46 protein-coding genes and 1 pseudogene (2 of these 47 only partly in view) are annotated in these 56,500 nt (G+C 74.9%); 25 read left to right on the top strand and 22 right to left on the bottom strand.

The features are described from left to right. On the top strand, nucleotides 1-863 hold the 3' portion of the coding sequence (locus tag AMPC_RS16915) for a multidrug effflux MFS transporter (RefSeq protein ID WP_248342592.1). Its footprint begins 343 nt before the window's first position; 863 of the gene's 1,206 nt are visible here — the last part of the coding sequence; its start codon lies off the left edge, out of view; its stop codon occupies nucleotides 861-863. On the opposite strand, the gene AMPC_RS16910 is transcribed toward AMPC_RS16915, so the two are convergent. The 4 genes from AMPC_RS16910 to AMPC_RS16895 form a co-directional block, all read right to left on the bottom strand. Further along, on the bottom strand, nucleotides 826-1,818 hold the full coding sequence (locus tag AMPC_RS16910) for an aldo/keto reductase (RefSeq protein ID WP_248342591.1): 993 nt from the start codon (nucleotides 1,816-1,818) through the stop codon (nucleotides 826-828). The genes AMPC_RS16915 and AMPC_RS16910 overlap by 38 nt on opposite strands. A 38-nt stretch (nucleotides 1,819-1,856) precedes the next feature. After that, the gene (locus AMPC_RS16905; protein ID WP_248342590.1) at nucleotides 1,857-3,230 is read right to left on the bottom strand and encodes a S1C family serine protease; all 1,374 of its coding nucleotides are present in this window, start codon (nucleotides 3,228-3,230) and stop codon (nucleotides 1,857-1,859) included. A 49-nt stretch (nucleotides 3,231-3,279) separates the two neighbouring features. After that, a complete protein-coding gene (locus AMPC_RS16900) occupies nucleotides 3,280-3,642 on the bottom strand; it encodes a hypothetical protein (RefSeq protein ID WP_248342589.1) in 363 nt (120 codons plus the stop codon). Nucleotides 3,643-3,718: 76 nt separating this feature from the next. Next, nucleotides 3,719-4,018, bottom strand: coding sequence for a hypothetical protein (locus AMPC_RS16895; RefSeq protein ID WP_248342588.1), 300 nt, complete (start codon nucleotides 4,016-4,018; stop codon nucleotides 3,719-3,721). 333 nt (nucleotides 4,019-4,351) lie between these two features. On the opposite strand from AMPC_RS16895, the gene AMPC_RS16890 reads away from it, so the two are divergent. The 3 genes from AMPC_RS16890 to AMPC_RS16880 all read left to right on the top strand — a co-directional run bounded on the left by AMPC_RS16890 (nucleotide 4,352) and on the right by AMPC_RS16880 (nucleotide 6,847). After that, nucleotides 4,352-4,567, top strand: a complete 216-nt coding sequence (locus AMPC_RS16890) for a hypothetical protein (protein ID WP_248342587.1) — start codon at nucleotides 4,352-4,354, stop codon at nucleotides 4,565-4,567. A 9-nt stretch (nucleotides 4,568-4,576) separates the two neighbouring features. Beyond that, on the top strand, nucleotides 4,577-4,816 hold the full coding sequence (locus tag AMPC_RS16885) for a hypothetical protein (protein WP_248342586.1): 240 nt from the start codon (nucleotides 4,577-4,579) through the stop codon (nucleotides 4,814-4,816). 165 nt (nucleotides 4,817-4,981) lie between these two features. Then, a complete protein-coding gene (locus AMPC_RS16880; RefSeq protein WP_248342585.1) occupies nucleotides 4,982-6,847 on the top strand; it encodes a S41 family peptidase in 1,866 nt (621 codons plus the stop codon). 4 nt (nucleotides 6,848-6,851) lie between these two features. On the opposite strand, the gene AMPC_RS16875 is transcribed toward AMPC_RS16880, so the two are convergent. Then, the gene (locus AMPC_RS16875; RefSeq protein ID WP_248342584.1) at nucleotides 6,852-7,781 is read right to left on the bottom strand and encodes an aldo/keto reductase family protein; all 930 of its coding nucleotides are present in this window, start codon (nucleotides 7,779-7,781) and stop codon (nucleotides 6,852-6,854) included. A gap of 84 nt (nucleotides 7,782-7,865) precedes the next feature. Between AMPC_RS16875 and AMPC_RS16870 the strand changes: the two genes are divergently transcribed. Continuing rightward, nucleotides 7,866-9,662: an amidase gene (locus AMPC_RS16870; RefSeq protein WP_248342583.1), complete on the top strand. Its 1,797-nt coding sequence runs from the start codon at nucleotides 7,866-7,868 to the stop codon at nucleotides 9,660-9,662. 30 nt (nucleotides 9,663-9,692) lie between these two features. Here the strand turns inward: AMPC_RS16870 and AMPC_RS16865 are convergent, their stop codons facing one another. From AMPC_RS16865 to AMPC_RS16855, 3 genes are all read right to left on the bottom strand, one after another. After that, complete coding sequence (locus AMPC_RS16865) at nucleotides 9,693-10,478, bottom strand: ferritin-like domain-containing protein (RefSeq protein ID WP_248342582.1); 786 nt, start codon at nucleotides 10,476-10,478, stop codon at nucleotides 9,693-9,695. Between the two features lie 14 nt (nucleotides 10,479-10,492). Further along, nucleotides 10,493-11,671 carry a hypothetical protein gene (locus AMPC_RS16860; protein WP_248342581.1) on the bottom strand — a complete coding sequence of 393 codons (1,179 nt, stop codon included), beginning with the start codon at nucleotides 11,669-11,671 and terminating at the stop codon, nucleotides 10,493-10,495. Nucleotides 11,672-11,738: 67 nt separating this feature from the next. Further along, complete coding sequence (locus AMPC_RS16855) at nucleotides 11,739-12,692, bottom strand: MBL fold metallo-hydrolase (RefSeq protein ID WP_248342580.1); 954 nt, start codon at nucleotides 12,690-12,692, stop codon at nucleotides 11,739-11,741. 95 nt (nucleotides 12,693-12,787) lie between these two features. Here AMPC_RS16855 and AMPC_RS16850 point away from each other — a divergent pair, with 95 nt between their 5' ends. Continuing rightward, complete coding sequence (locus tag AMPC_RS16850; RefSeq protein ID WP_248342579.1) at nucleotides 12,788-13,246, top strand: hypothetical protein; 459 nt, start codon at nucleotides 12,788-12,790, stop codon at nucleotides 13,244-13,246. 60 nt (nucleotides 13,247-13,306) lie between these two features. Here AMPC_RS16850 and AMPC_RS16845 read toward each other — a convergent pair whose 3' ends face one another. From AMPC_RS16845 to AMPC_RS16835, 3 genes are all read right to left on the bottom strand, one after another. Beyond that, nucleotides 13,307-15,826 (bottom strand): hypothetical protein, encoded by a 2,520-nt coding sequence (locus AMPC_RS16845; RefSeq protein ID WP_248342578.1) that lies wholly within the window; start codon nucleotides 15,824-15,826, stop codon nucleotides 13,307-13,309. Between the two features lie 221 nt (nucleotides 15,827-16,047). Further along, entirely contained in the window at nucleotides 16,048-16,812 is a 765-nt protein-coding gene (locus AMPC_RS16840) for a hypothetical protein (RefSeq protein WP_248342577.1), read from the bottom strand. A gap of 80 nt (nucleotides 16,813-16,892) precedes the next feature. Further along, complete coding sequence (locus AMPC_RS16835) at nucleotides 16,893-17,516, bottom strand: OmpA family protein (protein ID WP_248342576.1); 624 nt, start codon at nucleotides 17,514-17,516, stop codon at nucleotides 16,893-16,895. Nucleotides 17,517-17,661: 145 nt separating this feature from the next. On the opposite strand from AMPC_RS16835, the gene AMPC_RS16830 reads away from it, so the two are divergent. From AMPC_RS16830 to AMPC_RS16810, 5 genes are all read left to right on the top strand, one after another. After that, entirely contained in the window at nucleotides 17,662-19,632 is a 1,971-nt protein-coding gene (locus AMPC_RS16830) for an APC family permease (protein ID WP_248342575.1), read from the top strand. A 101-nt stretch (nucleotides 19,633-19,733) separates the two neighbouring features. Then, nucleotides 19,734-20,030, top strand: a complete 297-nt coding sequence (locus AMPC_RS16825) for a hypothetical protein (RefSeq protein ID WP_248342574.1) — start codon at nucleotides 19,734-19,736, stop codon at nucleotides 20,028-20,030. Nucleotides 20,031-20,102: 72 nt separating this feature from the next. Next, nucleotides 20,103-21,038: a GGDEF domain-containing protein gene (locus tag AMPC_RS16820; RefSeq protein WP_248342573.1), complete on the top strand. Its 936-nt coding sequence runs from the start codon at nucleotides 20,103-20,105 to the stop codon at nucleotides 21,036-21,038. Nucleotides 21,039-21,096: 58 nt separating this feature from the next. Further along, on the top strand, nucleotides 21,097-22,296 hold the full coding sequence (locus AMPC_RS16815) for a GAF domain-containing protein (protein ID WP_248342572.1): 1,200 nt from the start codon (nucleotides 21,097-21,099) through the stop codon (nucleotides 22,294-22,296). A 219-nt stretch (nucleotides 22,297-22,515) separates the two neighbouring features. Beyond that, nucleotides 22,516-22,809, top strand: coding sequence for a hypothetical protein (locus AMPC_RS16810; protein ID WP_248342571.1), 294 nt, complete (start codon nucleotides 22,516-22,518; stop codon nucleotides 22,807-22,809). Nucleotides 22,810-22,898: 89 nt separating this feature from the next. Here AMPC_RS16810 and AMPC_RS16805 read toward each other — a convergent pair whose 3' ends face one another. The 3 genes and pseudogenes from AMPC_RS16805 to AMPC_RS20620 all read right to left on the bottom strand — a co-directional run. Further along, a complete protein-coding gene (locus AMPC_RS16805; RefSeq protein ID WP_248342570.1) occupies nucleotides 22,899-24,374 on the bottom strand; it encodes a TolC family protein in 1,476 nt (491 codons plus the stop codon). A gap of 107 nt (nucleotides 24,375-24,481) precedes the next feature. After that, nucleotides 24,482-27,637 carry a tetratricopeptide repeat protein gene (locus AMPC_RS16800; RefSeq protein WP_248342569.1) on the bottom strand — a complete coding sequence of 1,052 codons (3,156 nt, stop codon included), beginning with the start codon at nucleotides 27,635-27,637 and terminating at the stop codon, nucleotides 24,482-24,484. Between the two features lie 441 nt (nucleotides 27,638-28,078). Further along, nucleotides 28,079-28,138 (bottom strand): annotated as a pseudogene (locus AMPC_RS20620) (hypothetical protein); the annotation flags it as partial. Nucleotides 28,139-28,302: 164 nt separating this feature from the next. On the opposite strand from AMPC_RS20620, the gene AMPC_RS16790 reads away from it, so the two are divergent. The 13 genes from AMPC_RS16790 (at nucleotide 28,303) to AMPC_RS16730 (ending at nucleotide 44,607) form a co-directional block, all read left to right on the top strand. Continuing rightward, a complete protein-coding gene (locus AMPC_RS16790; protein WP_248342567.1) occupies nucleotides 28,303-29,598 on the top strand; it encodes a protoporphyrinogen/coproporphyrinogen oxidase in 1,296 nt (431 codons plus the stop codon). 4 nt (nucleotides 29,599-29,602) lie between these two features. Then, nucleotides 29,603-30,364 carry a glycosyltransferase family 2 protein gene (locus AMPC_RS16785; protein WP_248342566.1) on the top strand — a complete coding sequence of 254 codons (762 nt, stop codon included), beginning with the start codon at nucleotides 29,603-29,605 and terminating at the stop codon, nucleotides 30,362-30,364. After that, nucleotides 30,361-31,302: a polysaccharide deacetylase family protein gene (locus tag AMPC_RS16780; protein ID WP_248342565.1), complete on the top strand. Its 942-nt coding sequence runs from the start codon at nucleotides 30,361-30,363 to the stop codon at nucleotides 31,300-31,302. Before AMPC_RS16785 ends, AMPC_RS16780 begins: the two co-directional genes overlap by 4 nt. A 112-nt stretch (nucleotides 31,303-31,414) precedes the next feature. After that, a complete protein-coding gene (locus tag AMPC_RS16775; RefSeq protein ID WP_248342564.1) occupies nucleotides 31,415-32,863 on the top strand; it encodes a sensor histidine kinase in 1,449 nt (482 codons plus the stop codon). A 12-nt stretch (nucleotides 32,864-32,875) separates the two neighbouring features. Then, complete coding sequence (locus AMPC_RS16770; RefSeq protein ID WP_248342563.1) at nucleotides 32,876-33,730, top strand: lysophospholipid acyltransferase family protein; 855 nt, start codon at nucleotides 32,876-32,878, stop codon at nucleotides 33,728-33,730. Between the two features lie 45 nt (nucleotides 33,731-33,775). Next, nucleotides 33,776-34,699: an SDR family oxidoreductase gene (locus tag AMPC_RS16765; protein ID WP_248346350.1), complete on the top strand. Its 924-nt coding sequence runs from the start codon at nucleotides 33,776-33,778 to the stop codon at nucleotides 34,697-34,699. Between the two features lie 62 nt (nucleotides 34,700-34,761). Then, nucleotides 34,762-35,313: a hypothetical protein gene (locus AMPC_RS16760; protein WP_248342562.1), complete on the top strand. Its 552-nt coding sequence runs from the start codon at nucleotides 34,762-34,764 to the stop codon at nucleotides 35,311-35,313. A 16-nt stretch (nucleotides 35,314-35,329) separates the two neighbouring features. Beyond that, complete coding sequence (hslO, locus tag AMPC_RS16755; RefSeq protein WP_248342561.1) at nucleotides 35,330-36,208, top strand: Hsp33 family molecular chaperone HslO; 879 nt, start codon at nucleotides 35,330-35,332, stop codon at nucleotides 36,206-36,208. A gap of 114 nt (nucleotides 36,209-36,322) precedes the next feature. After that, nucleotides 36,323-37,042, top strand: a complete 720-nt coding sequence (locus tag AMPC_RS16750; RefSeq protein ID WP_248342560.1) for a phosphoribosyltransferase — start codon at nucleotides 36,323-36,325, stop codon at nucleotides 37,040-37,042. A 19-nt stretch (nucleotides 37,043-37,061) separates the two neighbouring features. Further along, the gene (selB, locus tag AMPC_RS16745) at nucleotides 37,062-39,008 is read left to right on the top strand and encodes a selenocysteine-specific translation elongation factor (protein ID WP_248342559.1); all 1,947 of its coding nucleotides are present in this window, start codon (nucleotides 37,062-37,064) and stop codon (nucleotides 39,006-39,008) included. Continuing rightward, nucleotides 39,005-42,586 carry a GAF domain-containing protein gene (locus AMPC_RS16740; protein WP_248342558.1) on the top strand — a complete coding sequence of 1,194 codons (3,582 nt, stop codon included), beginning with the start codon at nucleotides 39,005-39,007 and terminating at the stop codon, nucleotides 42,584-42,586. Before selB ends, AMPC_RS16740 begins: the two co-directional genes overlap by 4 nt. Further along, entirely contained in the window at nucleotides 42,583-43,974 is a 1,392-nt protein-coding gene (locus AMPC_RS16735) for a sigma-54-dependent transcriptional regulator (protein WP_248342557.1), read from the top strand. The genes AMPC_RS16740 and AMPC_RS16735 overlap by 4 nt, the downstream gene beginning before the upstream one ends. A gap of 279 nt (nucleotides 43,975-44,253) precedes the next feature. Next, complete coding sequence (locus AMPC_RS16730; RefSeq protein ID WP_248342556.1) at nucleotides 44,254-44,607, top strand: response regulator; 354 nt, start codon at nucleotides 44,254-44,256, stop codon at nucleotides 44,605-44,607. Between the two features lie 37 nt (nucleotides 44,608-44,644). On the opposite strand, the gene AMPC_RS16725 is transcribed toward AMPC_RS16730, so the two are convergent. The 4 genes from AMPC_RS16725 to nuoL all read right to left on the bottom strand — a co-directional run bounded on the left by AMPC_RS16725 (nucleotide 44,645) and on the right by nuoL (nucleotide 50,358). Further along, nucleotides 44,645-45,106, bottom strand: a complete 462-nt coding sequence (locus AMPC_RS16725) for a CBS domain-containing protein (protein WP_248342555.1) — start codon at nucleotides 45,104-45,106, stop codon at nucleotides 44,645-44,647. 156 nt (nucleotides 45,107-45,262) lie between these two features. Further along, nucleotides 45,263-46,735: an NADH-quinone oxidoreductase subunit N gene (locus tag AMPC_RS16720; protein ID WP_248342554.1), complete on the bottom strand. Its 1,473-nt coding sequence runs from the start codon at nucleotides 46,733-46,735 to the stop codon at nucleotides 45,263-45,265. Beyond that, nucleotides 46,732-48,327: an NADH-quinone oxidoreductase subunit M gene (locus tag AMPC_RS16715; RefSeq protein ID WP_248342553.1), complete on the bottom strand. Its 1,596-nt coding sequence runs from the start codon at nucleotides 48,325-48,327 to the stop codon at nucleotides 46,732-46,734. The genes AMPC_RS16720 and AMPC_RS16715 overlap by 4 nt, the downstream gene beginning before the upstream one ends. Before the next feature lie 3 nt (nucleotides 48,328-48,330). Next, nucleotides 48,331-50,358 (bottom strand): NADH-quinone oxidoreductase subunit L, encoded by a 2,028-nt coding sequence (gene nuoL / locus AMPC_RS16710; protein WP_248342552.1) that lies wholly within the window; start codon nucleotides 50,356-50,358, stop codon nucleotides 48,331-48,333. A 76-nt stretch (nucleotides 50,359-50,434) separates the two neighbouring features. Between nuoL and selA the strand changes: the two genes are divergently transcribed. Further along, nucleotides 50,435-51,859 carry an L-seryl-tRNA(Sec) selenium transferase gene (gene selA / locus AMPC_RS16705; RefSeq protein ID WP_248342551.1) on the top strand — a complete coding sequence of 475 codons (1,425 nt, stop codon included), beginning with the start codon at nucleotides 50,435-50,437 and terminating at the stop codon, nucleotides 51,857-51,859. 13 nt (nucleotides 51,860-51,872) lie between these two features. Here selA and AMPC_RS16700 read toward each other — a convergent pair whose 3' ends face one another. The 4 genes from AMPC_RS16700 to AMPC_RS16685 all read right to left on the bottom strand — a co-directional run. Beyond that, on the bottom strand, nucleotides 51,873-52,565 hold the full coding sequence (locus AMPC_RS16700) for a response regulator transcription factor (protein ID WP_248342550.1): 693 nt from the start codon (nucleotides 52,563-52,565) through the stop codon (nucleotides 51,873-51,875). 19 nt (nucleotides 52,566-52,584) lie between these two features. Further along, complete coding sequence (locus tag AMPC_RS16695; RefSeq protein ID WP_248342549.1) at nucleotides 52,585-53,481, bottom strand: sensor histidine kinase; 897 nt, start codon at nucleotides 53,479-53,481, stop codon at nucleotides 52,585-52,587. A 74-nt stretch (nucleotides 53,482-53,555) separates the two neighbouring features. Next, the gene (locus AMPC_RS16690) at nucleotides 53,556-55,985 is read right to left on the bottom strand and encodes an OmcA/MtrC family decaheme c-type cytochrome (RefSeq protein ID WP_248342548.1); all 2,430 of its coding nucleotides are present in this window, start codon (nucleotides 55,983-55,985) and stop codon (nucleotides 53,556-53,558) included. 261 nt (nucleotides 55,986-56,246) lie between these two features. After that, nucleotides 56,247-56,500, bottom strand: partial view of a multiheme c-type cytochrome gene (locus AMPC_RS16685; RefSeq protein ID WP_248342547.1) — the 3' end only. 2,203 nt of this gene lie beyond the right edge of the window; 254 of the gene's 2,457 nt are visible here — the last part of the coding sequence; its start codon lies beyond the right edge, outside the window — the gene reads right to left on this strand; the stop codon is at nucleotides 56,247-56,249.

Here is a 56,500-nt window from a genome sequence, read left to right as displayed (position 1 = left end):
TCATCGCCCGCGCGGTGGTGCGCGACCGCTTCGACGTGCGCGACTCGGCCCGGCTCTACGCGTCGCTGATGCTGGTGATGGGGGCGGCGCCCATCCTCGCCCCGCTCCTCGGGGGACAGCTCCTGCTCCTCGGCGGCTGGCGCGCCATCTTCGGCGTCCTCGCCGCGGCCGGCCTGGCCCTGGCCGCGATGGTGGCGCTGGGGCTGCCGGAGACGCTCCCGCGCGAGCGCCGGCAGCGGCACGGCCCCGGGGAGATCGTGCGGGCGCTCGGGGAGGCGCTGTCCCACGGCCCCTTCGTGCGGCTCTCGCTCGCGGGCGGCGCCGTCCAGGCCGCCATGTTCGCCTACATCGCCGGCTCGCCGTTCGTGCTCATCGAGCTCTTCGGGATCCCGCCGGCCCGCTTCGGCCTCGTCTTCGGCGCCAACGCCTTCGGGATCATCGCCGCCTCGCAGCTGAGCCGGTTCCTGGCGGCCCGGCGCGGCGTGATGCCGCCCCTGCGGGCCGGGGTCGCCGCGGCGGTCGTGGGCTACGGGGCGCTCTTCGCCGCGGTCCACGCCGGCGGCGGGCTCTGGCTCGTGCTGCCGGGGTTGTTCCTCGGCGTCGCCTCCTACGGCCTCGTCGCCCCGAGCGCCACCGCGGCGGCCATGGAGCACTTCGAGGCCCGCGCCGGGAGCGCCTCGGCGGTGCTCGGCGTGCTCCAGTCCACCGCCGGCGCCCTCGCCGCCACGGCGGTGAGCGGGCTCGCCGACGGCACCGCCCGGCCGCTCGCGGGCGTCACCCTCGCCTGCGCGCTCCTCGCCGCCGCCCTGCTCTGGGCGGAGGGGGTCAGCGCGTCGCGTCGCCGCGCCGGTACTCCCGGGTGAGGTCGTCGAGCCGCGCCAGCACGTCGGCCGGGAGCGTCGCCTCGGCCGCGGCGAGCGACGGCCCGAGCTGCTCCGGCCGGCTGGCGCCGATGATGGGCGCGGTCACCACCGGATTGGCGAGCACCCAGGCGACCGCCAGCGTCACGAGCGGCATCCCGGCCTGCGCCGCGACGCCGGAGAGGGCGCCCACGGTCTCGAACATCCGCTCCTGCCAGTAGCGCTCCTGGTAGAGCTTCGCCGCCGTGCCGAGGGTGAAGCGCGAGCCCGGGGGCGGGCCGCCGTCGCGCCGGTGCTTGCCGGAGAGGAGCCCGCCGGCGATGGGGTTGAAGGGGATGACCGCCAGCCCCTCCTCGCGGCAGAGCGGGAAGAGCTCGCGCTCGAACTCGCGGAAGAGGAGGTTGTAGCGCGGCTGCACCGACGCGAAGCGGACCAGGCCGAGCGCGTCGCTGCGCCCGAGCGCCCGCGCCGCCTGCCAGGCGAGGAAGTTGGAGCAGCCGACGTACCGCGCCTTGCCGGAGCGGACCACGTCCTCGAGCGCGCGGAGCGTCTCGTCGATGGGCGTCGCCGGGTCGGGCTGGTGGAGCTGGTAGAGGTCCACGTGGTCGGTGCGGAGCCGGCGCAGCGAGGCGTCGATGGCGTCGAGCACGTGCTTGCGCGAGTTGCCGCGGTCCCAGGGGCGCGCCGACATGGGGCCGAAGCACTTCGTGGCGAGCACGAACTCGTGCCGGCGCCCCTCGAGCCAGCGCCCCACGATCTCCTCGGTCCGGCCGGCGGTGGCCGGCGTGCCGCCGAGCGGGTAGACGTCGGCGGTGTCGAGGAAGGTGACCCCGCCCGCCGCCGCGGCGTCGAGGATGGCGCGCGAGGTCGCCTCGTCGCACTGCCCGCCGAAGGTCATGGTGCCGAGGCAGAGCCGCGACACCTGGAGCCCCGTGCGGCCGAACTGGACGTGTTCCATCTCTCTCCTCCTCCCGGCGCGCGGCGCCGGCCCGTGGTTCAGGTCCCCTGGTCGAGGTCGAGCTCGAGCCAGACCAGCACGCCGCGCCGCTCCACCCGCAGCACGCCGCGCCCGGCCGGCCGCAGCGCCGCGAGCGCCGCCGCGAGCTCGTCCACCGAGGCCACCGGCGTGCGGTTCACGGCGTGGATGACGTCGCCGGCCTCGAGGCCGGTCTCGAGCTCCGCCGCCGCGAGCGTGCGCGCCGCCACCACCACGCCGGCCGGCTCGCGCAGCGGCGGCAGGAGCGCCCGCACGCGGTCGTCGAGCGTGACCCCGAGCACCCCGAGCGGCGCCACGTTGCGCGTCGTCACCTCCGGCCCGCCGAGCAGGTCGGCCGGGTGGCTCGACTCCGCGCCCACCACCTTGAGCTCGAGCCGCTCCTTGCCGCGCTGGATCGAGAGCGCCACCGGCGAGCCGGCCGGGTGGAGGTAGAGGGCGAGGTTGAGCGCCGGCATGCCGTCCACCGGGCGGCCGTCCACGGCCCGCAAGAGGTCGCCGCCCGCCACGCCGGCCCGGGCCGCGGGCGAGCCCGGCACCACGTCGGAGACGAGCACGCCCCAGTCCTGCGAGAGCCCCAGCCCGGCCGCGAGCCCCGGCGTGATCTCCTGCGAGGAGACCCCGAGCACGGCGTGGTGCAGGTGGCCCATCTTGCGCAGGGCGTCGGTCACCACCCGCACCACCGACGAGGGGATGGCGAAGCCGAGCCCCTCCGAGCCGCCCCCCTTGCTGAGGATGCTGGTGTTGATCCCGACCACCCGCCCCTCGGTGTCCACGAGCGGGCCGCCGCTGTTGCCGGGGTTGATGGGGGCGTCGGTCTGCACGAACACCTGCGGGCGCGACGGGTCGGGCGTGCGCGCCACCGAGGAGATCACGCCGAGCGTGACCGAGTTGGCGAGCCCCACCGGGCTGCCGATGGCGAACACCAGCTGGCCGGGGCGGACGTCGCGGTCGGAGAGCGCGACGTACGGCAGGTCGGTGGCGTCGATCTTGAGGAGCGCGAGATCGACCTCCGGCTCGGCGCCGACCACCCGCGCCACGTACTCGCGCTTCTGCGGGCGGGTCCGCCCCTCGCCGGCGGGCGCGAGCAGCACGCGGATGCGCCGGGCGCCGGCCACCACGTGGGCGTTCGTGACCACGTAGCCGCTCGGATCGACGATCACGCCCGAGCCGATGGCCCGCCGGAGCACCACCATGCCCGGGTCGGAGCCGCCGTACCCCGTGACCTGGAGCTGCACCACCGCCGGCGCGACCTGGTCGGTCACGTGGACGAGCGCGGCGTCGAGCCCGCGCAGGAGCTCGGCCCGGGCCGGAGACGGGGCCGGGGCCGGAGCGGCCGCGAGGAGCAGGGAGGCGAGGACTTGGCTGCCGATCATCTCCGCTCCACCCCCGGGCGCGGGCCCGGTTAAGCCGGGCGGGCGCCCTTCACGCCAGCGCGTCGGCGGCCCAGCCGGCCAGGAAGGGCGCCTCGGCGGCCACGTCGAGCAGGTACACCTTGGAGATCCGGCCGCGCTTCACGAAGACCACGTCGGCGAGGGAGATCGCCGCGGCGGCCCCGGCCCCGAGCACCGCCACCTCCCGCGGCGGGCGCCCCCGGAGGCCCGCGACGAGCAGCGTGGCGCCGACCACGGCGATGAGCCCGCCGATGGTCTTCACGAGCCAGTCGTCCTCCTTGGGCCCGGTGACCGCCTCGAAGCTCCGGTAGTGGACGAGGGGCCAGAGCCCCGTCGCGAGCCAGAACGCCCCCTGCCCCAGCGCCGTCGCCCGACCGACCGTCCCGCTCCGCATGGAGAAGGGTGGAGGCGGGACGGAGCGCGCGGCAACTGCCGCGGCGCGCGCCGGGGCCCCGGCCGGAAAGCGCGCCTCAGCGGGCCGCGGCGCGCGGCTCGAGCAGCGGGAGCACGTCCTCCACGCGCAGGACGGGGACGTCGGAGAAGCCGGCGTCGCAGCGGAGCCGCTCGACGATGGCGGTCGGCGGCGCGGCCGGGGCCGGGCCCACGAGCACCAGCATCGGCCGCTCGGCCGCGAGCGACTGGAGCGCGGAGGCGGCCGTGGGACAGAAGCGCACGTCGGAGAAGCCCCCCACCTCCCGCAGCGCCTTCGCGAGCGCCGCGTCGTCGGGCCCCACCACCAGGACCAGCTCCGAGGCGTCGTCGTCCGGCATGGGATCCTCCTCTCTGGAGGGAGTGACGTCCAAGAAGCGCGCCAGCCGTGCCTCGCCGGCGCCGGCGCGCGGCCGCGCTCGAAACCCCGGGAGTCCGCCCGGTTGGCGGTGGGGGCGGGCGGCGGCCCGCCGGCGTGGCCTGTCGCTTTTCGTCACCCTGCACCCGCGTGCCGACACTCCGTGCATGTCGGGCGGGGTGGGCGGGCTCGCCCGCCCGGAAACGCGGGGGGCGCGCGGGTCTCCCCGTGCGCCCCCCCAGGCCGCTTCCGCGCCGGCTAGTAGCCGCCGTCGCGAGAGCTCGAGCTACCCGAGCTCGAGGAGCCGCTGCCGCTCGTGCCGGACGAGCCGGACGTGCCGCTCCCCATGCTCCCGCTCGAGCCCGACGTCCCGCTCCCGCTGGTGCCGGTGGACCCCGAGGAGCCGGTGCCGCTCGTGTCGCTCGACGAGCCGGTGCTGCCGGTCCCGCTGCTCCCCGTCCCCATGCTGCCGGAGGAGGAGCCGGTGCCGCTCGTGTCGCTCGAGGACCCGGAGCTCCCGGTGCCGCCGTAGCTCGAGCCCGTGCCCGAGCTGCTCGAGCCGGTCCCGGTGCTGTCGCTGGTGTTGCTGCCGCCGGACGAGCCCATGCCCCCGCTCGTCCCGCCGGTGGAGCCGGTGCCGGCGCCGCCGGAGCCGCTGCCGCTGCCTCCGCCGCCGCCGCTCTGCGCCAGGGCCGGCGCGCTCGCCAGCAGTGAGATCGACGCGAAGACGGCCAGCGCACGCTTCAGGTTCTTCATGATCCTACCCTCCTTGGTCGGTTGAACTCGGGTCCAAAGCTGGGGCGCCGCCCCTCCCCGCACAACCCGCGATCCGGCGGGAGCGTCCTCGCGCCCGCCTGGGCGTCTACTGCTCCCCGGGAGGCTTCCGACTACAGTGCGCCCAGCCGAGCATGGCCTCGATGGAGGGCCTGCTCTCACCTCGACGCACATGCCCACGCTCCCGACCTTCCTCCTGCTCGCCGCCCTCTCCGCCAGCGCCGCCGCGCCCTCGGCCGCGCCGGTCCCCCCCGCGCCCGCGCCGGTCGCCGCCGGCCCGGCCGCGTCGCCCTGCGACGGCGCCTGGAGCCTGACCGACGCTCCGGAGTGTGGCGACGCGCCCCTGTGCGGCCAGCGGCAGCGGGTGGAGCTCGCCTGCCAGGTCCGGGACGCGCTGGAGAAGCGGTACGTGTTCCTGCCGGTCAAGGCGCAGCTCCTCAGCCGCGCCGGCGGGCCCCGCTTCGACGCGCGCCGCGCGCTCGACGCCTGCGTGGAGGGCGAGCGCGCCGTCGCGCGCGAGGACGACCCGACCCGCTTCTACGACCGCATGCGCCAGTGCGTGGCCTCGTTCCAGGACGGCCACCTCGAGCTCTCCGCGCCGGCCCGCCTGCCGCAGGTGGCCCTCGGCATCGGCCTGCGCCGGGTGGAGGGGCGCGTCTACATCGCCAACGTCGAGCGGAAGCTCGTCGCCTACCTGCGCACCATCTCCGCGGTCCGCGACCTCGACGAGCTGCTCGCGCCCGGCACCGAGGTGCTCGCGGTGGACGGCCGCCCGGTGGGCGAGGTGCTCGGGGAGCTCGCGCGCTACATCCCGGCGAGCTCCGACGGCGCCCGCCTGGAGCGGGCGGTGGACGCGCTCACCCGCCGCGACTTCGACTACCCCCAGCGCCACGCCGCCACCCTGGTGCTCTCCCTCGGCGGGAAGCGGCGGACCCTGGAGCTGCCCTGGTGGGCCTCGCCCGACGCCGAGTCGCACGTGATGACGCAGGCCTGGATCCGGCGCACCGGCGTCGCCACCACCGAGCTCCTCGACTGGCGCTACGACCAGGGCCGGAACAGCTGGGACCGCGACGCCGGCTCGGCCCAGGGCTGGCTGCGCACCGACGCCATCCTCGGGGCGCGCGACGCCGCCTCGCTCCGCGAGTACACCGACGACGCCGGCCGCCCCGCGGCGCGGCTCGGCGAGGTGGTGCGCCGGCGCGACCGGGCCTTCTGCTACGCGCAGCTCCTCACGTTCCACACCGAGAACCTCTCGTCGGCGGAGGGCCGCCAGCCGTTCACGGCGGTGCTGCAGGGCTTCCTGAAGCAGTGCAAGGACAAGCAGCTCGACCTCGTGCTCGACCTGCGCCAGAACGGCGGCGGCTACATCTCGCACTCGAGCGCGCTCGTGGCGATGCTCGGCGAGGGGCAGAAGGCCTACCCGGGCGGCGCCCTCCTCGTCCGCGCCAACACCCTCAACCAGCTCGTGTACCAGCAGCGCGCGCCGATGCTGGGCGGCCTCCCCGCCCGCACCGACGACGCCTTCGAGCCGCGGCGCGTGGCCGAGGCGATCGGCGCCGCCCGCCGCGCCCACCAGGACTACACGCCGACGCTGCTCGAGCACCCGGTCCACGCCGACGGCGTGGTGGGCGGGTACGACGGCAAGGTGGTGGCCCTCACCGCGCCCACCTGCATGAGCGCCTGCGACCGCGTGGCGGCCCTGCTCCGCGCCTCCGGGCGGGCGGTGCTGGTGGGCGAGCCGACCGAGGGCGCCGGCGGGAGCCAGCAGGAGGCGCAGAACCTGGCCGCGCGCTGGACCGATCCGGAGGGGCTGGTCGCGGTCTCCATCCCCAACGCCGCCATGGGCGTGCAGGCGGGGCTGCCCGTGGACGGGGTGCGCCGGACCGACCTCGCCGCGGCCGAGTTCTTCTCCGGCCTCTCCTTCGAGAACCGGCCGGTCGAGCCGGACGTGCCGTACTCCCCGACGCTGCGGGACCTCGCCGGGCACAACCGGGGCTGGCTGGAGCGGGTGGAGGCGGTCCTGTTCGGCGGCCGCTGAGCCCTCAGCCCAGCGCCGCGTCGATCCGCGCGAGCACGGCGTCGTCGAGCGCCACGCCGGAGGCGCGGGCGTTCTCCGTCACCTGCTCCGGGCGCGAGGCGCCGATGATGGCCGCGCTCACCTCGGGCCGCCGGAGCACCCAGGCCAGCGCGAGCTGCGGCAGCGTGAGCCCGCGCTCCGCGGCGATGGCGCCGAGCCGCTGCACGCCCGCGAGCACCCGGTCGTCGAACCGCCCCGCCAGGAACCCGCCCATCTGCGGGCTCGCCATGCGCGAGTCGGGCGGGGGCGGCTCGCCGGGCCGGTACTTGCCGGAGAGGACCCCCTGCGCGAGCGGCGACCAGACGATCTGGCCGATGCCCTCGCCGGCGCAGAGCGGGAAGACCTCCGCCTCCGGCGCCCGCCAGAGGAGCGAGTACTGCGGCTGGCTCGAGACGAAGCGGGCGCCGGGCAGCGCCAGCGCCGCGCGGATCTGCTCCGGGCTCCACTCCGAGAAGCCGACGTAGCGGGTCTTGCCCTGCTCCACCGCCCGCGTGAGCGCCGCCAGGGTCTCCTCGAGCGGCGTGCGCGGGTCGTACCGGTGGCACTGGTAGAGATCGACGTGGTCCACCCGCAGCCGCCGGAGCGAGGCCTCGAGCTGCTTCTCGATCTGGTGCGCCGAGAGCCCCGAGTCCTGCGGCGACATGGGGAAGTAGACCTTGGTCGCGAGGACGTACCGGTCGCGCGGCACGTCGCGGAGCACCTCGCCCAGGAAGGACTCGGCGGCCCCGAGCGCGTAGACGTTGGCGGTGTCGATGAAGTTGATCCCGGCGTCGAAGGCCGCCCGCACGCAGGCCTCGGCCCGCTCGCGCGGCACGCCGCCCCCGTAGGTGAGCCAGGAGCCGAGGGCGATCTCCGAGACGGTGAGGTCGCTCCGGCCGAGCTTGCGGTACTTCACGGGCCACCTCCGGAAAGGGCCGGGGAAGCGATCATCTTAACGCCGTCGTGGACCGCCGCGCCGGGCGATGTTTCAATCGCCCGCATGGCCGACCTCAGCCGCCGCCGCTTCCTCTCCTCCGCCGCGCTCCTCGCCGCCGCCGGCAGCCTGCCGACCCCCGCCGGCGCGGGCGCACCCGACGCGGCGACCCCGCCCGGGCCGCCGCCTCCGCCGCCCCCCGGCGCGTTCGGCACCGGGGCCGCCGCGCCCTCCGACGTGACGGTGGCGACCATCGCCGAGGCGGAGAAGCTGGCGCGGGTGGCCTACCGCCCCGAGCAGCGGCTGCTCCTGGTGGAGAGCCTGGGCGACCAGCTCTCCTGGCCGCTCAAGCTGCGCAAGGTGCCGCCGCCGCTCACCCTCGCGCCCGCCTCCGCCTTCAGCCCGCTCCTGCCGGGGGTGAAGGCGCCGCAGGGGCGCTCGAGGCTGGTGCGGCCGCCCGCCGGGACCGCGCCCGTGCCCGACCGCGACGAGGACCTCGCCTTCGCGCCGGTGTCGGACCTGTCGCGCTGGGTGAAGGCCCGCCAGCTCAGCAGCGTGCGGCTCACCCGCGTCTACCTCGACCGGCTGCGCCGCTTCCAGCCGCGGCTCCTCTGCACCATCACCCGCACCGAGGAGCTGGCGCTCGCCCAGGCGGCGCAGGCCGACCACGAGCTCGCCGCCGGCCGCTGGCGCGGCCCGCTCCACGGCATCCCGTACGGCGCGAAGGACCTCCTCGACACCGCCGGCATCCCCACCACCTTCGGCGCCGAGCCGTTCCGGGACCGCGTGCCCGACCACGACGCCGCGGTCGTCGCCCGCCTCCGCGAGGCCGGCGCGGTGCTGGTGGCGAAGCTCTCCCTCGGCGCGCTCGCCATGAACGACGTCTGGTTCGGCGGGCAGACCCGGAACCCGTGGCTGCCCGTCGAGGGCTCCTCGGGCTCCTCGGCCGGCCCCGGCGCGGCGGTCGCGGCCGGGCTCGTCGGCTTCGCCGTCGGCTCGGAGACGCTCGGCTCGATCGTGTCCCCGTCGATCCGGTGCGGCGTGACCGGGCTGCGCCCCACCTTCGGCCGCGTGCCCAGGACCGGGGCCATGCCGCTCAGCTGGTCGCTCGACAAGCTCGGCCCCATGACCCGCACCGTGGAGGACGCGGCGCTGGTCCTGGCCGCGCTCAACGGGCGGGCGGCGGGCGATCCCGGCTCGGTGACGGTCCCGCTCCAGATGGACCTCGCGCGCGGCGCGAGCGGGCTCCGCGTCGGCTACGACCCGGCCTGGCTGGAGGAGAAGGACGCGGTGCCCGAGGACCGCGCCGGCCTCGAGCTCCTGCGCGCCGCCGGCGCCGAGCTCGTCGAGGTGAAGCTGCCCGACCTCCCCTACGACGCCCTCCTCCCCATCCTGCTCGCCGAGTCGGCCGCCGCCTTCGAGGAGCTCACGCTCACCCACCGCGACGACGCGCTCGCGATGCAGGTGGCCGACGCCTGGCCCAACACCTGGCGGGCGGCGCGCTTCATCTCCGCGGTGGACCTGGTGCAGGCCGACCGGCTCCGGCGCCGCGTCATGGAGGCGATGTCCGCCCTCTTCGCCAAGGTGGACGCGCTCGCCGGCCCGGCGCTGGCGGGGCCGATGCTCGTCGTCACCAACTACACCGGCCACCCCTCGCTCACGCTCCGGACCGGCTTCCGCCGGATCACCGAGGTGCGGAGCGACTTCGCGGTGAAGGAGCCGGCGAAGCTGCCCGCCCCGGCGCGGGTGCCGCACGGGATCTCGCTCTGGACGCGCCCCTTCGACGAGGGGACGCTCTGCCGGCTCGGGCTCGCGCTGGAGCGGCAGGCCGGGGTCTGGCGCGAGCGGCCCCCGGTCTCCTGAGCCCCGCCCGAAGCCTGCCGGCGAGGAGGCCTACGCCGGCGGGGGCACGCCGAACTCGGGGGCCGGGAGCTTCGCCCCGAGCTGCCCCTCCAGCCGCTCCGCGATCCAGCGCCGGATCGAGACGAGGTGCTGGTCCTCCTCGGCGAGCGCGCGGGAGAAGCGGCTCGCGAGGTCCTCCTGCCCCATGGCCTCGGCCATGGCGATGAGGAGCTTCCAGCCGTCGTTGTCGGCCAGCTCCGCCGTGAGGAGCGCGTCGAGGCACTGCGTGAGCGTGGTCCGGGGGTCGGTCACCACGGACACGAGCCCCGTCGCCTGCACGCCCGCGAGGTCGGCGCTGGGGGTCAGCGCGGTGGGGTCGCCCCCGAGCTTCTCGATGGCCTCCCTCACCGTCCGGAAGTGGGCCTGCTCCTCGTCGCGGAACCGGCGCACCCGGTCGGGCGACAGGCTGCCCTTGCCGAGGTGGGCGGCCGGCATCTTCGCGAGCACCGCCTCGTAGAGCCGCACCCCGGTCCGCTCGAAGGCGAGCCGCTCGCCGAGCTTGTCGAGGAACACGGTCGCCTTCTCGCCCTGCAAGGCCTCGAGCGCGGCCTTGGCCATGCCCTTCACGCTCCCGGGTGGCGGCATGGTGCCGACCGGGGGCGCCGCCTCGGACAGCTCCACCCGCGCCATCGCGAGCCCGGAGGTGTCCACCATGGCGCCGGGCACGGCGGCGGTGTTCTCGAGCATCTCCTTGGTCCGGAGCGGGGCCGACCGCGTCCCGGTGCGGTTCCGTCCGAGGTCGGTCGGATCGGACGGGTGCTTCGGGGTCCTCGCCATGTCGTCTCCTCCCGTCAGTGCAGCGCCGCCGGCTCGGCGACGAGCTCCGTCCCGGGCCGCCACGCCCAGCCGCGCGCCACCGCCTCCGACGGCGAGCCCTGGGCGTTGAGCCGCGAGCGGAGCGCGCGCGAGCGCTCCGGCTCGCGGGCGCTCGGGACGAAGCCGGTCCCGTCGCGGCGCAGGTCCTCCTCGCGCGCGAGGGTCTCGCGCACGAAGTCGCGGTGGCCCTCGAACTTGATGGGATCGGGGAGCGCGCGCGGGATGACGAGGAACGGGTCGCGCGCCTCCAGCCGCTCGAAGGCCTCGCGCGCGGCGGCGAGGTGCCCGAGCTCGTAGTCGAGGAAGCGCTCGAAGATCGCCTTGAGCCGGGTGTCGGTCTCGTCCTGCGCGCAGCTCCAGTAGTTCCAGACCTCCGTGGCCTCGTGCAGGAGCCAGCGCTCGAGCCAGGTCTCGGCCGGATCGGCGAGCGACTCGTACTGGGTCACGTGCTGCTCCTCGACCGAGGCGATCTCGGCGTAGAGCTGGCGGGCGATGGGGTCGGCGTAGAGCGGTCCGACGTGCATGTAGAAGTCGTGGGTCTGGTACTCGCCCGCCACGAGCGTCAGGGCGTTGAGCTTCGAGAGGGGGTGGGCGCTCCGCCGGTCGTACGGGCGCGCCAGGTCCTCGTCGGGGTGGCGGTGGTGATCGCGGGTCGGGCGGCCGGGGCGCACGTCGGTGTAGCCCTGGAGGAGGTTGTTGGCGTCCTTCCCCTCGAGCCGGTCGAGGAGCGCCGCGTAGCGGTACAGGTGGTCGAAGTCCTCGAGCAGGCCGAACCGGTAGACCTGGGCGAGGTACGGGTCGGGCTCGTGCTTCGCGAGGTGGGCGGTGACCTCGATCGCCACCTGCTCGTAGCCGATGGTGGTCTCGAGCGGCGACTGGTCGGCCGGGTTGAGCCAGTTGACGAGCGTCTGCTGGTGCTGCTCGGCGCGGCGCACCAGGGCGAGGGTCCGGCGCAAGCCAGGGTCGCTCGCGCGCGCCAGCAGGTGCGAGAAGCGGAGGGCCTCGGACTCGACCCCGTTCATCAGGATCACGCGGACTCTCGAGAAGGCGTCCGCGTCGAGCTTGGAGTACGGCAGGCCGGCGAGGTCCTTCCAGTCGAACTGCTGCTGCGCCTCCACCGCCACGCCGCGCTCGCTCGTCAGGTCCAGGCTCACGTTCGCACCTCCCGGGGTCAGGGAAAGCTGCGCAGCGGGAGGTGCGGCGGGGAGCCCCCGCGGCGAGTCAGTGCAGGTGGCGCCCGGGTCCCTCCGCCCGCGGCCCCTGCGCGCCCTGCCGCTCCTCGGGCCGGATCGCGGGCCCGGCGGCGCGGGGCCTGCCGAGCGCGGCGGCCGGGACGCGGAAGCGCCAGGTCTCCCCGCGCGCGAGGTACTCCACCACGCAGGGGAGCTCGGCCGCCCGGGCCGCCCGCATGAAGTCGGAGAGCGGCGACTTGAAGACCGGGTAGTCCCCGTAGTGGATCGGGATCACCACCTCCGGCCGGATGATGCGGATCGCCTCCACCCCCTGCGCGGCGTCCAGGGTGACGAGGACCCCGAGCACCCGCGCGCCGCCGAGGTGGAAGAGCCCCAGGTCCACCTGCGGGTAGCGCTCCGGGATCCGGCGCAGGTCCTCGTGCACCAGCGTGTCGCCCGAGACGTAGGCGCGGAAGACGGGGCGCTGCCCGGCCCGGCTCCACTCGAGCATGCTCCCCATCACCGGCGGGAGGAGCGCGGAGGCGACCGCCGGCCCGTGCCGCGCGGGCATGGCGCTCACCCGGAGCCGGGCGTCGCCCTTGCGGAGCTCGGCGGCGTCCCAGGTGTCGAGGGCCACCGTGCGCGTGAAGCCCTGGCGCCGGAGGCCCCGCGCGGCGTGCGGGGTGGTGAGGATCGGCAGCCCCTTCGGCAGCCGCCTCGCGGCCACCTCGTCCCAGTGATCGCCGTGCAGGTGCGACAGGAGGCAGGCGTCGAGCGGAGGCAGGTCGTCGATCTCGACCGCCGGGTTGGTGAGCCGCCGGGAGCGCATCCCGTAGCCGAGGTGCGCGTGGTCGCCGGCGTGGAGGAAGTTCGGATCGGTCAGGAGGGTGAACCCGGCGTACCGGATCACCGTGGTGGCGGTCCCGACGAAGAGGATCGATCCCTCGTCGTAGTCCGGCGAGCGCTCGCCGGCCTGCAAATCGATGTCGTGGGTTCTGGGCATGGCGCGTACCTTGCGGCCAAGCTATCCAGCCTTCGGGTGTCCCGCGACACACGGCCAGCCGCCTCCCGGCCGGCTCCGCGGCGAGAGGACGGGAGATGGCGAGCAGCTACCACGTGTTCGAGGCCGCGGCGCAGATCGAGGAGGTCTGCGCGCTCATGTACCGCGAGGCGGCCCGGCGCTTCGCCGACCAGCCCGGCGCCCAGGCGATCTTCCGCCAGCTCGAGGAGGAGGAGGAGCAGCACGCCCTGCGCGTGCACCTGCTCGCCGCCCGCTACCGCGACGACGCCTCGCGCTTCGACGGGGCGTCGCTCCCCGCCCTGCGCGAGCTCGAGGGGCTCGCCGAGCGCGCCAACCGCGAGTACGCCGAGCTGCGCGCCGGCCGCTGGCCGGAGGGGCTCGCCGCCGTGAAGGACCGGTTCAGCGCCCTCGAGCACGTCTTCGCCGGGATGCACGCCCAGTTCCTGGCGCCGGGCGTCGCCCCCGAGATCCACCTCTTCTTCTCGCAGCTCGCCGAGCAGGACGAGGCCCACGCCCGGCTGCTGCGCGATCCCTGAGCGCAGGAGGCGGGCGAGGTGACCGGCGGCGCGCGCCGGATCACCCCGCCCGCCGCGCGCCTACTGCACCTTCGCGCCCTCGGAGTACTTCACCGCGACGTCGGGCAGCGCGCCCAGGCCGGCGTCCACGAAGCCGGGCACCGCGGAGAGATCGAGCCCGAGCGCCGCCGACAGGTCGAGGTTCCCCGGGTCGGAGATCACGGCGAGGTACTCGCGCACCTGCAGCGGCTTGAAGACGTACTTGCGGGTGGCGTCGGCGGCGTCGGTCACCTGCGTGCCGTCGGGGATCACCACCACCTTGCCGGCGAGCTCGGGCGTGAGCAGGAAGCCGTCCTTGCGCAGGTCCTGGTAGACGTCGGGGAGCCCGTTCACCCACGACCCGTCGAACTGGAGCGCGTAGGTCTTGGTGACGCCGGCGTGGTTGGCGAGCGCGACCCCGGTGAACCGGAGCGGGTCGTCGAGGAGCTGGTAGGCGCCCCCGGCGGCGAGGAGGAACTGCTGCCCCTGCGGGCCGTTCCCGCCGTCGTTCGGGTTCGGGTACTCCCAGTTGTACTGCACGCCGGTGGGCTGGCCGCCCTGCAGCGCCGCGAGCCCCCACTGGCCGGTCTTCACCACGTCGCCGGCCTTGGCGCCGGCGGTGGCGTCGGCCTGGCCGACGGTGAGGTACACGAGCTTCATGAAGCTCGGCGAGGCCGCGTCGGTGACGAACTGGAAGGTGGAGCCGCTCGTCCCGCCCATCTGCTGCTGGAAGGTGGTGCCGGCCGGCACGAAGGTGGCCGCGTTCACCGGGTTGGCCACGCTCTGCAGCTCGATCCGGACGTCGTAGGTGGCGGCGGCGGTGCGCTTCACCACGTAGTTCGCGCCCGGGTTGTTGATGTAGTACTCGCGGCCGAGCTCGAGGACGTACGGGTGGTCGCCGGTGGCGGCCGGGGCGAAGGTCGGCGTGTAGGTGCTCGGGTCGAAGGAGACGAGCGTCTTCTGCACCCAGCTCGTGCCGTCGAACGAGATGTAGATCGACCCGCTCACGTTGACCCAGAGCTGCGCGCCCGCCGTCGGGGTGAAGGCCACGCCGGTCGAGACGGCCGGAGCGCCCATGCCGCCGGTGGCGTAGTAGAAGCCGGCGCCGGACGGGCCGGCCGGGTCGTACACCAGGTTGCGCGGCTGCATGGCGGCCTGGTCGAAGTAGCTGACGTTCACCATGCGGCGGGTGTCGCCGGGGCTCACCACCAGGCTCTGGAAGTCGGTGAACGGCCCGGAGCCGGCGCCGCAGGCGGGCGGCTGGACGGAATAGTCGGGGTTGACGCAGCTCTGCCACTGCGTCCCGTCGAAGCGCAGGTTCTGGCTCAGGTTCACCCAGGTCTCGACCACGAGGTCCTTCACGTCCTGCACGTCGGCCGCGACGAGCGTCCGCTTCACCAGCGTGCCGGTGAAGACGGGCGACACGGTGAACTGCTGTACCGGCTGGCCCGAGGCGCGATCCTGCCGGGTCACCACCGTGCCCGCGGGGACGGCGGCGCCGTTGGCCCAGAGCTGGTGGCGGCCCTGCCAGGCGCCGTAGTAGCCGTACTGCGGGTTGCCGCTGGCGTCGGTGAACTGCACCGGGAAGCCGAAGGCGTGGGTGCGCGCCACGTCGGCGCCGCTCGCGGCGTCATAGAGGCCGTAGCGGTTCACGAGGTCCACCACGTTGGTGCGGTCCTTGAAGACCACGGTCGCGCCCTGCTTCAGGGCCACGTGGTCGGCGTCGTACACGTAGGCGACCGCGACCGGGGTGGGCGTGCAGTCCGGGCTGTTGCAGCTCGAGTAGTCGGGGTACACCACCTGCCCGTAGCCGGCCGCGTCCGACTTGTGCAGCACGCCGCGGGTCTCCTTGCCGGTGGCCTCCACCTCGTGGAGCATCACCACCGAGCCGCCGGTCGCGTCGCGCGCGGCCGAGGCGGCGAAGTAGCGGGTGCCGGTGTCGTCGAACTTGGCGTCGAGCGTCCAGACGCCGTAGTCGGCGTAGGAGCCGTCGGCGCGCTGCGTGGGGGCCTCGTAGATCCGCAGCCCCACCTTGATGAGGTGCAGCAGCCCGTCGCCCATCTGCTGCTTCATCCAGATCCGGACCACGTTCACCGGCTTGCCGCCCTCGGTGGTGAGCGACGAGTCCACCACCCAGGGGTTCACCTGCTTCTGCTGCGAGTCGCCGTGGTCCTCGACCCAGCTCACCATCGCGCCGTAGGGGCCGCTGCCGACGTTCTCGGCGTCGGCGTAGTGGGTCTGGCCGAGGGCGTTGAAGATGGTGTTGAGGATGTCGAACTGCGACAGCGCCGGCTCGTCCACGGACTTCACCGTCCGGGCCGCGCCGTAGTCGGTGGAGGCGTCGAGCGGCTGCGCCGCCAGGGCCAGGCGCGAGGCCGAGGCCGAGCCGGTCGCGGTGCGGGTGGGCAGGGCGGAGATCTCCCGCGGGAGGGCGATGCCGGCCGTGCCGCCGGTGCCGCCGCCCGGCGTGCCGCCGGGGGTCTTGGCGCCGCTGCTGCCGCCGCAGCCCGCGGCGAGGAGGGCCGCCGCGAGGCAGCCCGCGGTGGATCGTCTGGTCGTCATGTCTTCGTCCGGGGTTCGAGTGGGAGGTCCGGGTCCGCAGGGAGCACGCCCCGCGCCAGCGGCGCGCGGGCCGGGTTCCGCGCGGTTGCGCCGGCTCCGCCCGGTGCCGGCCGACCCCCCCGTCGCCCCGCCCGGTGCGCGAAGGGCCCGGAATTGCTCGAAAGCGGGCGTTTGGTGGCGCCGACCTCCCCGGTCCGCCCGACCGCCCCTCGACCCGGGGACTACCGGACCGCGCCCGACTCCTCGACCAGCACCGAGCGCGGGAAGCCGCCGTAGTTCTCCTGGCAGCTCGCGGCGGTGCCGCGCACCCAGAGGCTCACCGCGTGGGAGCCCGCGCCCACGCGCTCGAAGAGCGTGGTGACCGCGACCGCCTGCGCGGTCGCCGCGCCGCCCGACGGGACGTAGGCGATGGCGCGCCCGCCGCCGCCCTCGGCCTGGCCGTCGGGGCGGTCGTCGATCCGGAGCTGGAAGTCGCAGAACGTGCCGGGCTGGCCGGAGGCCTCGACGTGGGAGCTCCAGACGAGGAGCAGGCTCGAGCGGTCGTGCTGCTTCGAGAACCGGCCCAGCCCGCGCAGCTTCCGGTAGTTCGGGCTCACGTTCTCGGCCCAGGCGTCGTCGAGGTAGTCGAGCCGCGTCCGGTGGGGCGCCGAGAGCGCCGGGCCGGCGTCCACCGCCTGCTCGAGCGCCGCGACCCGCTCCTCCGCCTTCGCCGCCCGCTCCTCGCGCGCCTGCGCGGCGGCGCCGAGCGCCCCGAGCGCCTGCTCCTGCCGCAGCGAGGCGGCCTCCACCGCGCCGTGCCGCTCCTCGAGCGCGCGCAGCTGGTGGGAGAGCTCGGTGAGCGCGCCCTGCACGTCCTTCGCCTGGAACCCGGCGTCGGGCGCGAGCGGCACCTCGACCGCGGTGGCGCGCGGCCCCGGCCGGAACGCGACCGCCGCCGCGATGGCGGCGGCGGCGAGGGCGAGGGACGCGGCGGCGGCGGGCTTCACGCGGTGGACCTCCGAGCCGCGGATGAGAGCACGAAGGCGGGGCCCGCGTCGAGCGCCCGCTCCCCCGCCCGGCCCGGCCGCTACGCCGTCGGCTGCGGCACGTCGATGTGGAGCTCGACGCGGCGGTTCTTGGCCCGGCCGGCGGCGCTGCCGTTGTCGGCGATGGGCTGCGTCTGGCCGCGGCCGAGGGCGGTGATCTGCGCCGGCTGCACGCCGCGCCCGACCAGGACCTCCTTCACCGCCTGCGCCCGGCGCTCCGAGAGCTGCTCGTTGGTGGACGCCTTGCCGGTGTTGTCGGTGTGGCCGACCACCTGGACGCGGTCGTCGGAGTACTTCGCGAGGATGTCGCCCACCTTCTCGAGCTGGGCGATGGCGGCCGGCTTGAGGATGGCGCTGCCGGTGTCGAAGAGGATCTCGCTCTTCATGTTCACGAGCACGCCGTTCTCGGTGCGCTTGGTCTCGGCCACCTCCTCGAGCTCCTTCGCCTGCTTGTCGAGGTAGAGGCCGACCGAGCCGCCGGTCAGCGCGCCCACGCCCGCCCCGATGGCGGCGCCCTTCCAGCCGCCGAGGAGCGCCCCGATGCCCGCGCCGGCGGCGGCGCCTCCGCCCGCGCCGATCGCGGTGCGCTTGCCCGCGGTCGCGCAGGCGGTGAGCGAGAAGGTGACCAGGAGGGCGGCGGCGGCGATTCGGGCAGGCTTCGTCATTCGAGTCACGCTCCGGCGGGGGTGGAGGGTTCGGCTGGACGCCTAGATGCCACCGGCGGGCGCCTGATGCAACGGCGAGCGAGCGAGCGCCCGCAAGGGACGCGGAGCGCTCCGGCGCGCGCCGCCGCGCGCCTAGCTTTCGGGGATGAGGCTCGCGAACCTGCTGCTGGGCCGCGCCATCCCCGACCGGGCCGCGGGGCAGGAGAGGATCGGGCCGCTCGCCGGCGTGCCGGTGCTCGGGCTCGACGCCCTCGCGAGCGCGGCCTACGGCCCCGAGGCGGCGCTGGTCCTCCTCACCGCCGCCGGCTCGGCCGCGGTCGGCCACGTGGTGCCGGTCACCGCCGTGATCGTGGCGCTCCTGGTGGTGGTCGGGGTCTCCTACCGGCAGACCATCTCCGCCTACCCGAACGGCGGCGGCTCCTACACGGTCGCGAAGGAGAACCTGGGCGAGGGCGTGGGGCTCCTCGCCGCCGCCTCGCTGGCCGTGGACTACCTCCTCAACGTCGCGGTCGCGATCTCGGCCGGAGTCGGCGCGCTCGTGTCGGCGGTGCCGGCCCTGCACCGGCACCTGCTCCCGCTCTGCCTGGCGCTGCTGGCCCTCCTCACCGTGGTGAACCTGCGCGGCGTCCGCGAGGCGGGGCTCGCCATCCTCGTGCCCACCTGGCTCTTCGTGGCCTGCCTGCTCGGCGCGGTCGGGCTCGGGATCGCGCACCTCGTCGCGGCGGGCGGGCACCCGGCGCCCCTCGTCCCGCCGCGCCGGCTGCCGGCCGCCGTCGAGCCGCTCGGGCTCTGGCTCCTCCTGCGCGCCTTCGCGAGCGGCTGCACCGCCATGACCGGCGTGGAGACGGTCTCGAACGGCGTGCCCATCTTCCGCGAGCCCCGCACCCGCGAGGCGGGCCGCACGCTCGCGACGATCGTCGCGGTGCTGGTGGCGCTCCTCGCCGGCGTCGCGGTGCTGGCCCGCGCCTACGGGATCGGCGCCACCGACGCGCGCGAGCCGGGCTACCAGAGCGTCCTCTCCCAGCTCGTCGGCGCCGTGGCCGGGCGCGGCGTCTTCTACGGCGTGACCATGGGGGCGGTGGTGGCGGTGCTCTGCCTCTCGGCCAACGCGAGCTTCGCCGGGTTCCCGCGCCTCTGCCGCGTGCTCGCCCAGGACCGCTACCTCCCGGAGGCGTTCGCCCACTCGAACCGCCGGCTGGTCTATGGCACCGGCATCCTGCTCCTCGCCGTCCTCTCCGGGCTCCTGCTCGCCGGCTTCGGCGGCATCACCGACCGGCTCATCCCCCTCTTCGCGGTGGGGGCCTTCGGCGCCTTCACGCTCTCCCAGGCGGGCATGGTGCGCCACTGGAAGCGCCAGGGCGGGCGCCCGGCCTCGCTGGCGGTCAACGCCGTGGGCGCGGCCGCGACCGGGGCCACCCTCGTCGTGGTGGCCGCCTCGAAGCTCCTGGAGGGCGCCTGGATCTCGATCCTCTGCGTCGGCGCCCTCTGGGCGCTCTTCCGCGCCGTGCGCCGCGCCTACGACCGGGCCGAGGCCGCCACCTGCGACGAGGCGCCGCTCGAGCTCGGCGCCCGCCGGCCGCCCCTCGTCCTGGTGCCGGTGAAGAAGCTCGACAAGGTGACCCGCAAGGCGCTCCGCTTCGCGCTCGAGATCTCGCCGGAGGTCCGCGCGGTCCAGGTGCTCGCGCAGGGCTACGAGCGCGAGGACCTGACCGGCCGCTGGGAGGCGCTCGTGGCGGGGCCGGCGCGGGCGGCCGGGTTCGCGCCCCCGCGGCTCGAGATCGTCCGCTCCCAGTACCGGCGCATGGTGGCGCCGATCGTGGATCACGCGCGGGCGCTCGCCGCGACCGACCGCGAGCGGTTCGTCGCGGTGCTCGTCCCGGAGCTCATCGAGAAGCGCTGGTACCATTACCTCCTGCACAGCCACACCGCGACGGCGCTCAAGGTGGCCCTGCTCTTCGAGGGGGGGCCGCAGGTGCTCGTGATCGACGCCCCCTGGTACCTGCGCGAGCGGCGGCGGGGTGCCCGGCAACCCTTGCCGGGTGACCCCGGGGCGAGCCGGACCGGAGGCAAAGGTCGGGAGACGGCTCCGGATCGCCCACATCCCCGCTACGCCTGAATCCGGCCGGATTGCCTTGGGTTGGCGAGCCCGAAGGGCCGCGGCGCCCGGCCACGGGAGGGGCCGCGTCCCTGGCCCGGGGGATGAAGAAGCTGCCTGGCATGCGGTCTCCGTCGCTCCTCCGCGCGCTCCCGGCCCTGACGCTCCTCGCGTCCGCGCCGGCGTTCGCGGCGGGGCGGGCGGACGCCCGGGTCGGGGTGAGCTGCCGGGTGGTCCGCTCGGCGCGGATCACGGTGGCGGCCGCGCCGGGCTCGGCCGCCGCGCCGCGCATCGCCCCCGCCGCCTTCGTCGCGCGCGTGAACGGCCAGCCGGCCGGGGCCGCGACCTGGAGCGAGCGCGTCGGCGCCGACGGGGTTCGCTACCCCGTGCTCACGGTCATGGCCGACGCCACGCCGTAAGTCCTGGACTCACTTTCTCGCTCATCTGCCTACATTGGGTAGAATCGGTCCCTCGCACGCGGGACCCCGTCCATGCCCAAGCGAATCATCGAGCCGACCGACCAGACCTTCACCGCTTCGCCGCTCGGCGCGGCCCACCCCGAGAAGCGCCCCTACCTCATCGTCCTGTCGGGTCCCCACTTCGGCGAGATCCACGCGCTCGAGCCCGGGCGCGAGCTGACCATCGGCCGCCGCGACGGCGCCGACATCCGCATCCGCGACGAGGGCGTCTCGCGGCTCCACGCGAGCATCCACGTCGAGGGCGGGTCGGCGCAGCTGCGCGACCTCGGCAGCCAGAACGGCACCTACGTCGAGGGCGCGCGGGTGGGCCAGCTGCGGCTCGCCGACGGGGCCCGGATCCACCTCGGCGTCTCGACCGTGCTGAAGCTCGCCTTCGCCGACGAGGTGGAGGCCGAGTACCAGCGGAAGCTCGCGCGCGGGGCGATGCACGAGCCGCTCACCGGGCTCTACAACCGGCGCCACTTCGCCGACCGGCTCGCCGCCGAGCTCGCCTCGGCGCAGCGTCACCAGCGCGCGCTCGCGCTGCTCATCGCCGACATCGATCACTTCAAGCGCGTGAACGACCGGTTCGGCCACCTGGCCGGCGACGAGGTCCTGAAGATGGTCGCCTACGTGCTGCAGGGCGCCGTCCGCAAGGAGGACGTGCTCGCCCGCTACGGGGGCGAGGAGTTCGTGATCCTGGCGCGCGAGACCGGTCCCACCGGCGCCCGCGCGCTCGCCGAGCGGGTGCGCAAGGCGGTGGAGCGCTCGCGCTGCGGCTGGCAGGAGCACGAGCTCGGGGTGACGGTCAGCGTGGGCGCGGCGGTGATCTCGGCGCTCACCCGCTACGTGCCCGGCGAGACCGATCGGGCCCTGCTCGCCGCCGCCGACCGGGCGCTCTACCAGGCCAAGCAGAACGGCCGGAACGGCTGCGTCACCGTCGCCGAGCCGGACGCCGAGGCGCCCTGACGCGCCGCGTCGGGCGGGGCTTGACCGGCCGACAGGGCGGTGAGATACCCGTTCGGCCATGCGCGTCACCCTCGGCACCCCCCTCAGGCCCACCGCTGATCCATCGCTCTCCGGGCTGTCGCAGGCGGAGCGCGCCGCTCGCGCCCTCGCCGAGTCCCGCCGGACCACCGAGGAGCCCCTGCTGCTCCGGCTCCTCACCGACTCGGTGGACTACCGCGGGACGCTGCGCACCGTCGTGGCGGCGCTCGTCCCGTCGGTGGCCGACTGGTGCTTCATCGACCTCATCGATCACGAGGGGGTGCCGCGCCGCGTCGAGGTGGGCCACGCCGACCCGACCAAGGGGGACCTCGCCTCCCGGATGCGCGCGCTGCCGATGGGCGTGGACTGGTCCACGCCGTCGGTGCAGAGCATGCGGGACCGCAGCCCCCGGCTCATCCGCCAGATCGACGCGAGCGTCCTCGCCTGGGCCACCCACGACGAGTCGCACCTCGAGATCCTGCGGGCCATCGGGCCCAACTCGATGATCATCCTGCCGCTGCAGTCGCGCGACCGGATCATCGGCGCCATCACCCTCATCCGCTCCACCACCCTGCCCGGCTTCGACGAGTCGAACCTGGTGGCGCTGCGCGAGGTGGCCGGCCCGGCCGCCCTCGCCATCGACAACGCCCGGCGGATGGCCGACGAGCGCGCCGCCCGCATCGCCGCCCAGCAGGAGGTGGACGTCGAGCGCCACGAGCGCATCCTCGCCCAGGAGGGCGTGGCCCGCCTGCGGCGGCTCCAGTCCGTCGCCGCCTCGCTCTCCGCGCCGCTCCCGCCCGTGGTGGCGGCCCGCGTCGCCTTCGAGAACGGGTTCTCGATGCTCGAGCCCTCGCGCGGCACGCTCGTGGGCCTGCGCGCCGACGGCGCGCTCGAGATGCTCTACGCCTACGGCTGGCCGGCCGACCTGCTGGAGCGCTGGCGCGTGTTCCCCGCCGACGCCCCGGCCCTGGTGGCCGAGGCGCACCGGACGCAGACGCCGATCTTCATCGACACCGTCGACGCGCTGCAGAACGCCTACCCGAACGTGCAGGAGCTGCCGAAGCTGCTCGGCGACCAGGCCCGCGCGGTGGTGCCGCTCCTCTGCGACGGCCGCTCGCTCGGGGCGGTCGGGCTCGCGTTCAGGAAGTCCCGCCGGCTCGACGACGGCGAGCGCGAGTTCATGATCGCCGTGGGCCACCTGCTCGCCCAGGCGATCGCGCGGGCCGCGCTGCGCGGGTAGGCTCCGCCCGGGCCGCCGCGGCTCGCAGAGCGTGCGGGCGGGCATGGCCGGTTTCCCCGCCCCCGCCGCGCACCGTCCCATCCCGCTTCACCCGCAGAGGTGCCCTCGCGCGCGGCTGCGGCCGCCCTCGCGGCGTTTCGCCGCGACGAGCCTTGTGGCACGGCCGATGCTCACCATGTTTCTCCGAAACCGGGGAGAACCCGACAAGGAGAAGACGTGATGATCAAGAAGCTCAGCATGCTGATCGCGGCGGCGTTCCTCGTCACCTCGCTGCCCGCGCTGGCCCAGGAGACCGGCGGGAGCACCACCGGCGGCGCGACGAGCGGCAGCACCACGGGCGGCGGCTCCACCGCCGCCGGCGGCGACACCAGCACCACCACCACCACCAAGACCAAGAAGACCCACAAGAAGACCAAGCACAAGAAGCACAAGAAGAGCTCGGACGAGATGGGCACCTCCGGCGCCGGCGGCACCGGCGGCGCGGCCCCCGCCACCGACGGCGGCACGCAGTAGCGCCTCGCGCCGGCCGCCCAGCCCGGCCGGTCGCCGGATCCCCGGGTCCTCGATCGCGCGAGGGCCCGGGGATTCGCTTTCGCGGCGCCCTACTTCACCGGGTTGAAGAGCCCGGCCGCCTTCTGCAGCCGGAGCGCGGCGAGGTCGGCGTTGAGCCCCTCGTTCACCCGGCCCAGCTCCGCCGAGACCAGCGCCGAGACCGCGTCGGAGACCTCGACGTAGGTGGCGGCGCCGGCGCGGAAGTTCACCTCCACGAGCCGGTGGTTCTCGCGCGCGAGCGCGAGCTGCTCGTCGGCCTTGGCGCGGTTCGCGACCGCGCTGTCGAGGTCGAGCCGGGCACGCTGCACCTCGTCCACCGCCTTGGCCTCGGTGCTCGCCCGGGTGGCCTCGGCCTCGGCCAGGCGCGCGCGGGCCTCGCGCAGGTTGGCCTCGCGCAGCCCGCCGTCGAAGAGGTTCCAGGAGAGCGAGAGCCCGAGATCCCAGCTCGTGTCCAGGCCGGTGAAGCCGGAGGCGTTCGACCAGCGGTAGTGGCCGAACGCGCCGAGCGCGGGCAGGTAGCCCGTGTAGAGCGCGTCGCGCTGCTGCGCGTCGAGCGTCACCGTCTGCCGCGCCGCCCGCACGTCGGGCCGCTCCGAGAGGGCCCGCGCCTCGAGGTCGCCGGCGGCGGTGGCGGGCTCGGGCGGCAGCTCCACCTCGAACGCCGTGTCCTTCCGGTCGAGGAGCGTCGCGAGGGAGATCCGGGCCTGCGCGTAGGAGGACTGCGCGCGCTTCAGGTCCTGCTCCGACCGGGCGCGGTCGATCTCGGCCCGGAGCAGCGTGATCTTGGGGACCGTCCCGGCCTCGTAGCGGGCGCGGGCGTCGCGCTCGTGGTCGCGGTTGGTGGCGAGGATCCGCTCCTGCACCGCCACCGCCTGCTTCAGGCTCGCCGCCCCGTAGTAGAGCTGCGCCGCGCCGAAGAGGATGTCGCGGCGCGCGGCCTCCACCGTCGAGGCGGAGAGCTCCTCGCCGGTGCGGGCGGTCTTCACGGCGTACCAGACCGCCGGGGCGAAGAGGGCCTGCGTGAGCTGGAGCTGCGCGTTCAGCTGGTCCTGCTTCTGCACCACCGCGGTCTCGTAGCCCGACGGGTACAGGAGCAGCGTCGTCGGGCCGCCCGGCGGGTTGGTGGGGCTGGCCGGGCTCGCGGGATCGTAGGCGGGGGGCTGCGTGGTCGTCGTCCCGGGCGGCACGGCGCCGCCGGCGGCGTCGCGGACGTAATAGCCGGTCGGCAGCTGGATCGCGGCCTCGACGTTGTTGTGCGTGTAGGTCGCGGCGGCCGAGAGCTGCGGCAGGTACCCGCTCCAGGCCTTGGCCGAGAGCTGGTTCGACTGCTCCAGCCGGGCCTGCGCCGCCTTGAGGTCGAGGTTGCGCGCCTGCGCCTGGCGGAGCGCCTCGTCGAGCGGGAGCACGGGGCCGGCCGCCGGGGCGGAGGTCGTGAGCGGCTGCGGCTGCGCCGCCGGGGCCGAGGGGGGCGGGAGTGGCTGCGGCTGCGCCGCGGCGAGCGCGAGCGCCAGGGTGAGACCCGTCATCGTTCCTCCTGGGAGGGCCGCCGGACAGGCGGCGGCTCGTTCCCGAGGCCCGTAGGTGTAACGGACTCCGGGCCGGAAGGGGCCCTCAAAACGCCGGGGGCGGGCCGCTACCGGGCGCGGCCCCCCATGTCCTCGACCTCGGCCTCGATGTCCTTGCGGTCCTCGGCGTCCGGCTTGAGCTCGAGGTACCGCTTGAAGGACCGGACCGCCCCGGCCCGGTCCCCCCGCTCCTTGCTGGCGAAGCCCAGGTAGTAGTGGGGCATCGGGTTCCGGGGCTCCTCCCGGGCCGCCTTCTCGTACCAGCCGAGCGCGGCGGCGGCGCCGGAAGCCTCGTGGGTGGCCCGCGCGATCTTGTAGTAGGCGGCCTTCTGGCCCGGGTCGGCGGCGAGCGCCGCCCGGTAGAGCCGGATCGCCTCCGCGGGCTGGCCCATCTTCGCGCGGCAGTCGCCGAGCGCGACCTTGAGCCGCTGCTCGCGCGGCGCGACCGCGATGGCGCGGTCGAGGGCCGCGACCGCCTCGGCGGTCCGCCCCTGCGACAGGTAGGCGCCCGAGAGCCGCTCGTAGGCCTCGAGCAGCCCGGGGGCGCGGGCGATGGCCGCCTTGTACGACTCGGCCGCCTCGGCCGCGGCGCCCGCCTTCTCCTGGGCCGCGCCGAGCGCCAGCGCGTACGCGGGCTCGTCGGGCGCGAGCTCCACCGCCTTGCGCCCGTGCTCCACCGCCTGGGCGGTCTCGTTCTTCGCGAGCAGGGCGCGGGAGAGCCAGTACTGGACCTCGGCCACGCCGGCGTCGAGGTTGGAGGCGGCGAGCAGGTCGTTCAGCGCCGGATCGGCCTGCCCCTGCTCGAGCTCCACCGCGCCGAGCCGCGCGCGGGCGAGCGCGCTCCGCGGATCCTGCGCCACCGCCGCCGAGAAGGCGGCCTGCGCGCCCGGGAGGTCCCGCTTCTGCCAGAGGAGCTGGCCGAGCGAGACCTGCGCCCCGGCCCGGTGCGGATCGGCGGCGAGCGCCTTCTGGAGCTCGGCCGTCGCGCCCGCCTCGTCGCCGCGCGCCAGGAGCACGCGCCCGAGCCCGTCGTGGGCCGCCGGGTGCTGCGGGTCGAGCTGCAGCGCCCGGCGGAACGACTGCTCCGCCTTGGCGAGGTCCTTGCGGGCGAGCCACAGCTCCCCGAGGCCGGCCTGCGGCTCGGGGTCGCCCGGGGCCTTCTCCACCGCGAGCTGGATGTCGGGGGCGGCCTTCTCGGGGTCGCCGCCGCGCAGCCGCGAGAGGCCCAGGGCGAGCCGCGCCTCCCAGAAGCCGGGGTCGCGCCGGGCGGCGTCCTCGTAGAGCTTCTCCGCCTCGGCCCGCTTCCCGAGCGACTCCTGGACGGCGCCCTTCGCGAGCAGGAGGCGCGGCTCCCCCGGCGCGGCGGCGAGCGCCGTGTCGAGGGCGGTGTTGGCGTCGAGCTGACGGCCGCCCTGCGCGAGGGCCCGGGCCCAGGCCTCCAGGAACACCGGATCGCGGCTGCCGCTGGCCGGCGAGAGCGCCGCGAGCGCCTGGTCGTAGGCGCCCCGCCGCGAGAGCTGGCGGGCCCAGGCGAGCCGCGCCGGGAGGTAGCCCGCGTCCTCGCGGACCGCCTGCTCGAGCTCGCGCTCCACGTCGGCGACCGGGGCCGCGCGGCGGCTCGCGATCTGGGCGAGGAGCGCGTGGGCCCGCGCCCGCTCGCGGGGGCCGAGCCGCCCCGCCGCGTCGGGGGCGATGGCCGCCCGCGCCGCCTCCTCGGCCGGGCCGAGCTCCCCCTGGGCCTCGAGCACCGCCCCGAGCTCGAGCGCCGCCGCGCTGCGGGTCGGCTCGCGCTTGCGGGCGTCCTCGAGCAGCGCGCGCGCCGTGGGCGCGTCGCCGCGGGCCTGCGCGAGCAGCGCCTGCGCCTCGCGGCCGCGCGCCGTGCCCGGGCGCGCTCGCTCGGCGCGGTCGAGCCAGGCGCGGGCCTTGGCGAGGTCCCTGCGGGCCCGCGCGGCGTCGGCGAGCAGGTAGAACATCTCCGGGTCGGCGCCCTTCTCGTCCCTCGCGGCCAGCTTCTCGAGCGCGGCGAGCGGGGCCTGGAGCCCGGCCTCGTTGCCGGGGAGGAGCGCGCGCGCGAGCCGGGCCTCGAGGAGCGCCGGCTCGGCGGCGTCGCCGTCCAGGGCCTCGAGGAGCTGCTGCGAGCGCTGCGCGGCCTGGTCCCCGCCGCCGTGCAGCCGCTGCAGCGCGAAGGCGGCCTGGGCGTAGAGGCCGGCCGCCTCGGCGTCGCGGCCGTCGATCCGGAGCGCCTGGTCGGCGAGGTCGAGGGCGGCGCGCCGCCCCGCGTAGTCGCCCTGCGCGAGCTTCTCGCGGGCCTGGCGGACGTAGCGGGCCCCCGGGCGATCCGGGCCGGTGCGGTGGAAGAGCGTGGCGTGGAAGAAGAAGCCGTGGTGGGTGAAGCCGGCGCCCACGCCGGCCGCGAGCACGAGGAGCGCCGCCGCGCCCGCGCCGGCGGCCGCGATCACGCGCCGGCGGCTCGCGAAGAAGGGCGCGCGGTGCGCCTCCGCCGAGGTGGGCGCGCCGCTCCCGAGCGCCATGGGGAGCGTGCCCGGCCCGGCGGCGGCGGCGGCGGCGCCCGGGGCCGGGGCGGCGCGGGTGGCGTGCGACGCGCCCTTGCCCTCGTCGAGCAGGTTCTCGAGCTCGGCCGCCTCGAAGCTGCCGAGCCCGCCGAGCCCGTCCGGCTCCGCCGCGGGCGGCGCGCCCGAAGCGGCGGGCGCCTCGGCAGGCGCGGCTGGGGCCGGCGGCGCGTCGAAGAGCGGCGCCTCCGGCGCGGGCGCCGGCGGGGGCGCGGCGGGCCGGCCGACGGTGGGCGGCGCCGGCACGCTCGTGAACGGGTCGTCCTCCGCCCCGAACGCCGCCTCGAGCGCGGCGAGGTCCGGCTCGGCGGGGCCGGCGGGAGGTGGCTCGGACGCCGGAAACGCTTCGGCTGCCGGGAACGGCTCGGGCTCCGGGAACGCTCCGGAGGCCGGGAAGGGCTCGGCGGCCGGGAAGGGCTCGGGCTCGGCCGCCGGGAACGGCTCCGCGGCATCGAACGGCTCGACCGCCGGGAAAGGCTCCGCGGCGTCGAATGGCTCGGCCGCCTGCGACGACGGCTCCCCCCAACCGGCGGCGCTCCCTCCCCGCTCGGGCGAGGAGGGCTGGGGCGGGGCGGCCAGCTGGCTCCGGATCTCGCCCCCGCCCTCTCCCTCCCCCGCTCCGCGGGAGAGGGGAAGAGGGGCTCCGGGTGGCAAGCGATCGCCAAAGGGCGAGGGCGCGTCCCACGGCACGGACGCGTCGAAGGGCGAGGTGGAGCTCGGTGACGCGGGCGCGTCGAACGGCGAGGCGCCGAACGGCGAGGCGGAGCTCGGTGACGCAGGCGCGTCGGACGGCGAGGCGGAGCTCGGTGACGCGGGCGCGTCGAACGGCGAGGCGGCGAACGGATCGGGACCGGCGAACGGGTCCGGCTCGCCGTCGAAGCCCGAGGGGAGCGGAGGAGGCGGGGCGATGGCTGCCGCCGGCGCGGGTGGCGCGGTCACGGCAGCTGGCGCGATCGCGGCGGGCGGCGCGGCGAAGGCGGGCGGAGGCGGCGAGATCGCGGCCGGCGGCGGGGCGGCCTCGGGCGCGGCCGGCTCCGCCCGTCTCACCTGGAAGACGTTCTTGCACCGGGGGCACCGGACCTTGAGCCCCTTCCCCGGGACGCGGGTGACGTCGATGTCGTACTCGGCGGAGCAGTCTGGGCAGGCGACCCGCATCGGTGCGTCCTTGCAAAAGGGCTGAAAAACAGGGCTCCGAGGGTACCATCGGCCCCCGGGCGTGACAAAGGTCGCGCCATCGCACGGCCCGCCCGCTTCCCCGGGCAAGGGAGCGAGCCGCATGCTACCTTCACCCGCCTCTCCCCACCGGAGCCTTCGAAGCCGTGCCGGACAGCGACGTCCTCATCCTCGGCGCCGGCCTCGCCGGCCTCTCCGCCGCGCTCCACGCGCGCCGCGCCTACCGGCTGGTGGAGCGCGCGGCGCGCCCGGGCGGCCTCTGCCGCACCGACGCCCGCGAGGGCTTCCTCTTCGACGCCACCGGCCACTGGCTCCACCTGCGCGATCCCGCCATGCGGGCGCTGGCCGAGGAGGCCCTGCCGGGCGGCTGGGTCACCGTGGAGCGGCGGGCCGGGATCTTCTCCCACCAGGTCTTCACCCGCTACCCGTACCAGGTGAACACCGCCGGGCTGCCGGCCGAGGTGATCGCCGAGAACGTGCTCGGCTTCATCGAGGCCCAGTACGGCGAGCAGGGGCGCGCGCTGCGGGAGCGCGAGCCGGCCACCTTCGGCGACTTCATCCGCCGCCACCTCGGCGAGGGCTTCGCGCGGAACTTCATGTTCCCGTACAACGAGAAGCTCTGGACGGTGCACCCCGACCGGCTGGGCGTGGAGTGGATGGGCCGCTTCGTGCCGCGCCCGACGGTGGCGCAGGTGGTCCGGGGCGCGCTCGGGCTCGAGGGGGACGAGGCCGGCTACAACGCGAGCTTCGTCTACCCGCGGGAGGGCGGCATCGAGGCCTTCGTGCGCGGGCTCGTGGCCCGCCTGCCGCGCGCCGCCGAGTGCGGCGTCCACCCGGTGTCGATCGACGCGGCCCGGCGCCGCTGCCGGCTCTCCACCGGCGAGGAGGTGGACTACGCGAGCGCGGTCGCCACCATCCCGCTGCCGGAGCTGGTCCGGCTCTGCGAGGACGCGCCCCCGGCCGTGCGCGAGGCGGCGGAGCGGCTGCGGGCCAACACCGTCACCTACGTCAACGTGGCCGCGCGCGACGTCGGCGCGCCCCCCTTCCACTGGGTCTACCTCCCCGAGAAGCGCTACGCCCCGTACCGGATCGGCTCGGCCTCGGCCGCGGTGCCGTCGCTCGCGCCCCCGGGGTGGCGCAGCTTCTACGTCGAGTTCGCCGCCGGCGCCCCCCTCCCCGCCGAGGTGGTCGAGCCGCAGGCGGTGGAGGCGCTGCTCGCGACCGGGTTCCTCCGCTCGCGCGAGGATGTGCGCTTCCTCGAGACCCGCTCCATCCCGCACGCCTACGTCCTCTACGACGCCGACTACGGCGCCGCGAAGGACGCGGTGGTCGCCTGGCTCGCCTCGCAGGGCATCCTCACCGCCGGGCGGTACGGGCGCTGGGAGTACTCCTCCATGGAAGACGCCTTGCTCACCGGGCGCGAATGCGGCAGAAACGCCTGACCGCATGCCCTCCGCGACGCCCAGGCTCTCGGTGGTGATCCCCGTCTACGACGAGGAGACGATCGTCCGCGAGGCCTGCCTCGAGCTCATGGCGCGGCTCGACGAGCGCGGGATCGACTACGAGCTCATCCTCACCGAGAACGGGTCCCGCGACCGCACCGTCGAGATCCTGGAGTCGCTCGCCCGCGAGCGGCCGCGGCTGCGCTTCCTCCACTCCGACGAGCCGAACTACGGGCTCGCGCTGCGGCGCGGGATCCTCGAGGCCCGCGGCGAGGTGGTGGTCTGCGACGAGATCGACCTCTGCGACGTCCGCTTCTACGACCGCGCCCTCCCGGTGCTCGACGCCGGCGAGGCCGACATGGTGGTGGGCTCGAAGCGCGCCCCGGGCTCGCGCGACCGCCGGCCCGCCTACCGGCGCCTCGCCACCTACGTCCACAACCAGCTCCTCGCGATCCTGCTCGGCTTCGAGGGCACCGACACCCACGGGGTGAAGGCCTTCCTGCGCGAGCGGGTGGCGCCGGTGGCCCGGCGCTGCGTGGTGGACAAGGACGTCTTCGCGAGCGAGCTCGTGCTGCGCGCCTCGCTCGAGGGCAAGCGGGTGGTCGAGATCCCGGTCACGCTCGAGGAGAAGCGGCCGCCCTCCATCGCCCTCTTCAAGCGGGTCCCCAACGTGCTGCGGCAGGTGGCGAAGCTGTTCTGGGTGCTGCGGGTGAAGGCCCCGGCGCGCGCCACCGACCCCGAGGCGGAGCGCCCGGAGAAGGCGTGAGCGGGCTCGCCGCGCTGTCGATCGACCTCGACGCGCTCCGGCACTACCACCGCATCCACGGCCTGCCCGACCCGCCCGCCGGCGCGGGCCCGGATCCGGTCTACGCGAAGGCGACCGCGCGCTTCGGCGAGCTCTGCGCGCGGCTCGGCGTCCGGGGGACGGTCTTCGCCGTCGGCGAGGAGCTCGCCGACCCGGCGGCCGCGGCGGCGGTGCGGGCGCTCGCCCGCGGCGGGCACGAGATCGCGAACCACACCTTCTCGCACGACTACGCGCTCACGCGCCTCCCCGCGGACGCGCTGGCGGCGGAGGTGGCGCGGGGGGCCGCGGCGATCGCCGCGGCGGTGGGGACGCCGCCCTGCGGCTTCCGCGCGCCCGGGTACACGCTCACCGCGCCCCTCCTCGCGGCGCTCGCGGCGCAGGGCTACCGCTACGACTCGTCCGCCTTCCCGGCGGCGCCCTACTGGCTCGCCAAGGCGGCGGTGATGGGGCTGCTCGCGCTGCGCGGCCGACCCTCGCGCGCCATCCTCGACCGGCCCCGCGTGCTGGCCGCGCCCCGCGCGCCCTACCGGCCCGACCCGGCGGAGCCGTACCGCCCCGGCCCGGCGACCGCGGGCGCGGCCCCGGGGCTCCTGGAGCTGCCCATCACCACCGGGCTCCTGGGGTTCCCGCTCATCGGCACCTTCGTGGCCACCCTCCCGCCCGGGCTCCTCCGCGCCGCCCGGGCGGGGACCTCGCGCCTGCCGCTCTTCAACCTGGAGCTCCACGGCGTGGATCTCCTCGACGCCTCCGACACGCGCCCGGAGCTCTCGGCCCGCCAGCGCGACCTCCGCGCGCCGGCGTCGCGGAAGCTCGCGGCCATCGAGGCGTTCGCGCGCTCGCTCGGCCGCTCCTGGCGGCCCCTGGCGGAGGTCCCGGCGGCGCTCGGCGTCCAGGGCTGAGGCTCGCCCGGGCCGGCGCCCGCCCCGTCGTCCCACACTCCCCGTGAGGCCGGCGCGTAGAATGGTCACCGGGGGGATCCGGATGCGACCGGAGGACGCAGGCGCCGCGGAGGTGGCGCTCCCGGCAGAGGAGATCCTGCAGGCGCTGCCCTCCGCCATCGCGGTGCTCGAGCCCGACCTGCCCGAGCTCCGGTACCGCTACGTCAACTCGGCCTACCAGCAGCTCCGGCCCGATCGCGCCATGGTCGGGCGCACCGTCTCCGAGGTCTGGCCCGAGTACGCGGCCGAGTGGCTAAGGCTCGCCGCCCAGGTCCTCGAGGGCGGGCAGCGCTACCAGGCGGCCGACGTGCCCTTCTTCCGGGGGCGGCCCGGCGCCCCGCCCCGGGAGGTCTGGTACAGCTTCACCTTCGACCGGCTGGCCGCCCGCCCGCCGCGCCCGGCGGAGCTCCTCGTCCAGGTGGTGGAGACGACCGCGCACGTCGAGCAGCGGCGCTCCGCCATGCGGCTCGCGCAGGCGGCGAGCCGCAGCGCCTCCCTCCTCGACGCCCTCTTCTCGGCCGCGCCCCTCGGCCTCGCCTTCGTCGATCGCGACCTGCGCTTCGAGCGGGTCAACGCCGCGCTCGCCGCGCTCGACGGCGTCGCGGTGAAGGAGCACCTCGGCCGGCCGGTGCAGGAGCTCCTGCCCGGCTGCCGCGGCGAGGCGCGCGCCCGCGACTTTCGCCGCATCCTCGAGACCGGCGAGCCGATGCTCGACGTGGAGCTCGAGGGCGACACCCCGGGCCGCCCGGGCGACGTCCGCGCCTGGCGCGAGAGCTGGTTCCCGGTGCACCAGGGCGACGAGGTGGTGGGGCTCGGCGTGGTGGTGGCCGACGTGACCGCCGAGCGCCGGATCGCCGAGCTCCAGAAGAACCTCATGGGGCTGGTGAGCCACGACCTGCGCACGCCCCTCTCCGCCATCCGCACCGGCGTCCACCTCCTCTTCCAGCAGGGGGGGCCGGAGGAGCGCCGGTCGCGGATCCTGAGCCGGATGTCCTCGAGCGCCGACCGGATGCAGTCGATCATCCACGACCTGCTCGACTTCAGCCGGATCCAGGCCTCGGGCGGCCTCGCCATCTCGCGGCGGCCGGCCCGGATCGAGGAGGTCTGCGCCCGCGCCGTGCAGGAGGTGCGGGAGCTCAAGCCCTCCTGCGACGTCCGGCTCACCAGCCACGGCGACGGGGCCGGCGAGTGGGACCCGGAGCGGCTCGTGCAGGTGGTCTCGAACCTGGTGACGAACGCGGTGCAGCACAGCCGGCCGGGCGCGCCGGTGCTGGTCGCCGCCGAGGGGCTCGCGGACGAGGTCCGGGTCGAGGTGCGCAACCAGGGCGAGCCGATCCCCGAGGAGCTGCGGCGCCGCCTCTTCCGGCCCTTCTCGCGCGGGCCGCGCGCCGGGAGCTTCGGCCTCGGCCTCTACATCGTCCGCGAGATCGTGCGCAGCCACGGCGGCGCCGTGGAGGTCCGCTCCACGCCCGAGGAGGGGACGTCGTTCACCGTGCGGCTGCCGAGGCGCGCCGCGCCGTGATAAGTCCCTCGCATGGCCGACCTCGGCAAGCTCCTCCAGGAGCGGCTCAAGGCGCTCACCTACGAGCTCGGCGGGCCGGGCACGCAGGCCCGCATCGAGAAGCTCACGCCCCCCCGGAACGAGTTCGGGGTGGACCCGTACGGCTTCGACGTGGAGTACACCACCGCGGCCATCGCCCCGCTCCTCTGGCTCTACCGCAAGTACTTCCGCGTCGAGGTCCACGGCATCGAGCGGGTCCCGCCCGAGGGCCGGCTGCTCTTCGTCGCCAACCACTCCGGCCAGCTCCCCTTCGACGCCGCCATGATCCTGGTGGCGCTCTTCGTGGAGCTCGATCCGCCGCGCGCGGCCCGCACCCTGGTGGAGAAGTGGGTCTCGACGCTGCCCTTCGTCTCCACGCTCTACGCCCGCTGCGGGCAGATCGTGGGCACGCCCGAGAACTGCCGCCGGCTCCTCGCCGCCGACGAGGCGCTGATCGTCTTCCCGGAGGGCGTGCGCGGGCTCAACAAGCCCTGGTCGAAGCGCTACCAGCTCCAGGGGTTCGGGCAGGGCTTCCTCCGGCTGGCGCTCGAGTGCGACACCCCCATCGTGCCGGTCGGCGTCGTCGGCGCCGAGGAGCAGTCGATGGCCCTCACCGAGCTGCCGCGCCTGGCGCGCCTGCTCTCGATGCCGGCCCTGCCGCTCACCCCCACCGGCCTGCCCTTCCCGCTGCCCTCCCGGTACCACCTCTGGTTCGGCGACCCGCTGCGCTTCGAGGGCTCGCCGGACGACGACGACGCCGAGCTCGAGCGGAAGGTGGACGCGGTGAAGGGGGCCATCGACGGGCTCCTGAAGCAGGGGCTCGCCGAGCGCAAGCACGTCTTCTGGTAAGGACCGCCCGTGCCCCACCCGCTCCCGCCCGTCAGCTTCCCCGGCATGCCGCGCTCGGTCGCCATCACCGGCATCTCCGGCAACCTCGGGCGCGCCCTCGCGAAGCTCCTCCACACCGAGACCCGGCTGGTCGGCGTCGACCGGCGCCCCTTCCCCGAGAAGCCCAAGGACGTCACGCACCACCAGGTGGACATCCGCAAGAAGAAGGTGGACGAGGTCTTCCGCCACGAGCGGATCGAGGCGCTCATCCACCTCGGCATCATGCACGACCCGCGGATGCCCTTCTCCGAGGCCCACCGCTTCAACATCCTCGGGACGCAGAAGGTGCTCGACCTGTGCGTCAAGCACGGGGTGAAGAAGGTGGTGGTGCTCTCGAGCGCCAACGTCTACGGCCCGCTCCCCGACAACTCCAACTTCCTCACCGAGGAGACCCCGCTCCTCGCCGCCGAGCGCTACAGCGACTTCCGCGACCTCGTCGAGCTCGACATGTACGCGCAGTCGTTCCTGTGGAAGCACCCGGAGCTCGAGACCGTGATCCTGCGGCCGGTGCACATCGTCGGCCCGACCGTCCGCAACGCCCCCTCGAACTACCTGCGGCTCGCCCAGCCCATCACCGTGATGGGCTTCGATCCCATGGTGCAGCTCATCCACGAGGGCGACGCCTGCCGGGCGCTTGCGCTCGCGCTCAAGCCGGGTGTCCGGGGCATCTACAACGTGACCGGCCCGGGCGAGGTGCCGCTCTCCGCGGCGCTGCGCGAGCTCGGGCGCAAGCCCATCCCGGTGCCGCACTTCCTCGTGCGGCCCCTGGTGCGGCGCGCCTTCGAGGCCCGGCTCACGAGCTTCCCGCCCGAGGAGATCGACCACATCCAGTACCTCTGCAACGTGGACGGCTCCCGGGCGGTGCGGGAGATGGGCTGGGCGCCGCACTACGGGCTGCGCGAGACCATCCGCAGCGTTCTCCCAGGGTGAAGTCCGGCCGCCCCTCCGGAAGGGGGCGACACGGACGGACCGTGTGGCGTATGCTCACCCACATGCGCGCCCTCGCACCCGCCCTCGCCGCCTGTTCGCTGCTCGCCGCGTCCGCCTTCGCCCAGGAGTGGCGGCCCACGGGCGAGGTGCAGTTCATCGCGAGCGGCAGCGCCTCCGGCAGCGCGTCCTTCGACGACGCCCGGGTGGTGGGACCGCTCGTCAACATGACCCGGCGCGCCGACGGCACCTGGGCCGGCGATCTCAAGCGGCACGACTACGACCTCCGGCTCGAGCAGGATCACCTCCACGGCACCAACTTCGACGTCTGGGTGACGACCAAGGACGGCCACACCGAGATCCGGGGGCTCGTGGAGGGGAAGCGCATCAGCGTGGAGATCGACGAGAAGTCGCTGAGCGGCCGCTACGGCGCCTGCTCGCTCGACATGCCCCGGAAGGAGCCGGGCCTGTTCCAGGGCGAGGTCGGCTGCGTCTACCGCAAGGGCGTCCTCCCGACCACCGGCCGTGCCGGCGTGCGCCTGAGCGGCAGCGCCGCCGCCGTCCCGCCGCCGCCGGCGCAGCTCGCGCTCGCGCTGGCGGCCGTGCTCCCGGGCTAGTACAACACCGCCCCCTATGTCCGATCGCCTCGTTCGCGGCCTGTTCCAGGACCGCGGCCTGCGCGCGGTCTTCGTCCGCGTGACGGAGACCGCCCGCATCGCCCGGATGCTGCACGGCCTCTACCCCACCTCCGCCCGGCTCTTCGCCGAGGCGCTGGCCGCCGGCCTGCTCACCGCGGCGCTGCAGAAGGACGGCAGCCGGGTGAACCTGCAGCTCGCCTGCGACGGCCCGCTCCGCGGCCTGCTGGTGGACGCCGGCCAGGACGGCAGCGTGCGCGGCTACGTCCGCTCGCCCCAGGTGGACTTCCCCGCCAGCGCGCCCGAGGCGGGCGACCGGGCCGCCCTCGGGGGCGAGGGGTACCTGTCGGTGCTCCGGGACCAGGGGAACGGGCAGTACCACCGGAGCCAGATCGAGCTCGAGGCGCTCACGCTCGCCGGCGATCTGCGCCGCTTCTACGAGAAGAGCGAGCAGGTGGAGTCGGCGCTCGACGTGCGGGTGATCCCGGCCGAGGGGCAGCCCATCGGCGACGCGGCCGGGGTGCTCGTGCAGAAGCTGCCGGGCGGCGACCAGGCCGCCCTGGAGCAGGTGCGCGCGCGCATCGCCGAGGGCGCCTTCCTGGGCGCGGTGAAGGCCGGCGCGACGGCGCAGGAGGCGATCGCCGCCGTCGCCGGGCCCGGGTTCGAGCTGCTCGGCGACCTCGAGGTGGCCTACCGCTGCTCCTGCGGCCCCGACCGCGCCCGCGTGGCGGTGTCGGCGCTCGGCCGCGACGGCATCCTCGACGTGCTCGCGAACGAGAAGCAGGCGGTCATCACCTGCGAGTTCTGCCGGCAGACGTACGTGGTCGCCGAGCCCGAGCTGCGCGACATCCTGGGGCGGCTCTCCCAGGACGCCTGAGCGCCCGCGAGGAACCCTCTCGGCGAGGATTCCCTCACGGGCTCTGACCCCCTCTTCGTGGTAGCATCGGCGCCCGCCCTGGGCGCCGGTGCCGCCCGCGCGAGGAGCCGACCCATGGTGAAGAAGAAGAGCAGGACCAAGCCGGCGCGCGCCGCCGCCGCCCCGCGGCCGGCCCGGCCCGCCGCGGCCCCCGCCCGCAAGGCCCCCGCCCGCAAGAAGACCGCCCTGCGCACCGCCGCGCGCCCTGCCGGCCGGCGGCCCTCCGAGGGCGGCGCCCGCCCCGAGCAGCCGCTCGGCGTCGGGGTCGGCGACGCCTTCGCGGTGGCGCGGCTCGGCGCCGGCGCCCGCCGCGGGGCGCGGTCGCGCCAGAACGTCCGCGAGCTCAGCTGGGAGACCTTCGGCGAGATCGCCCGCGCCCTCGCCGGCCGCATCGGCGAGACCTTCCGGCCCCAGGTGGTCGTCGGCATCGCCAAGGGCGGCGTGGTCGTGGGCGGCGCGCTCGCCGCGGCGCTCGACGTGGACTTCCACCCGCTCCGGCTGGCGGCGCGCGGCGCGGCGGCCGACGGCGAGGCGCTCCCCGAGCTCGCCGGGAAGCGCGTGCTCCTCGTGGACGACGTCTGCCAGACCGGCCGCACCCTCGACCGCGCCCGCGCCCTGCTCCGCCGCGCCGGCGCGGCGGCGGTGCGCACGGCCGCCGTGGTCTCCCGCCCCCGCGGCGGGCGCCCCGACTTCTCGGCGCTGCAGACCGACGCCGTGGCGGTGTTCCCCTGGGACTACCAGCTCCACACCCCGGACCTGGGCGGCGGCGAGGACCCCGGCGAGGCGGGGGTGTGACGGGGCCGCGGCCGCGATCATGAAGCGCATCGTCCTCGGCACCGCCGGTCACATCGACCACGGCAAGACCGCGCTCGTCCGGGCGCTCACCGGCATCGACACCGACCGGCTCGCCGAGGAGAAGCGGCGCGGCATCACCATCGAGCTCGGCTTCGCGCACCTCGGCCTGCCCGACGGCACCGTGGCCGGCGTGGTGGACGTCCCCGGCCACGAGCGGTTCGTGCGCGCCATGGCCGCCGGGGCGGGCGGCATCGACGTGGTGGTGCTGGTGGTGGCGGCGGACGAGGGGGTGATGCCGCAGACCCGCGAGCACCTCGACATCTGCCGGCTGCTCGGCGTGCCCCGCGGGCTCGTGGCGGTGACGAAGAGCGACCTGCTCGCCGGCCTCGGCGAGGACTGGCTGCCGCTGCTCGAGGGCGAGATCGCCGCGGCCGTGAAGGGGACCTTCCTCGAGGGCGCGCCCATCCTGCCGGTGTCGGCCCGCACCGGCGAGGGGCTCGACGCGCTCAAGGCCGAGGTGGCCCGGCTCGCGCGGGAGGTGCCGGAGCGCTCCCCGGACGGCCCGCTCTACCTGCCGGTCGATCGCGCCTTCTCGCTCAAGGGCTTCGGCACGGTGGTGACGGGCACGCTCGTCTCCGGCGCGGTCTCCGAGGGCGACGCGGTGGCGCTCTGCCCGCCCGCGACCGAGCCGCTCCGGGTGCGCACGGTGCAGGTCCACGGCGCGCCCGTGCCGCGCGCCCTCGCCGGCCAGCGCACCGCCGTGAACCTGCCGGGCGTCGAGGCCGGCGCGGTGGCGCGCGGGCAGGCCCTGGTGCAGGCGGGCGTGGTGGTCCCGGCGCGGATGCTCGACGTGGAGCTCTCGCTGCTCGCGGCGGCGCCGAAGCCGCTGCGCCACCGGGCGAGGCTCCTCCTCCACCTCGGCACCGCGCAGGCGAGCGCCACGGTGGCGCTGCTCGACCGGGCCGAGCTCGCGCCGGGGCAGACCTGCTTCGCCCAGCTCCGGCTCGCCGAGCCGGTGGCCGCCCTCCCCGGCCTGCGCTTCATCCTGCGCGGGTTCGCGGTGCTGCAGGGGCGCGGCAAGACCCTCGCCGGCGGCCGCGTCCTCGCGGTGCAGCCGCCGCGGCGGCGCCGGGGGCGGCCGGAGGGGCTCGTCGGGCTCGAGGCCCTCGCCCGCGGCGACGCCGACCAGCGGCTCGAGGCGGTGCTCGCCATGGCCGGCCCGGCCGGGCTCGCCGAGGCGGCCCTGCCCGGCCGCACCGCGCTGCCGCAGAAGGCGCTCGCGGCGGCGCTCCCGCGGCTCGGCGCGCGCGGCGCGGCGCTCCTCTTCGACAAGGAGCACCGGGCCTGGGTGGCGGGCAGCGTGGCCGAGCAGCTCTCGCAGCGGCTCGTCGCCGCGGTGAAGGCCTTCCACCGGGCGCAGCCGCTCGCCGCCGGCATGGGGCGCGAGGCGCTCCGGGGCAAGCTCCCGCCCATCACCGACCCGCGCCTGTTCCAGCGGCTCCTCACCCAGCTCGTCGAGCGCCAGCAGCTCGCGGTGGAGGGGGACCACGTGCGGTCGCCCGAGCACCGCGCCGCCAGCGCCTCGAGCGCCGGCGGCGAGCTCAAGGCGCGGGTGGCCGCCGCGCTCGCCAAGGGGGCCCTCACCCCGCCCTGGCTCGCCGAGCTGCCCGGCCTCGTGGGCGCCTCCGCGCCGGACGTCGGCGCCGTGCTGAAGCTGCTCCTCGCCGAGGGGGCGGTGGTGCGGGTCTCGGCCGAGCTCTGGTTCGACGCGGCGGCGGTGGCGGCGCTCCGGGCCAGGCTCGTGGCCCATCTCCGCGAGCGCAAGGAGATCGCCACCCCCGAGTTCAAGGACCTGGTGGGCGCCACGCGCAAGTACGTCATCCCGCTCGCGGAGTACTTCGACCGCGAGAAGGTCACGCTCCGGGTGGGAGAGAAGCGGGTCCTGCGCGGCGAGGGGCACGCGTGAGCCGGATCCTCGACGCGGCCCCGCTCGGCACGGTGGTGATCCGCGAGGGCGTGGTCCGCTTCGCCTCGGCCGCGGCGCTGGCGCTCCTCGGCTACCGCGAGGAGCAGCTCCTCGGCGAGAGCTGGCTCCGCTTCGTGCCGGAGGAGCGGCGCGCCGCCTCGCTCGAGCGGCACGCCCGCCGGCTGCGCGGCGCCGGCGCCCCCACCGAGTTCGAGACCGAGGTGCTGCGGGCCGACGGCGCCCGGCTGCCGGTCGAGGCGCTGGTGGCGCTCGACGGCGACGACGTGGTGGTGCAGCTGCGCGACCTCACCGCCCCGCGGATCGAGCGCGAGCGGCTCATCGACCTCGCCCGGCTCGGCGCCGAGATCCAGCGCGAGCGGAGCGCGCCGGCGGTGTTCGACCTGCTCCGGTGGGGGCTCGATCGGATCGGCGTCCAGCCGGCGCTCATCCGGCCCGACGGCGACGGGCTGGTGGTCGAGTGGAGCATCGGCGATCCGGTGGCCCGCGCCAGGGCCGAGGGCGCCCTCGGCGAGGGGCTGCCCGGGCTGCGCGCCTGCTGGACCGCCGCCACCCGGGCCGCCTGGGCGGAGGGCGCCGCCTACGTCGAGGACCTGCCGGCGGAGGTCGAGGCCTTCTTCGGGCCGGAGCGCGGCCCGGCGGCGCGGGAGGCCACCGTCCGGCTCGGGTTCGGCAACGGCATCAGCGTCCGCATCGACCAGGGCGGGCAGCCGCGCTACCTGCTCAACGTGATGAGCCCGTGGATGCGGCCGCGCGATCTGGCCGCCTTCCGGCTCTTCGGGGCGCAGGTCTCGGCGGCCCTCGACGCCGGGGTGGCCATCTCCGACCTCTCCGAGCGCAACGCCGAGCTGGCGGCGCTCAACGAGCTGGCGCGGCTCGCCGGGCAGGCCCGCGACCTCGACGCCTTCCTGAAGGCGGCCACGCCGGTGGTGCTGCGGGCCTTCGGCTGCAAGGGGCTCGCGCTCTGGCTGCTCGAGCCCGGCGGCGCCGAGGCGGTGCTGCGCTACACCGAGGGCGTCCCCGAGGGCTCCCAGCAGCGGCCGCGGCTCGCGGGCAACCCCATCGGCGAGACGGTCGAGAGCGGGGCCCCGGTGGTGCACCAGCCCGAGGTCGGCGGGCCGGAGCTCCAGGCGCGCATGCGCGCGCTCGGGCTCGCCACCCGGGTGCTCGTGCCGCTCAAGGTGCGCTCGACCGTGCTGGGCGTCCTCGCCGTGGGCTGGGGGGAGCGGCGCCCCGAGTCCGAGTGCCGCGCCGGCCTGCTCCAGGCCATGGCGGCCCACTTCGCCGCGGCCGTCGAGAACCAGCGGCTCCTCGCCGATCTGCGCGGGCGCGTCTCCGAGCTCACCCTGCTCAACGACCTCGCGCTCGCGACCGCCACGCTCGACCCGGTGCTGCTCTTCGAGAACGCGCTCCGGCGGATGATGTCCACCCTCGGCGCCGAGGTGGGCGCGGCCTACCTGCTCGAGGGGCGCGAGCTGGTGCAGACCGCGGTCCTCGGCGTCGGCGAGGAGACCGCCCAGCGCGTCCGCCGCATCGCGGTGGGCGAGGGGCCGCTCGGCAAGTCGGTGGAGCGGCTCGCCCCCGTGCCGCTCCCGGTGCTCGAGGGCGACGCGCCCGAGGTGCGCTGGTACCGCGACCGCGAGGGGATCCGGGTCGCGGTGGAGGTGCCGCTGCTGGTGAAGGACCGCGCGCTCGGGGCCTTCCTCCTGGCGCGGCGGCGGGAGGATCGGCCCTTCGGGGCGGAGGAGATCCAGCTCCTCTCGGCGGTCGGCGCGCAGCTCGCGGTGGCGGTGGACAACGCCCGCCTCTTCGCCGGCACCCGCAAGCGCGCCGCCGACCTCGAGGCGGTGAGCGCCCTCGCGCTGGAGGTCTTCGGCTCGCCGCTCGGCGACCCTCGCCCGCTCCTCGACGCCACCTGCCGGCGGCTCACGCAGGCGCTCGGCGCGCGCTCGGCGGCGGTGTTCCTGGTGGACGAGGAGCGGCGGGTGCTGAGGGGGATGGCGGCGCACGGCGACCCGCTCCCGCCGGCCGGGGCCGACGTCCGCCTGCACGCGGGCGGCCTCGCCGCCGAGGCGCTCCGGTCGCAGGAGCCGGTCTACTGCGCCGACACCGGGCTCGACCCCCGCAGCCCCCTGAGCGCGCCCGGCCACCCCCGGCTCGCCATGCTGATCCTGCCGCTCACCTCGCGCCGCTCGACCCGCGGCGTGGTGGTGGTGGCGGACGCGCCGGGCCGGGTCTTCTCCGAGGCCGACGTGGCCCTCGCCTACGCCCTGGCGGGCGAGGCGGCCATGGGGCTCGAGAACGCCGAGCTCTACGGGCAGGAGCGCCAGCGCGCCGAGGAGCTCGGCATGGTGCTCGAGGTGGGCCGGTCGCTCGTCTCGACGCTCGACCTCGGCGCGGTGCTCGACGCCGGCGTGCGCAACCTGGTGCGCATCGTCGAGGCCACCGACGCCTACCTGCTCCTGCCCGACGCCGCCGGCGAGCGGCTCGAGATCCGCGCCGTCGCCGGGGGGCACCCGGAGCTGCTCGGTCACGCGCAGTCGCTCGAGCAGCCGGGCGTCGCGCCCTGGGTCTACCTCCACCAGGAGCCGCTCATCGTGGACGACGCCGAGGGCGACGCCCGCGTGGACCACTCGGTGCAGGCGGTCTCGCGCGCCAAGGCCTACCTCGGCGTCCCGCTGGTGGCGCGGGGGCGCTCCATCGGCAGCGTGGTGATCGTGGAGGAGCGCCAGGCGCGCCGCTTCACCCACGCCGAGACCGAGCGCGCCACCGCCATCGCCAACCAGCTCGCGGTGGCGCTCGAGAACGCCCGGCTCTACCAGGACCTGCGCCGCAGCTACGCCGACCTGGCGCGGGCGCAGGCGCAGCTCGTGCACCGCGAGCGGCTGGCGGCGCTCGGCGAGCTCTCGGCGGTGGTGGCGCACGAGGTGCGCAACCCGCTCGGCGTGATCTTCAACTCGCTCGGCTCGCTGAAGCGGCTGCTCAAGCCGACCGGCGACGCCAAGCTCCTGCTCGAGATCGTGGGCGAGGAGTCGGACCGGCTCAACCGCATCGTGGGCGACCTGCTCGACTTCGCGCGGCCGGCGGCGCCGGCGCTGCGGCCCGAGCCGGTGGACCGGCTGGTGGAGGAGGCGCTCACCTCGGCGCTGGCGCAGCGCGCGCCGGGGCTCCGGCTCGAGCTCGAGTCCCAGCCCGGGCTGCCGCCGGTCGCGGTGGACGCGCGGCTGCTCCGGCAGGCCCTCGTGAACCTGGCGGTGAACGCCGCGCAGGCGATGCCGCAGGGGGGCGTGGTGCGGGCGCGCGTGGCGGCGAGCGCGGGCGGGGTGGAGATCGCGGTGAGCGACGCCGGCCCGGGCATCCCGGCCGAGGTGCGCCACCGCATCTTCGAGCCGTTCTTCACCACCAAGGCGACCGGCACCGGCATCGGCCTCGCGGTGGTGAAGCGCATCGTGGACGAGCACCGCGGCGAGATCGCGGTGGAGAGCGAGCCGGGGCGCGGCACCACGTTCCGGATCCGGCTGCCGGCGGCGCCGCCGGGCGGGGCGGAGGGGACGGGATGAGCAACCGCAGCAAGGTCCTGGTCGTGGACGACCAGAAGAACATGCGGACCACCACCGCGCTCATGCTGCGCGCGGCCGGCTACGACGTGGCGGAGGCCGAGGACGGCACCGCCGCCATCCAGCGCGTCGGGGCCGAGACCTTCGACGTGATCCTCACCGACCTGCGCATGGGGCCGCCGGACGGGATGGAGGTGCTGCGGGCCGCGGCCGAGGCGGCGCCCACCACCCAGGTCATCGTCATGACCGCCTACGGCACCATCGACTCGGCGGTCGAGGCGATCCGGCGCGGCGCCTACGACTACCTCTCGAAGCCCTTCCAGGAGGCGGAGTTCCTGGTGCGCATCGCCAAGGCGGCGGAGAAGCGCCGCCTGCTCGGGCAGATGACGCTGCTCACCGGCGAGTTCCGCGAGCGCTACGGCCTCGAGCACATCGTGGGCCGCTCGGCGGCGCTCCGCGACCTGCTCGAGCGGGTGGTACGGGTGGCCCACTCCGACGCGACCGTGCTCATCACCGGCGAGTCGGGCACCGGCAAGGAGCTCATCGCCCGCGCCCTGCACGCCGGGAGCCGCCGCAGCGACAAGCCCTTCGTCCCGGTCAACTGCGCCGCCATCACCGAGACCCTGCTCGAGTCGGAGCTCTTCGGCCACGCCAAGGGCTCCTTCACCGGCGCCACCCGGGCGCGGCGCGGCCTCTTCGAGGAGGCCTCCGGCGGCACCCTGTTCATCGACGAGATCGGCGAGACCGCCCCCGGCTTCCAGGCCAGGCTGCTGCGCGCGCTGCAGGAGGGGGAGATCCGCCGCGTCGGCGAGTCCACCGCCATCCAGGTGGACGTGCGGGTGATCGCGGCGACCAACCAGGACCTGCGGCGCGCCATCGCCGAGAAGCGGTTCCGCGAGGACCTCTTCTACCGGCTCAACGTGGTGCCGCTCCGGCTGCCGCCCCTGCGCGAGCGGAAGGAGGACGTCCCGCTCCTCGCCGGCCACTTCCTCGAGCGCTACAACCGGCGCGCCGGCGACCGGAAGGCGCTCACCCCCGAGGCCCTCGAGCGGCTCATGGCGCACGACTGGCCCGGGAACGTCCGCGAGCTCGAGAACATGATCGAGCAGGCGGCGGCGCTCTCCACCGCGCCCGAGATCCGGGCCGCGGACATCCACCTCGAGGGGCCCCACGGCGCCCGGCAGGGCGGCGGCGCCGAGCCGTCGCTCACGCTGGCCGAGGTGGTGGACGCGGCCGAGCGCCGCGCCATCGAGGTCGCCGTGGCCCGGGCCGACGGCGATCTCGGGCGGGTGGCGCGGGAGCTGGGCGTCTCTCCCACCACCCTCTGGCGCAAGATGAAGCGGCTCGGGATCCCGTCCCGAGGGGGAGAGTCCCCCGGCGGCCACCCTTGAGGTTCCTTTCACCTCTGCAATTTCTTTTGCAGAAGTGAAAGACGCATCGGGCGCTCGAGCCACCCGGGCGAGCGAACCTCGGCAGGTGAGCCGGCCGCGCCGAAGCGTCCCAAGCAGGCGATTTCACTCAGAGGGGGCTCGACCCGGGCGGCGCGCGGGGGCGCTGGCACCGCGCTTGCTCTACTCCCAGCCAGAAGTGCAACGCTGCAGGTCGGAGTAGGACCCCCCCCACCACTCCCGCCGCGCGTTGCACTTCATTTTTTTTGCCCGAGAGCCAGCATGTCTCCGCTGCTCCTCATCGATGGCGATCAGAACTTCCGGCAGGCGCTGGCGATCGCCCTGAGGCTCGACGGGCACGCCGTCTCCGCCGTCCCCAGCGTCGAGGCCGCGGAGCGGGAGCTGGCCTCGGGCGAGTTCGGCTGCTGCGTCATCGACGTGCGCCTCGCCGGCGCGGCCGGACTCCTCGGCCGGATGGCGCGGAGCTCGCGCGCCTGCGTGGTCGCCACCGCCTTCGACCCCGACCTGCTCGCCGAGACCCTGGCGCGCCACCCGGAGGTGGCGGCGCTGGAGAAGCCGTTCCGCGTCGAGGACCTGCGAGCGGTCCTCGGCCCCCGCGCCAGCATCGTCGCCTAGCGCCCGGCGGAGGGCGGCGGCGCGAGCCCCGTCCCCTTCAATGCGGCAGGCTCACGAGGTCGCGCGGCTGCGCGATCGCGGCGAGCGTCACGGCGACCTCGGTCTCCTCCTCGCGCGCCCGGCGGGCGGCCGTGGCGCGGGCGAGGTCGGAGAGGGTGAGGATGCCCACCAGCGCGCCGCCGGCGTCGAGCACCGGGAGCCGGCGCACCTGGCTGTGCCGCATCGTCTCCTCGGCCGAATCGATCGTCTGGTCGGGCGCCGCGGTGAAGACCTTGCGGCACATGGCGGTCTCGATCGGCACCGCGTCGAGCGCCTTGCCGGCGAAGTAGGCCGCCATGCAGAGGTCGCGGTCGGTGACGATGCCCGCCAGCCGCCCGTCGCGGCCGAGCACCGGGACCGCGCCCACGTCGCGGTCCCACATCACCTGCGCCGCCGCGCTGAGCGGCTCGTCCTCGCGACAGGCGAACACCTGCCTCGTCATCGCCTCCTGCACCAGCATCGCGCCACCCTCCGCTTCGGCCCGGTGAGCTCCGGGCTGGCGGCTCGATCCCACTCCCGCGTGGAGGGAAGCGCAATGGGCTGGCGGCCGGGACGATGGGGAGACCGTCCCGCGTGGAGGGACGCGCGACCCGGCTGGCGCCCGGAGGATGGGGGGCTACATCCCGATCGCGGCGGCGGCGCGCGCGAGCTGGCTCACCGTCTCGGGGCTCACCCCGAGCACGATGACCGCGAGCACCGCGACGGCCACCGCCACCTGGATGGCCGGCGACAGCAGGCCGAGCTCCCGATCCTCGGCCGGGCGCATGTACATGTAGACCACCACCCGCAGGTAGTAGTACGCGCCGAGCGCCGAGGTGAGCACGCCCACCACCGCGAGCCCGTAGGCGTGGGCCGAGATGGCGGCCTGGAAGACGAGCAGCTTGCCGATGAAGCCGGCGGTCGGCGGCACGCCCGCGAGCGAGACCATGAAGACCGCCATCGCGAAGGCGAGCCCCGGCCGCTTGCGGCCGAGCCCGGCGAAGCGGTCGAGGTCCCAGGCGTCGGAGGGCTCGTCGTCGAGGCTCTTGCCCCGGCGCTCCAGCACGGCGACCACCGCGAAGGCGCCGACCACGGTGAAGGTGTAGGAGGCGAGGTAGAAGAGGATCGAGGAGAGCGCCCCCTCGCGCGCCCCGGCCGCCGCGGCGGAGACCACGCCGACGAGCAGGTAGCCCGCGTGCGCGATGGAGCTGTAGGCGAGCATGCGCTTCACGCTCTTCTGCGTGAGGGCGAGCCAGTTGCCGAAGACCATCGAGATGAGGGCCAGGGCGGCGAGCACGCCGGCGAAGCCGGCCACGGCCGACTGCGGCGCGCCCGAGAAGGCGGCGAGCGCGAGGCGCGTGAGCACCGCGAAGGCGGCGGTCTTCACGCCGGCGGCCATGAAGGCGGTCACCGGGGTGGGGGCGCCCTCGTAGACGTCGGGGGTCCAGACGTGGAACGGCACGGCGGCCACCTTGAAGGCGAGCCCGACGGCGACGAGGCCGAGGCCCACCACCAGGAGCGCCGCCCCCTGCCCCTGCGCGACGCTCGAGAAGAGCGTGCTGCCGGTGGCGCCGTAGACCAGCGCGGCGCCGTAGAGCAGGAGCGCCGACGAGAAGGCGCCGAGGATGAAGTACTTGAAGGCCGCCTCGGCCGGCTTGCGGCCGCGCCGGATGTAGGCCGCGAGCGCGTAGGTCGAGATGCTCATCACCTCGATGGCGATGAAGGCGAAGAGGAGGTCGGTGGCCGCGCCGAGCAGCGCCATGCCCGAGGCGCCGAAGAGGGCGAGGGCGTAGAACTCGCCGCGCTCGGCCTGCCGCGCCCGCAGCCAGCCCGCGCCCACCAGCGCCGAGAGGGCGAGGCCGCCGCAGACCGTGACGGTCACGAAGGTGGAGAAGGAGTCCACCGTGGCCTGGCCGGAGAAGATCGCGCCCGGCGAGCCGCCGGTCACGGCGGCCACGCCGGCGAGCACGGAGAAGAGCACCGTGAGCGAGGCCTGGTAGCCGCGGCGGGTCGAGGTGAGGAACACCTCGGTCATGAGGAGCACCAGCGCGCCGCCGGACAGGATGCCGACCGGGGCCAGCGCCGCGAAGTCCTGGGTGGGGAAGTTCATCGCGCGTTCCCTTCGGCGCCGGGGGCGGCCACCGCCGCGGCGAGCCCGGGGCTCTCGGTGCCCACCGAGGGCGGGCGGCCCGGCTGTTCGGTCTGGAGCTTCTGGTCGGCGGCCTGGAACCGCGCCAGGAGCCGGTCCACCGCCGGCTTCGCCGGGTCGAGGAACGGCTGGGGCGCGAGCCCCATCACCACGATGAGGAGGATGAGCGGCGCGATCACCACCGCCTCGCGGCCGGTGAGGTCGGCGAGGACGCGGTTCGCCGGCTTGTCGATCCGGCCGAAGAAGACCTTCTCCACCATCCAGAGCATGTAGACCGCGCCCAGGATGACGCCGGTGGCGCCGACGCCGGCGTACCAGGGCGCGTGGCGGAGCTTGCCGAGCCAGGTGCCGGAGAGGATGAGGAACTCGCCGACGAAGCCGTTGGTGCCCGGGAGGCCGATCGAGGAGAGCGTCACCACCACGAAGGCGGTGGCGATCCAGGGCACCTGCTTCGCGATGCCGCCGTACTCGGCGATGAGCCGGGTGTGGCGCCGCTCGTAGAGCATGCCGACGAGGAGGAAGAGCGCGCCGGTGGAGACGCCGTGGTTCAGCATCTGGTAGACGCCGCCGGTGAGCCCCTCGGCGGTGAGCGCCATGAGCCCGAGCATCACGAAGCCGAGGTGCGACACCGAGGAGTAGGCGACGAGCCGCTTCATGTCCTGCTGCACGATGCACATGAGCGCGCCGTAGACGATCCCCACCACCGCCAGCGCGGCGATGACCGGCCGGAAGTGGAGGGCCGCCTCGGGGAAGAGCGGCAGGGCGTACCGGAAGAACCCGAAGGTGCCCATCTTGAGGAGCACGCCGGCCAGGATGACCGAGCCGGCGGTGGGCGCCTCGGTGTGCGCGTCGGGCAGCCAGGTGTGGAGCGGGAACATCGGCACCTTGACCGCGAAGGCCAGCGCGAAGGCGAGGAAGAGCCAGCGCTGCGCCGAGGGCGTCACCCCCTGCAGCCCCTCGCGCGCGGCGAGGTAGTCGAAGCTGCCGGCGTGGGCCCGGACGTAGAGGATGGCCACGAGCATGAGCACGCTCGCGACGAAGGTGTAGATGAAGAACTTCACCGTGGCGTAGAGCCGGTTCTCCGAGCCCCAGATCCCGATGAGCAGGTACATCGGGATGAGCATCGCCTCCCAGAACACGTAGAAGAGGACGAGGTCGAGCGCGGCGAAGGTGCCGAGCATGGCCGTCTCGAGCACCAAGAGCGCGATCATGAACTCCTTCACCCGGTCCTGCACGGCGGTGAAGGTGGAGAGGATCACGAGCGGGGTGAGCGCGGTGGTGAGGAGGATGAGCAGGAGCGCCACGCCGTCGATCCCGACGTGGTAGCCGATGCCGAGCGAGGGCACCCAGGGCGCCGTGATCTCGAACTGGAACTCGGGGGCTGCGGCCGAGGCGTCGAACCCGAGCCAGAGGCCGAGCGAGAGCGCGAAGGCGACGAGCGAGACCAGGAGGGCCACCACCCGGTGCTGCTTCGCCTCGGCGGCCGGGAAGAAGGTGAGCCCGAGCGCGCCGAAGAGGGGGAGGAAGACGACGATCGAGAGCAGGTTGTTCATGGCCTAGCGCGCCCCCGTGCCGAGGACCACCCAGAGGAGCACCGCCGCCGCCACCGCGATCACCGCGGCGTAGCGCTGCAGGTCGCCGTTCTGGCCGAGGCGGAAGAAGCGGCCGAGCCGCGCCACGAGCCACGGGATCCCGTTCACGAAGATCCCCTCGATGACGATCCGGTCCACCACCTTCCAGAGCACCCAGGCCCCGTTCCTCACGAACTTGACGACGAAGAGGTCGTAGAGCTCGTCCACCCGGAACTTGTCCACGCCGAAGCGGTAGAGGGCGGGGAAGGCGCGGGCGAGCCGGCCCGGGACCTCCTTCAGGCCGCCGACGTACATGGCCCAGGCGAGCGCGCCCATGCCGAGGGCGACGCCCCAGGCGACCGCGAAGGGCCAGAGCATCACGTGCTCCACCGCCTCGCCGCCCTCGCCGTGGAGGGTGCCCAGCGCCTGCGCGAAGACCGGGTGCATGAAGTCGCCGAAGACCTCGCCCCAGTGCCCGAAGAGCTCGAACCGGGGCAGCCCGAGCAGGAGCGCCACCACCGAGAGGATGGCGAGGATCCAGAGCGGCACCGTCATCGCCGGCGAGGACTCGTGGGCGTGCGCGGCGGTCTGGGTGCGCGGCTTCCCCGAGAAGGTGAGGAAGTAGCAGCGCATCATGTAGAAGGCGGTCCCGGCCGCGGCCAGGGTCCCGAGCACGTAGGCGATCCTGCCCACCGCCGGGAAGGCGGCGTTCTCGCTCTGGAGCGCCCCCGCCAGGATGGCGTCCTTCGAGAAGAAGCCGGAGAGCGGCACGATCCCGGTGATCGCCAGGGTGGCGATGAGGAACGTCATCCGCGTGTGCGGCATCTTGTCCTTGAGGCCGCCCATGTTCCGGATGTCGGTGTCCTCGTGCATGCCGTGCATCACCGACCCGGCGCCGAGGAACAGGCAGGCCTTGAAGAAGGCGTGCGTCACGAGGTGCATCACGCCGGCGAAGAAGACCCCGGCGCCCACGCCGATGAACATGAAGCCGAGCTGCGAGACGGTGGAGTAGGCGAGCACCTTCTTGATGTCGTTCTGGAAGAAGGCGATGGCCGCCGCGAAGACCGCGGTGAGCGCGCCCACCAGGCAGACGGTGGCCATGGTGGCCGGCGCGAGCGCGAAGAGGAAGCTCGTGCGGGCGACGAGGTAGACGCCGGCCGTCACCATGGTGGCGGCGTGGATGAGGGCCGAGACCGGCGTCGGGCCGGCCATGGCGTCGGGCAGCCAGACGTAGAGCGGCAGCTGCGCGCTCTTGCCGCAGCAGCCGACGAAGAGGCCGAGGGTGGCGAGCGTGAGCGCGGACCCGAGCGTCCAGCCGGAGAAGGCGCCGGCGGCGAGGACCGTGTGCACCCCCTGCCCCTTCACGGCCGCGGCGAGCTGGCCGTAGCTGGCGGTGCCGAAGATGGAGAGGAGGGTGAAGAGCCCGATGAGGAACCCGAAGTCGCCGATGCGGTTGGTGACGAACGCCTTGCGGCCGCAGTACGCCTTCTGCTCGTCGGTGTACCAGAAGCCGATGAGCAGGTAGCTGCAGAGGCCCACGCCCTCCCAGCCGACGAAGGTGAGCACCAGGCTGTCGCCGAGGACGAGGGTGAGCATCGCCGCGACGAAGAGGTTCAGGTAGGTGAAGAAGCGGGCGTACCCGGCGTCGTCCTCGTGCGACATGTAGGAGGTCGAGTAGACGTGGATGAGGAGCCCCACGCCCGTGACGACCAGGAGGAGGGTGCCCGAGAGCCGGTCCACCCAGAGCCCCCACGCGACCGAGACCATGGCGCGCCCGTCCGGGCCGAGCACCCGGAACCAGGTGTCCCCGCCGGCCTGTACGTTCTTGCCGGAGAGCACCTGGGCGTACACCACCAGGGCGGAGAGGAAGGCGGCCACCATCGCGCCGATGGCGATGAGGGCCACGTTGGCCTTGCCGAGCTTCCGCCCGACCAGTCCGTTCACGAGGGCGCCGGCGAGTGGCAGCAGGATGAGGAGCCACAGCCCGGACTGCACCACGGTCGGGTTGTCCATGGGCGGGAAGGATTACCCGTAGTGAGGACGATCTGCAACGATTGACTTTCGCGAGACATATCAGGGGCCAACTGGTATGGCACGGATCAAGATGGACGACCGGCCCGCCCCCGCCGCCGAGGAGCTGAGGAAGATCCCGAAGAGCGACCGGCTGCTCGCGGCGGCCGAGCGCGAGGGGCTCCTCGCGCAGCTCGGACACGAGCCGGTCATGCAGGAAATACGGGCCCTTCTGGACGCGGTAAGGAACTCGGTGCGCGACGGCGGCGCCTGCCCCGCGCCGGCGGCGATCGAGGCCCGGCTGGTCGGCCGGCTGGAGGTGGCCGCCCGCGGGTCGCTGCGCGGCGTGATCAATGCCACCGGCATCCTCATCCATACCAATTTGGGGCGCTCGCCGCTGTCCGAGGAGACGATTGGCGCAATGAGCGCCATCGGGCGCGGATACACCAATCTCGAGTACTCACTTGGGGAGGGTCGGCGCGGCGATCGGTACGGGCACGCCGCCGACGCGCTGCGTCGGCTCACCGGGGCCGAGGACGCCCTGGTCGTGAACAACAACGCCGCGGCGGTCATGCTCGCCCTGGGCGCCCTCTCGGGGGATCGCCCCGCCGACGCCGGCGGCCCGCCCGAGGTGATCATCTCGCGCGGCCAGCTCGTCGAGATCGGCGGCGGCTTCCGCATCCCCGACGTGCTGCGCCGCTCCGGGTGCGCGCTCGTCGAGGTGGGCACCACCAACCGCACCTACGCCCGCGACTACGAGGCGGCCATCGGGCCGCGGACGGCGATCCTGCTCTCGGTGCACCGCTCCAACTTCGCCATGTCCGGCTTCGTCCACGACGCGGCGCTCGAGGAGCTCTGCGCGCTCGGCCGCGCGCGGGGGCTCGCGGTGGTGGACGACCTCGGCTCGGGCACGCTCCTCCCCACCGCGCCCTTCGGGCTGGGCAGCGAGCCGACCGTGCCGGAGCGGGTGGCCGCCGGCGCCGACCTCGTCACCTTCTCCGGCGACAAGCTGCTCGGCGGGCCGCAGGCGGGCATCCTCGTCGGCCGGCGCGAGGCGATCGCGCGCTGCCGCAGCCACCCGCTCACCCGGGCGCTGCGCGTGGACAAGGTGACGCTGGCCGGCCTCTCCGCCACGCTCGCCCACTACGAGCGGGGCGAGGCGCTCGCGAAGATCCCGATCTGGCGCGCCATCGCCCTCTCGCCGGAGGCGCTCGCCGAGCGGGCCGGGCGCTGGCGGGAGGCGCTCGCCGGGCTCGTGCCGGGCGCGAGCGTCCGGGAGGTCGCGTCGGCGGTGGGCGGCGGCTCGCTCCCGGGCGTCACCCTCCCCTCGCGCGCGCTGGCGCTGCCGCTGCCCGACCCGGACGCCGTCGCCGCGCGCCTGCGCGACGGGGCGGCGCCGGTGGTGGCGCGCATCGAGGAAGGGGCGCTGCTGTTCGACCCCCGCACGGTGCAGCCGGGCGAGGACGAGTCGCTGCTCGGGGCGATCCGGGCGGCGGTCGCGTAGCGCGGGAGCGCCCTCAGGGCGTGAACCGGTACCCCAGCCCGCGCACCGTCTCGAGGTGGCGGGGGTGCTCGGCGTCGTCGCCGATGTGCTGGCGCAGCCGGACCACGAAGTTGTCCACGGTGCGGCCGGTGCCGGAGTAGCCGTGCCCCCAGACCGCCTGGATGAGCTGCTCGCGGCTGTGCACGCGCCCCGGGTGCGAGACGAAGAAGGCGAGGAGATCGTACTCGCGGCTCGTGAGCTCCACCTCGCGACCCTCCACCGTGGCGCGCCGGGCGTCGAGGTCGAGGACGATGACGCCGGCCTTCTTCACGTTGCGCCGGGGGCCGGTCTCGCCGCGCGACCGGCGCCGGCGCAGGGCGGCGCCGATGCGCGCGAGCAGCTCCTTGAGGGCGAAGGGCTTCACGACGTAGTCGTCGGCGCCGAGCGAGAGGCCCGTCACCTTGTCGGTCTCCTGCCCCTTGGCGGAGACGACCAGGATCGGCACGTCGGGGTCCTCGGCGCGGAGCGCCCGGATGAAGTCGAGCCCGGAGAGGCGCGGCAGCCCCACGTCGAGCAGGATGAGGTCGGGCCGCTCGGTGCGGGCCAGGGCGAGCCCGGTCTCGCCGTCCATGGCGGAGCGGACCGCGTACCCCTCCATGCCCAGGTTGAGCTGCAGCCCGCGCAGGATGGACGGGTCGTCCTCGACCACCAGGATCTTCTCGCTCACGCCGTCGCCCTCCCCTGGATCATGCCGGGATCGCCACCGGGAGCGCCACCGTGAAGGTGGTCCCGGCCCCCAGCTGCGACGAGACGCTCACCTTGCCGCGGTGCGCCGTGAGGATGTGCTTCACCATGGGCAGCCCGAGCCCGGAGCCCTCGATGGTCCGGTCGAGCGGGTCCTTCGCCCGGTAGAACTTCTCGAAGATCCGCTTCTGGTCGCGCAGGGCGATGCCGGGTCCGTTGTCGCTCACCGTCACGAGGACCGTCGGGCCCTCCACGCGCGCCGCCACGGTGATCTGCTTGTCCGGCCCGGTGTACTTGTAGGCGTTGTGGAGCAGGTTCAGGAGCGCCTCCACGATCGCCTCGCGGTCGCAGCGCACCAGCGGCAGGCCGTCGGGCACGTCCCGGGTGAGCGTGGCGTTCCCGGAGAGCAGCATCGGCTCGAAGGCGCGCAGCGCCGCGTCCACCACGGCGCCGACCGGCTCGGGCCGGAAGTGGTAGGCGCGCTTGCCCGACTCCATGCGCGCCCAGTCGAGCAGCCGGTTGATGAGCGCGGAGAGCCGGGCGGTCTCGTCGGAGAGGATGGCGAGCGCCTCGGCCTGGCGCGCCGGGTCGGGCAGCCGCCCCATCTGCAGCGTCTCCACGAACATGCGGATGCTGGTGAGCGGCGTGCGCAGGTCGTGCGAGACCTTGTTCACGAACTCGGTCTGGAGCTTCGCCACGTTGGCCTCGCGGTAGAGCACGGCGAGGGTGGCGGCGGTGCCGATGATGGTGGTGGTGACGAGCGCCAGGATGAGCCCGCCGAAGACGTAGTCGCGGGCGGCCGAGCCGAACACCAGGATGAGGATCCCGACGGTCAGCATCAGCGTCGCCGGGCCGAGGACGAAGCCGATGATCAGCGGGTAGACGCGGCGGAGCTTCATTCCCGACGACTATAACGCGAAGGGGGCGGACCCGGCGGGCCCGCCCCCTCACGTTCTTCCGGCTCGAGCGCCGGCTACTTCCCGTGGAGCACGGCGGTGTCGGCGATCGCGCCGGGGCCGTGGCAGACCGAGCAGGTCTCGACGCTCTTGGCCGGAACCGCGAGGTTCGGGTCGAGGTCGTAGCTCAGCACGTTGTAGTTGGCGCCCGCCACCGCCGGGCTGGCCGGGGTGCTGTCGTAAGCGCCGTTCAGGACCATGTGCGCGAAGGCGGTGCCGTTGGCGTGGCACGACGAGCAGACCGCCGCGGTCTTGCTGACCCGGTAGTAGACCGTCTGGTCGGTGCCGTTCGCGTTGCCCACCGTGACGTCCTCGGCGAGCCCGACGGGCGGGTGCGGGATGGGGGCCGCGTCGGTGTGGCAGATGCCGCACTTGCCGATCGAGTTGCCCTCGGGCAGGGACACGTCGCGGAAGTCGTTGGTGGACCCGCCGAACCCGTAGACCACGATGCCCGGCGTGTACGGCAGGTGCGCGCCGGAGTGGATGGCGTGCACCATCACCGCGAGCTGGATCGACTGCTCCGCCTTGTTGTCCAGCGTGGACTTCCCGCCGACCATCGTCGCGCCGGAGCGGCGGCTCACGTCGGTACCGGCCACGTTGTGGCAGATCACGCACGAGTTGATGTCGTCGGTCCGGTTGTTGCCGTGGAGCGAGAGGAGGCCGTGACACTTGTCGCACTTGGCCACATCGACCACGTCGCGGCGGGGAACCGCCGTGGCGTCGGTGACCGGGAAGAACTGGGTCGCGTTGGTCACCGCGAAGCGGGGGTTGTTGAAGTTGGCGGTGCTCGCCGCGGCGCTGCCGGGGTGCCCCTCGATGAGGGCCGCGCCGCTGCCCACCGCGTTCGCCGGGATGGCGGTCGTGGAGGTGACGGTGTAGGTGCCGTCGGCGTTCTTCACCGTCGTGCCGGGGTTGGGCTGGCCGTTGACGGTGGCGGGGGCGAAGGCGCCGTTGTTCACGACGCCGATGGTGAGCGGCTGACCGGCCTTGCCGGCCCCGGCGTTGTTCCAGTCACCCGCCTTGGTGGTCCAGGCGATGGTCACGAAGAGGCGGCTGTTCGCGCCCGCCTTCCAGCGGGCGTCGGTGGCGAGGTCCTCGTTGGCCCCGCCGTTGGTGGGGTCGGTCACCGAGAACTGCACCACCGGGAACTGGCCGGGGGCGGTCTGGGTGACGCCGAGGATGGTGAACTTCGCCTGCTGCTGCGCCGGCCCGGGGGCGGCGAGCGCGTGCACCTTGGCGACGTCGAGCGCCGAGTTCGGGCCGTGGCAGAAGGCGCAGCTCCCGTCCGCAACCGGCGCGTGCGCGAGGTAGCCGGCCGGCGGCGTCGCGTCGAAGCTCGTCCGGTCGTGACAGCTCGTGCAGTTGGCGATCGAGATCTCGCTCTTCCAGTAGCCCGCGGCGGTGCCGCTCGTGACGGCGTGGCACACGGTGCAGTTCCCGGTGTCCTGCGGGAAGCCGACGGCGCTGTAGTCGGTGCCGTTCACGACGAGCGTCTGCGCGGTCGCGCCCCCCGCGAGCGCGTTGGTGGTGAAGCTCTTGCCCGAGACGCTCGGCAGGTTCTTGCCCTGGTGGATCTTGTGGATCATCGCCGCGAGGTCGAGCGAGGTCGAGTTCACCGAGGTGGGATCCGGGTCGGGCGTGCTCGCGTTGTGGCAGGTGACGCAGTAGCCGACCGAGAGCCGCTTCGCGCCGTGGTGGGCGATCTGCTGGTGGCAGGCGTTGCAGGCCGCGTCGCTGACGATCTGGCGCGGATCGGCGGCCTGGATCGCCCCGGTCGCCGGGACGACGTCCACGAAGCCGTCGAAGGCCGGCTGGGTGGCGCTCGGCTCCGAGGGGTTGTTCTGCATGCCGAAGCGGGTGACGGCGGTCGGCTCGTACGCCTCGGTCACGCCGACGGTCGCGCTCGGGCTCACCTTCTTCGAGAGGTCGGCGGCGTAGGTGTAGCTACAGGTGCCGTCGCCATTGTCCTTGAGCGTGCCGGCGACGGTGTCGTGGCTGCCCTCGATGGTGGCGACGGTCACGGGCGGCGTGTTGATCTGCTTGTTGAGGTAGCTCTTCCAGACCGTGGCCTTCGCGTCGACCGGATCGGCGACCAGCTTGGCGATGGTGAAGTTGGGGGTGAAGGCCGCGTAGCCGCCCGTCCCGCCGGCGCAGGGCGCGGCCTGGGTCATCGCGGCGTCGGTGAAGAGCTGATAGGTCACCGTCGGGCTGCCGCCCGTGGTGGTGGCGTTCGGGACGCTGACCGCCTTGATCCTGGCGTACAGGCGGGAGACCGTGGCGGTCGTCCCGGACCCCGACGAGCCCGGAGCGCCGGCGGGCCCTTGCGACCCCTGGGCCCCCGTGTCTCCCTTGCTCCCGCTGCAGCCGGCGAGCGCTGCCGATGCCGCCAGCGCGACGACCATGGCCGACAGCCGCTTCGACGTAAGTTCACGCATAGTCTTTTTCATCTCCTCGAGTAAAACCATCCGGCGCGCCTCGGGCCGGTTCCGGCCGGGCGCGCCGGATGATACACCGCGGCGACCCGCAACCCCATTTCTCGCGAGCGCCCCTCCGGGGCGGGGAAATGGACCCGGAGCGCCCACGGAGCGCGGGCTCGACCCCCGAAAAGCAGACGAGGCGGGCCTCGCGGCCCGCCTCGTCGTTCAGCTCTGGATCAGGTGCTCAGGACGGACGAGGCGGGACGGCGCCCACCTCGCCCGCCCTCGGGACTACTTGAACGTCGCCCGGACCGTGTCGATGACGGTCTGGAGCACGCCCGTGCCCGCCGGGACCTGGGTCCCGAAGGAAGCGGTGTGCGCGTTGAACGACGCCAGGTCGCCGGCGTTGTCCTCGATGATCATCTTCGCGCGGTGGCAGGAGCCGCAGGCGCGCGAGGCCGGACCGGTGACGACGCTCGGGACCGAGCCGATGGTGCGGTTCCAGGAGGCGTTCGTCGCCGAGGCGGACAGCACGCCAGGGAGCG

The sequence above is a fragment of the Anaeromyxobacter paludicola genome (assembly GCF_023169965.1).
GTDB classification, from domain to species: domain Bacteria; phylum Myxococcota; class Myxococcia; order Myxococcales; family Anaeromyxobacteraceae; genus Anaeromyxobacter_B; species Anaeromyxobacter_B paludicola.
The sequence above is the reverse complement of the archived record's forward strand: the minus strand, read 5'-3'. Positions and strand labels throughout refer to the sequence as shown.

Coding starts and splice junctions, on each gene's coding strand:
- AMPC_RS16910 (WP_248342591.1), bottom strand. CDS start 1,818: ATGGAACACGTCCAGTTCGGCCGCACGGGGCTCCAGGTGTCGCGGCTC.
- AMPC_RS16905 (WP_248342590.1), bottom strand. CDS start 3,230: ATGATCGGCAGCCAAGTCCTCGCCTCCCTGCTCCTCGCGGCCGCTCCG.
- AMPC_RS16900 (WP_248342589.1), bottom strand. CDS start 3,642: ATGCGGAGCGGGACGGTCGGTCGGGCGACGGCGCTGGGGCAGGGGGCG.
- AMPC_RS16895 (WP_248342588.1), bottom strand. CDS start 4,018: ATGCCGGACGACGACGCCTCGGAGCTGGTCCTGGTGGTGGGGCCCGAC.
- AMPC_RS16880 (WP_248342585.1), top strand. CDS start 4,982: ATGCCCACGCTCCCGACCTTCCTCCTGCTCGCCGCCCTCTCCGCCAGC.
- AMPC_RS16870 (WP_248342583.1), top strand. CDS start 7,866: ATGGCCGACCTCAGCCGCCGCCGCTTCCTCTCCTCCGCCGCGCTCCTC.
- AMPC_RS16865 (WP_248342582.1), bottom strand. CDS start 10,478: ATGGCGAGGACCCCGAAGCACCCGTCCGATCCGACCGACCTCGGACGG.
- AMPC_RS16855 (WP_248342580.1), bottom strand. CDS start 12,692: ATGCCCAGAACCCACGACATCGATTTGCAGGCCGGCGAGCGCTCGCCG.
- AMPC_RS16850 (WP_248342579.1), top strand. CDS start 12,788: ATGGCGAGCAGCTACCACGTGTTCGAGGCCGCGGCGCAGATCGAGGAG.
- AMPC_RS16845 (WP_248342578.1), bottom strand. CDS start 15,826: ATGACGACCAGACGATCCACCGCGGGCTGCCTCGCGGCGGCCCTCCTC.
- AMPC_RS16835 (WP_248342576.1), bottom strand. CDS start 17,516: ATGACGAAGCCTGCCCGAATCGCCGCCGCCGCCCTCCTGGTCACCTTC.
- AMPC_RS16830 (WP_248342575.1), top strand. CDS start 17,662: ATGAGGCTCGCGAACCTGCTGCTGGGCCGCGCCATCCCCGACCGGGCC.
- AMPC_RS16825 (WP_248342574.1), top strand. CDS start 19,734: ATGCGGTCTCCGTCGCTCCTCCGCGCGCTCCCGGCCCTGACGCTCCTC.
- AMPC_RS16820 (WP_248342573.1), top strand. CDS start 20,103: ATGCCCAAGCGAATCATCGAGCCGACCGACCAGACCTTCACCGCTTCG.
- AMPC_RS16815 (WP_248342572.1), top strand. CDS start 21,097: ATGCGCGTCACCCTCGGCACCCCCCTCAGGCCCACCGCTGATCCATCG.
- AMPC_RS16810 (WP_248342571.1), top strand. CDS start 22,516: ATGATCAAGAAGCTCAGCATGCTGATCGCGGCGGCGTTCCTCGTCACC.
- AMPC_RS16805 (WP_248342570.1), bottom strand. CDS start 24,374: ATGACGGGTCTCACCCTGGCGCTCGCGCTCGCCGCGGCGCAGCCGCAG.
- AMPC_RS16785 (WP_248342566.1), top strand. CDS start 29,603: ATGCCCTCCGCGACGCCCAGGCTCTCGGTGGTGATCCCCGTCTACGAC.
- AMPC_RS16770 (WP_248342563.1), top strand. CDS start 32,876: ATGGCCGACCTCGGCAAGCTCCTCCAGGAGCGGCTCAAGGCGCTCACC.
- AMPC_RS16765 (WP_248346350.1), top strand. CDS start 33,776: ATGCCGCGCTCGGTCGCCATCACCGGCATCTCCGGCAACCTCGGGCGC.
- AMPC_RS16760 (WP_248342562.1), top strand. CDS start 34,762: ATGCGCGCCCTCGCACCCGCCCTCGCCGCCTGTTCGCTGCTCGCCGCG.
- hslO (WP_248342561.1), top strand. CDS start 35,330: ATGTCCGATCGCCTCGTTCGCGGCCTGTTCCAGGACCGCGGCCTGCGC.
- AMPC_RS16750 (WP_248342560.1), top strand. CDS start 36,323: ATGGTGAAGAAGAAGAGCAGGACCAAGCCGGCGCGCGCCGCCGCCGCC.
- selB (WP_248342559.1), top strand. CDS start 37,062: ATGAAGCGCATCGTCCTCGGCACCGCCGGTCACATCGACCACGGCAAG.
- AMPC_RS16735 (WP_248342557.1), top strand. CDS start 42,583: ATGAGCAACCGCAGCAAGGTCCTGGTCGTGGACGACCAGAAGAACATG.
- AMPC_RS16730 (WP_248342556.1), top strand. CDS start 44,254: ATGTCTCCGCTGCTCCTCATCGATGGCGATCAGAACTTCCGGCAGGCG.
- AMPC_RS16725 (WP_248342555.1), bottom strand. CDS start 45,106: ATGCTGGTGCAGGAGGCGATGACGAGGCAGGTGTTCGCCTGTCGCGAG.
- AMPC_RS16720 (WP_248342554.1), bottom strand. CDS start 46,735: ATGAACTTCCCCACCCAGGACTTCGCGGCGCTGGCCCCGGTCGGCATC.
- AMPC_RS16715 (WP_248342553.1), bottom strand. CDS start 48,327: ATGAACAACCTGCTCTCGATCGTCGTCTTCCTCCCCCTCTTCGGCGCG.
- nuoL (WP_248342552.1), bottom strand. CDS start 50,358: ATGGACAACCCGACCGTGGTGCAGTCCGGGCTGTGGCTCCTCATCCTG.
- selA (WP_248342551.1), top strand. CDS start 50,435: ATGGCACGGATCAAGATGGACGACCGGCCCGCCCCCGCCGCCGAGGAG.
- AMPC_RS16695 (WP_248342549.1), bottom strand. CDS start 53,481: ATGAAGCTCCGCCGCGTCTACCCGCTGATCATCGGCTTCGTCCTCGGC.
- AMPC_RS16690 (WP_248342548.1), bottom strand. CDS start 55,985: ATGAAAAAGACTATGCGTGAACTTACGTCGAAGCGGCTGTCGGCCATG.